Source organism: Stenotrophomonas sp. ZAC14D2_NAIMI4_7 (genome assembly GCF_003086675.1).
Taxonomy (GTDB): domain Bacteria; phylum Pseudomonadota; class Gammaproteobacteria; order Xanthomonadales; family Xanthomonadaceae; genus Stenotrophomonas.
In genome coordinates, this window is record NZ_CP025995.1 from 414,351 (window position 1) to 470,708 (window position 56,358).

The 56,358-nt window shown below is 65.9% G+C and carries 51 protein-coding genes and 2 rRNA genes (1 of these 53 cut by a window edge); 32 read left to right on the forward strand and 21 right to left on the reverse strand.

From position 1 onward, the window contains the following. The first annotated feature begins 8 nt into the window (after positions 1-8). Positions 9-123, forward strand: a 5S ribosomal RNA gene (gene rrf / locus C1922_RS01860). Positions 124-257: 134 nt separating this feature from the next. Continuing rightward, a 5S ribosomal RNA gene (rrf, locus tag C1922_RS01865) occupies positions 258-372 on the forward strand. A 570-nt stretch (positions 373-942) separates the two neighbouring features. Here rrf (C1922_RS01865) and C1922_RS01870 read toward each other — a convergent pair. Together C1922_RS01870 and C1922_RS01875 are read right to left on the reverse strand one after the other, a co-directional pair. Beyond that, on the reverse strand, positions 943-2,655 hold the full coding sequence (locus tag C1922_RS01870) for a M28 family metallopeptidase (RefSeq protein WP_108748224.1): 1,713 nt from the start codon (positions 2,653-2,655) through the stop codon (positions 943-945). A 79-nt stretch (positions 2,656-2,734) separates the two neighbouring features. Beyond that, positions 2,735-3,397: a hypothetical protein gene (locus C1922_RS01875; RefSeq protein WP_108748225.1), complete on the reverse strand. Its 663-nt coding sequence runs from the start codon at positions 3,395-3,397 to the stop codon at positions 2,735-2,737. Positions 3,398-3,491: 94 nt separating this feature from the next. Here C1922_RS01875 and C1922_RS01880 point away from each other — a divergent pair, with 94 nt between their 5' ends. From C1922_RS01880 to C1922_RS01890, 3 genes are all read left to right on the forward strand, one after another. Continuing rightward, on the forward strand, positions 3,492-4,793 hold the full coding sequence (locus tag C1922_RS01880) for a peptidoglycan DD-metalloendopeptidase family protein (protein ID WP_108748226.1): 1,302 nt from the start codon (positions 3,492-3,494) through the stop codon (positions 4,791-4,793). Between the two features lie 107 nt (positions 4,794-4,900). Further along, positions 4,901-6,325: a S41 family peptidase gene (locus C1922_RS01885; protein ID WP_108748227.1), complete on the forward strand. Its 1,425-nt coding sequence runs from the start codon at positions 4,901-4,903 to the stop codon at positions 6,323-6,325. 83 nt (positions 6,326-6,408) lie between these two features. Further along, positions 6,409-6,819, forward strand: coding sequence for a hypothetical protein (locus tag C1922_RS01890; RefSeq protein WP_108748228.1), 411 nt, complete (start codon positions 6,409-6,411; stop codon positions 6,817-6,819). 113 nt (positions 6,820-6,932) lie between these two features. Here C1922_RS01890 and C1922_RS01895 read toward each other — a convergent pair whose 3' ends face one another. Further along, positions 6,933-7,625, reverse strand: a complete 693-nt coding sequence (locus C1922_RS01895) for a rhomboid family intramembrane serine protease (protein WP_108748229.1) — start codon at positions 7,623-7,625, stop codon at positions 6,933-6,935. Positions 7,626-7,850: 225 nt separating this feature from the next. Between C1922_RS01895 and C1922_RS01900 the strand changes: the two genes are divergently transcribed. From C1922_RS01900 to C1922_RS01910, 3 genes are all read left to right on the forward strand, one after another. After that, complete coding sequence (locus C1922_RS01900; protein WP_108748230.1) at positions 7,851-9,278, forward strand: outer membrane protein transport protein; 1,428 nt, start codon at positions 7,851-7,853, stop codon at positions 9,276-9,278. A gap of 138 nt (positions 9,279-9,416) precedes the next feature. Next, positions 9,417-10,025, forward strand: a complete 609-nt coding sequence (pnuC, locus tag C1922_RS01905; RefSeq protein WP_108748231.1) for a nicotinamide riboside transporter PnuC — start codon at positions 9,417-9,419, stop codon at positions 10,023-10,025. Continuing rightward, a complete protein-coding gene (locus C1922_RS01910; RefSeq protein WP_108748232.1) occupies positions 10,012-11,082 on the forward strand; it encodes an AAA family ATPase in 1,071 nt (356 codons plus the stop codon). The genes pnuC and C1922_RS01910 overlap by 14 nt, the downstream gene beginning before the upstream one ends. Before the next feature lie 100 nt (positions 11,083-11,182). Here C1922_RS01910 and putA read toward each other — a convergent pair whose 3' ends face one another. Further along, the gene (gene putA / locus C1922_RS01915) at positions 11,183-14,401 is read right to left on the reverse strand and encodes a bifunctional proline dehydrogenase/L-glutamate gamma-semialdehyde dehydrogenase PutA (RefSeq protein ID WP_108748233.1); all 3,219 of its coding nucleotides are present in this window, start codon (positions 14,399-14,401) and stop codon (positions 11,183-11,185) included. A 273-nt stretch (positions 14,402-14,674) separates the two neighbouring features. Between putA and C1922_RS01920 the strand changes: the two genes are divergently transcribed. The 6 genes from C1922_RS01920 (at position 14,675) to C1922_RS01945 (ending at position 19,579) form a co-directional block, all read left to right on the forward strand. Then, positions 14,675-15,151, forward strand: a complete 477-nt coding sequence (locus tag C1922_RS01920) for a DUF2244 domain-containing protein (protein ID WP_108748234.1) — start codon at positions 14,675-14,677, stop codon at positions 15,149-15,151. Between the two features lie 11 nt (positions 15,152-15,162). Further along, positions 15,163-16,092, forward strand: a complete 930-nt coding sequence (coxB, locus tag C1922_RS01925; protein ID WP_108748235.1) for a cytochrome c oxidase subunit II — start codon at positions 15,163-15,165, stop codon at positions 16,090-16,092. Positions 16,093-16,151: 59 nt separating this feature from the next. Further along, positions 16,152-17,759 (forward strand): cytochrome c oxidase subunit I, encoded by a 1,608-nt coding sequence (ctaD, locus tag C1922_RS01930; protein ID WP_108748236.1) that lies wholly within the window; start codon positions 16,152-16,154, stop codon positions 17,757-17,759. A gap of 176 nt (positions 17,760-17,935) precedes the next feature. Continuing rightward, positions 17,936-18,103: a hypothetical protein gene (locus C1922_RS20610; protein WP_234413437.1), complete on the forward strand. Its 168-nt coding sequence runs from the start codon at positions 17,936-17,938 to the stop codon at positions 18,101-18,103. Beyond that, positions 18,100-18,690 (forward strand): cytochrome c oxidase assembly protein, encoded by a 591-nt coding sequence (locus C1922_RS01940; RefSeq protein WP_108748238.1) that lies wholly within the window; start codon positions 18,100-18,102, stop codon positions 18,688-18,690. Before C1922_RS20610 ends, C1922_RS01940 begins: the two co-directional genes overlap by 4 nt. A 13-nt stretch (positions 18,691-18,703) precedes the next feature. Beyond that, the gene (locus tag C1922_RS01945; RefSeq protein ID WP_108748239.1) at positions 18,704-19,579 is read left to right on the forward strand and encodes a cytochrome c oxidase subunit 3; all 876 of its coding nucleotides are present in this window, start codon (positions 18,704-18,706) and stop codon (positions 19,577-19,579) included. Between the two features lie 20 nt (positions 19,580-19,599). On the opposite strand, the gene C1922_RS01950 is transcribed toward C1922_RS01945, so the two are convergent. Beyond that, positions 19,600-19,818, reverse strand: a complete 219-nt coding sequence (locus tag C1922_RS01950) for a twin transmembrane helix small protein (RefSeq protein WP_108748240.1) — start codon at positions 19,816-19,818, stop codon at positions 19,600-19,602. A 57-nt stretch (positions 19,819-19,875) separates the two neighbouring features. Between C1922_RS01950 and C1922_RS01955 the strand changes: the two genes are divergently transcribed. The 4 genes from C1922_RS01955 (at position 19,876) to cyoE (ending at position 23,333) form a co-directional block, all read left to right on the forward strand. Continuing rightward, the gene (locus tag C1922_RS01955; protein WP_108748241.1) at positions 19,876-20,583 is read left to right on the forward strand and encodes an SURF1 family protein; all 708 of its coding nucleotides are present in this window, start codon (positions 19,876-19,878) and stop codon (positions 20,581-20,583) included. A gap of 108 nt (positions 20,584-20,691) precedes the next feature. Next, positions 20,692-21,261 (forward strand): hypothetical protein, encoded by a 570-nt coding sequence (locus C1922_RS01960; protein WP_108748242.1) that lies wholly within the window; start codon positions 20,692-20,694, stop codon positions 21,259-21,261. Positions 21,262-21,271: 10 nt separating this feature from the next. Continuing rightward, complete coding sequence (locus tag C1922_RS01965) at positions 21,272-22,435, forward strand: COX15/CtaA family protein (protein WP_108748243.1); 1,164 nt, start codon at positions 21,272-21,274, stop codon at positions 22,433-22,435. Positions 22,436-22,439: 4 nt separating this feature from the next. Next, on the forward strand, positions 22,440-23,333 hold the full coding sequence (gene cyoE / locus C1922_RS01970) for a heme o synthase (protein WP_108748244.1): 894 nt from the start codon (positions 22,440-22,442) through the stop codon (positions 23,331-23,333). 66 nt (positions 23,334-23,399) lie between these two features. On the opposite strand, the gene C1922_RS20325 is transcribed toward cyoE, so the two are convergent. Both C1922_RS20325 and C1922_RS01975 read right to left on the reverse strand, forming a co-directional pair. Continuing rightward, entirely contained in the window at positions 23,400-24,041 is a 642-nt protein-coding gene (locus C1922_RS20325) for a hypothetical protein (protein ID WP_159091835.1), read from the reverse strand. Next, positions 24,038-26,020, reverse strand: coding sequence for an ATP-binding domain-containing protein (locus C1922_RS01975; protein ID WP_108748245.1), 1,983 nt, complete (start codon positions 26,018-26,020; stop codon positions 24,038-24,040). Before C1922_RS01975 ends, C1922_RS20325 begins: the two co-directional genes overlap by 4 nt. A 185-nt stretch (positions 26,021-26,205) precedes the next feature. Here C1922_RS01975 and C1922_RS01980 point away from each other — a divergent pair, with 185 nt between their 5' ends. Both C1922_RS01980 and C1922_RS01985 read left to right on the forward strand, forming a co-directional pair. Beyond that, a complete protein-coding gene (locus C1922_RS01980; protein ID WP_108748246.1) occupies positions 26,206-27,012 on the forward strand; it encodes a calcium-binding protein in 807 nt (268 codons plus the stop codon). A gap of 241 nt (positions 27,013-27,253) precedes the next feature. Further along, positions 27,254-28,168, forward strand: a complete 915-nt coding sequence (locus C1922_RS01985) for an IS110 family transposase (protein ID WP_108750631.1) — start codon at positions 27,254-27,256, stop codon at positions 28,166-28,168. A gap of 123 nt (positions 28,169-28,291) precedes the next feature. Here C1922_RS01985 and C1922_RS01990 read toward each other — a convergent pair whose 3' ends face one another. The 6 genes from C1922_RS01990 to rpsU form a co-directional block, all read right to left on the reverse strand. Next, positions 28,292-29,263 carry a bile acid:sodium symporter family protein gene (locus C1922_RS01990; protein ID WP_108748247.1) on the reverse strand — a complete coding sequence of 324 codons (972 nt, stop codon included), beginning with the start codon at positions 29,261-29,263 and terminating at the stop codon, positions 28,292-28,294. A 28-nt stretch (positions 29,264-29,291) separates the two neighbouring features. Further along, positions 29,292-29,792 carry a sulfur transferase domain-containing protein gene (locus C1922_RS01995; protein WP_108748248.1) on the reverse strand — a complete coding sequence of 167 codons (501 nt, stop codon included), beginning with the start codon at positions 29,790-29,792 and terminating at the stop codon, positions 29,292-29,294. A gap of 22 nt (positions 29,793-29,814) precedes the next feature. After that, complete coding sequence (gene dnaG, locus C1922_RS02000) at positions 29,815-31,557, reverse strand: DNA primase (RefSeq protein WP_108748249.1); 1,743 nt, start codon at positions 31,555-31,557, stop codon at positions 29,815-29,817. Between the two features lie 58 nt (positions 31,558-31,615). Beyond that, entirely contained in the window at positions 31,616-32,542 is a 927-nt protein-coding gene (locus tag C1922_RS02005; protein ID WP_108748250.1) for a YihY/virulence factor BrkB family protein, read from the reverse strand. Positions 32,543-32,638: 96 nt separating this feature from the next. Beyond that, on the reverse strand, positions 32,639-33,082 hold the full coding sequence (locus C1922_RS02010; protein ID WP_108748251.1) for a GatB/YqeY domain-containing protein: 444 nt from the start codon (positions 33,080-33,082) through the stop codon (positions 32,639-32,641). Positions 33,083-33,215: 133 nt separating this feature from the next. Then, positions 33,216-33,431, reverse strand: a complete 216-nt coding sequence (gene rpsU / locus C1922_RS02015) for a 30S ribosomal protein S21 (protein ID WP_002808376.1) — start codon at positions 33,429-33,431, stop codon at positions 33,216-33,218. Positions 33,432-33,597: 166 nt separating this feature from the next. Between rpsU and tsaD the strand changes: the two genes are divergently transcribed. Next, positions 33,598-34,623 (forward strand): tRNA (adenosine(37)-N6)-threonylcarbamoyltransferase complex transferase subunit TsaD, encoded by a 1,026-nt coding sequence (gene tsaD / locus C1922_RS02020; RefSeq protein ID WP_108748252.1) that lies wholly within the window; start codon positions 33,598-33,600, stop codon positions 34,621-34,623. Between the two features lie 33 nt (positions 34,624-34,656). On the opposite strand, the gene C1922_RS02025 is transcribed toward tsaD, so the two are convergent. Further along, positions 34,657-35,316: a hypothetical protein gene (locus tag C1922_RS02025; protein ID WP_108748253.1), complete on the reverse strand. Its 660-nt coding sequence runs from the start codon at positions 35,314-35,316 to the stop codon at positions 34,657-34,659. Positions 35,317-35,826: 510 nt separating this feature from the next. On the opposite strand from C1922_RS02025, the gene folB reads away from it, so the two are divergent. The 4 genes from folB (at position 35,827) to C1922_RS02045 (ending at position 40,521) form a co-directional block, all read left to right on the forward strand. Then, the gene (gene folB / locus C1922_RS02030) at positions 35,827-36,180 is read left to right on the forward strand and encodes a dihydroneopterin aldolase (protein ID WP_108748254.1); all 354 of its coding nucleotides are present in this window, start codon (positions 35,827-35,829) and stop codon (positions 36,178-36,180) included. A 64-nt stretch (positions 36,181-36,244) separates the two neighbouring features. Continuing rightward, complete coding sequence (locus C1922_RS02035; RefSeq protein ID WP_108748255.1) at positions 36,245-37,516, forward strand: mechanosensitive ion channel domain-containing protein; 1,272 nt, start codon at positions 36,245-36,247, stop codon at positions 37,514-37,516. A 138-nt stretch (positions 37,517-37,654) separates the two neighbouring features. Continuing rightward, positions 37,655-39,829 (forward strand): glycoside hydrolase family 3 N-terminal domain-containing protein, encoded by a 2,175-nt coding sequence (locus tag C1922_RS02040; protein ID WP_108748256.1) that lies wholly within the window; start codon positions 37,655-37,657, stop codon positions 39,827-39,829. Positions 39,830-39,972: 143 nt separating this feature from the next. Next, complete coding sequence (locus C1922_RS02045) at positions 39,973-40,521, forward strand: hypothetical protein (RefSeq protein ID WP_108748257.1); 549 nt, start codon at positions 39,973-39,975, stop codon at positions 40,519-40,521. 56 nt (positions 40,522-40,577) lie between these two features. Here C1922_RS02045 and C1922_RS02050 read toward each other — a convergent pair whose 3' ends face one another. Then, complete coding sequence (locus C1922_RS02050) at positions 40,578-41,744, reverse strand: PQQ-dependent sugar dehydrogenase (RefSeq protein WP_108748258.1); 1,167 nt, start codon at positions 41,742-41,744, stop codon at positions 40,578-40,580. A 166-nt stretch (positions 41,745-41,910) separates the two neighbouring features. Here C1922_RS02050 and yiaA point away from each other — a divergent pair, with 166 nt between their 5' ends. Beyond that, positions 41,911-42,363 carry an inner membrane protein YiaA gene (gene yiaA, locus C1922_RS02055; protein WP_108748259.1) on the forward strand — a complete coding sequence of 151 codons (453 nt, stop codon included), beginning with the start codon at positions 41,911-41,913 and terminating at the stop codon, positions 42,361-42,363. 55 nt (positions 42,364-42,418) lie between these two features. Here the strand turns inward: yiaA and C1922_RS02060 are convergent, their stop codons facing one another. From C1922_RS02060 to C1922_RS02085, 6 genes are all read right to left on the reverse strand, one after another. Further along, positions 42,419-42,739 carry a hypothetical protein gene (locus C1922_RS02060; protein ID WP_108748260.1) on the reverse strand — a complete coding sequence of 107 codons (321 nt, stop codon included), beginning with the start codon at positions 42,737-42,739 and terminating at the stop codon, positions 42,419-42,421. Positions 42,740-42,896: 157 nt separating this feature from the next. Then, entirely contained in the window at positions 42,897-44,192 is a 1,296-nt protein-coding gene (locus C1922_RS02065; protein ID WP_108748261.1) for an amino acid permease, read from the reverse strand. Beyond that, entirely contained in the window at positions 44,189-44,968 is a 780-nt protein-coding gene (locus C1922_RS02070; protein ID WP_234413439.1) for a L,D-transpeptidase family protein, read from the reverse strand. The genes C1922_RS02065 and C1922_RS02070 overlap by 4 nt, the downstream gene beginning before the upstream one ends. A gap of 13 nt (positions 44,969-44,981) precedes the next feature. Continuing rightward, on the reverse strand, positions 44,982-45,830 hold the full coding sequence (locus C1922_RS02075) for a MurR/RpiR family transcriptional regulator (RefSeq protein ID WP_108748262.1): 849 nt from the start codon (positions 45,828-45,830) through the stop codon (positions 44,982-44,984). Between the two features lie 113 nt (positions 45,831-45,943). Beyond that, complete coding sequence (locus tag C1922_RS02080) at positions 45,944-47,038, reverse strand: dipeptide epimerase (RefSeq protein WP_108748263.1); 1,095 nt, start codon at positions 47,036-47,038, stop codon at positions 45,944-45,946. After that, positions 47,035-48,474 carry an SH3 domain-containing protein gene (locus C1922_RS02085; RefSeq protein WP_108751453.1) on the reverse strand — a complete coding sequence of 480 codons (1,440 nt, stop codon included), beginning with the start codon at positions 48,472-48,474 and terminating at the stop codon, positions 47,035-47,037. Before C1922_RS02085 ends, C1922_RS02080 begins: the two co-directional genes overlap by 4 nt. 132 nt (positions 48,475-48,606) lie before the next feature. Between C1922_RS02085 and C1922_RS02090 the strand changes: the two genes are divergently transcribed. From C1922_RS02090 to C1922_RS02115, 6 genes are all read left to right on the forward strand, one after another. Further along, positions 48,607-50,082 carry a transglutaminase-like domain-containing protein gene (locus tag C1922_RS02090; protein ID WP_108748264.1) on the forward strand — a complete coding sequence of 492 codons (1,476 nt, stop codon included), beginning with the start codon at positions 48,607-48,609 and terminating at the stop codon, positions 50,080-50,082. A 42-nt stretch (positions 50,083-50,124) separates the two neighbouring features. Continuing rightward, positions 50,125-53,148 (forward strand): TonB-dependent receptor, encoded by a 3,024-nt coding sequence (locus tag C1922_RS02095; RefSeq protein ID WP_108748265.1) that lies wholly within the window; start codon positions 50,125-50,127, stop codon positions 53,146-53,148. A 47-nt stretch (positions 53,149-53,195) separates the two neighbouring features. Next, positions 53,196-54,743, forward strand: coding sequence for a serine hydrolase domain-containing protein (locus C1922_RS02100; protein ID WP_108748266.1), 1,548 nt, complete (start codon positions 53,196-53,198; stop codon positions 54,741-54,743). After that, on the forward strand, positions 54,670-55,389 hold the full coding sequence (locus C1922_RS02105; RefSeq protein ID WP_108748267.1) for a M15 family metallopeptidase: 720 nt from the start codon (positions 54,670-54,672) through the stop codon (positions 55,387-55,389). The genes C1922_RS02100 and C1922_RS02105 overlap by 74 nt, the downstream gene beginning before the upstream one ends. A 194-nt stretch (positions 55,390-55,583) precedes the next feature. Further along, on the forward strand, positions 55,584-55,955 hold the full coding sequence (locus C1922_RS02110; protein ID WP_108748268.1) for a hypothetical protein: 372 nt from the start codon (positions 55,584-55,586) through the stop codon (positions 55,953-55,955). Positions 55,956-56,182: 227 nt separating this feature from the next. Then, on the forward strand, positions 56,183-56,358 hold the start of the coding sequence (locus tag C1922_RS02115; protein ID WP_108748269.1) for an EF-hand domain-containing protein. Its footprint extends 247 nt past the window's final position; the window shows 176 of its 423 coding nt (coding positions 1-176); it begins with the start codon at positions 56,183-56,185; its stop codon lies beyond the right edge, outside the window.

Here is a 56,358-nt window from a genome sequence, read left to right on the forward strand (position 1 = left end):
AAAGCCTCCCTGGTGAAATTAGCGCTGTGGAACCACCCGATCCCATCCCGAACTCGGAAGTGAAACGCAGCTGCGCCGATGGTAGTGTGGCTCAAGCCATGCGAGAGTAGGTCATCGCCAGGGTTTACACCCAAAAACCCCGCTGCTCATGCAGCGGGGTTTTTTCTTATTAAGTGAAGGCACTGCTTTTTCCGGGTACCTTCCGCCCCAAGGGCAAGATCGCGAGCTGGCGCTGCAAGCGCTGCTGCAACCGTCTCCCTGGTGAAATTAGCGCTGTGGAACCACCCGATCCCATCCCGAACTCGGAAGTGAAACGCAGCTGCGCCGATGGTAGTGTGGCTCAAGCCATGCGAGAGTAGGTCATCGCCAGGGTTTACACCCAAAACCCCGCTGCTCACGCAGCGGGGTTTTTCTTTGGGCCAAACCAAGCGCCCGGTGGATTCACGCCATGCGTGGATGGGTAGCGCCGGGCCATGCCCGGCGGAAAGCAGTGCCAACCAAGGTTGGCACCTACCGTGCGTGGATGGGTTTTGCGCGAAACCAAGCGCCCGGTGGATCCACGCCATGCGTGGATGGGTAGCGCCGGGCCATGCCCGGCGGAAAGCAGTGCCAACCAAGGTTGGCACCTACCGTGCGTGGATGGGTTTTGCGCGAAACCAAGCGCCCGGTGGATTCACGCCATGCGTGGATGGGTAGCGCCGGGCCATGCCCAGCGGAAAGCAGTGCCAACCAAGGTTGGCACCTACCGTGCGTGGATGGGTTTTGCGCGAAACCAGGCGCCCGGTAGATCCACGCCATGCGTGGATGGGTAGCGCCGGGCCATGCCCGGCGGAAGGCAGTGCCAACCAAGGTTGGCACCTACCCCTGGCGGCGGCACAAAAAAACGGCGCCCCGTGGGGCGCCGCTTCCTTGTCCAGGTGGATCAGTCGAGCACGCTCGACGCTACGGGGCCGAGGCCTTGTTCTTCATCATGGTGTCGCGGGCGGCCTTGAAGGGATTGCCTTCATACCAGTTCGGCCAGCGATTGCCACCTGCCAGTTCCTTGCCCACGCCATACATCAACTGCAGGTCTTCCACGGTGCCATCCAGCTTCCAGGTGGCCGCGTCGAACTCATCCTTCGGACCGTGGTAGCGGTTGTTACCGTAGTCGGTCGCCGCCTTGCGGCCGGCGTCAACGCCGCCGTCGCGCAGGTCCTCACCGCCATCGGCATACAGGGCTGGCACACCGGCCTTGGCGAAGTTGAAGTGGTCCGAACGGAAGTAGAAGCCGCTCTGCACCGAGGTCTCACCGTGCAGGGTACGGTCCTGTGCAGCCGCCAGCGGCTTCAGGATGTCTTCCAGCTCGGAACTGCCGAAACCAGTCACGGTCACGTCCTTGGCACGGCCGGCCACCGACATCGCGTCGATGTTGATCACCCCGGCAATCTTGTCCAGCGGGAAGGTCGGGTGGGCCACGTAGTACTTCGAACCCAGCAGGCCCGACTCTTCCAGGGTCACCGCCAGGAACACCACCGAGCGCTCCGGCTTCGGGTCCTGGTGGGCCATGGCTTCGGCCACTTCCAGAATGCCGGCCACGCCAGTGGCGTTGTCCACGGCACCGTTGTAGATGTTGTCGCCTTCTTCGCCCTCATGCTTGCCCAAGTGGTCCCAGTGGGCCATGTACAGCACGGCTTCGTCGGCACGCTTGCTGCCCGGCAGCACGCCCACCACGTTGCGCGACTGCTTCTGCGCGACCTGGCTCTTCAGATCGACCGAGGCGGTGGCCTGCAGCGGTACCGGCTTGAAGCCGCGCTTGCTGGCGTCCTTGTACGCCTGGGCCAGGTCCAGGCCGGCACCGGCGAACAGCGCCTTGGCGGCCTCGGCACTCAGCCAGCCCTGCACCGGCAGGCGGCGCTCCGGGTCATCCTTGGCCGGCAGGTCGTACTGCGGGCCGGCCCAGGAGTTCTTCACCACATCCCAGCCATAGGAGGCACCGGCGGTGTCATGCACGATCAGCGCGCCGGCGGCGCCCTTGCGCGCGGCCTCTTCGAACTTGTAGGTCCAGCGGCCGTAATAGGTCATGCGCTTGCCGTCGAACAGGGTCTGGTCGTCGACGTGGAAGCCCGGGTCATTGACGAACATGACAACCGTCTTGCCCTTCCAGTCCTGGTCCTGGTAGTCGTTCCATTTCTGCTCCGGCGCGTCCACGCCGTAGCCGACGAACACCAGGTTGCTGGCATCCAGCTTCACTTCGGTCTGGCCGGTACGGGTGCCCACCACCATGTCGGTGCCGAACTTCAGTTCGGTGGTCCTGCCGCCCTGCTCGATCTTCAGCACGGTCGACTCATCGGCCGTGGTTTCGGTCATCGGCGCGTCCTGGAACCAGCTGTCACCGTTGCCCGGCTGCAGGCCGATGCGCTGCATCTGGTCGCGGATGTAGTTGACCGTCAGCTCTTCGCCCTTGCTGCCGGGAGCACGGCCTTCGAACTCATCCGAGGCCAGCGTCTTCACCATCTCGCTGAAGTCGGCGGCGCTGATGTCCGGCGAGAACGCGTGACTGGCCGGCTTGGCCGCCGCAGCGGTGTCGGTGGCCGGCGCGGGGGCTGGCGTGTCTTCGCCCTTGCAGGCGCTGAGCGCGGCCGCAGCGGCCAGGCACAGAAGGAGTTTACGGGGCATCGTCGGTATCCTGGATACAGAAGGGGGCCGCGCCAGGCACGGCCAGGGAACGGGGAACAGTCCCCGGTGCAGCGCGACGTCAATCCGCCGGGGCGGTATCGGTGTCGAACGGGATGGCGTCGGCGCCGGTGACCGGACCGATGCGGGCGCTGCGGTGCACGTACAGCACCACTTCGCGCTCGAACTCCAGCGGGCCGCTGACCACGGCATTGGGGCCGATGATGATGCGCGGCTTGCGGCTGGTGGTGAGCGAGACGCTGAAGTTCGGCTTGCGCACGTGCACGCCACCGGACACCTGCGAACCGATGCCGACGGTGATGTCACCGTTCACCGTTTCCACGTCCTTGCGCACCCGGCTGCTGACCAGGCCGATGCCACCGTTGACCGTTTCCACGCCGCCTTCGATCTGGCTGCCGGCGTCGCTGAAGATGCTGCCGTTGACCGTGCTGACATCGCCGTGGGCGATCACTTCGCGGCCCAGGCGAACGCCACCGTTCACCGTCTCGATGCTGCCGGTGCGTGCGCGGTCGGCCACGGTCACCCCGCCGTTGACGGTGTCGATGCTGCCGGTTTCCACGCCTTCGCCCACGCGGATGCTGCCATTGACGGTGTCCAGCTTGCCGTAGCGCTGGCCGGGATCGGCGCCGATGCTGCCGTTGACCTTGCTGATGTTTTCCTGCGCCGCCAGCGGCGCGGCGGCCAGCAGCAGGCCCAACAGCAGCGGAATGGAATGGGTTTTCATGGGGACCTCGTTGTTGTGCGGCTGGCAGGCCGCGTGCGGAGATGTCACCATTCCCCGGCACCCCCTGCAACTGCCTGAAGTCACTGGAAAGCCCTTGCGCCACAACGCCTTCCCCTCACGCCAGCATCACATCGCCGCCCGCGGCGCGCGTTGCCTGTTGCTGGGGCTGGCCTTGGCGCTGGCACTGCCGGTGCCGGGCGGGGCGCAGACCGCGTCTACCCGCGAGGCCGAGCGCAAGCTGCAGAAGCTGCGCAGCGAGCTGAAGGACGTGGCGCAGGAGCGCCGGCAGATCGAGGGCCAGCGCGGGCAGGCATCGCGGCAACTGCGCGAGGCCGACGAAAAAGTGGCCCGCAGTGGCCGCAACCTGGCCCAGACTGAAAGCGCGCTGCGCGAACAGGCCCAGGCCCTGGCCCAGGCCGAGCAGCGCCGCAATGAACTGCAGGCCACTCTGGCCAGGCAGCACCGCGAACTGGCCGGCCTGCTGCGCGCGGCCTACCAATTGGGCAATCATGCGCCGCTGAAGCTGCTGCTGTCGCAGGACACGGTGGCCGATGCCAACCGTGCCCTGGCCTACCACCGCTACCTGCAGCGCGAGCGCGCCGAGCGCATCGCCACCCTGACCGCGGACCTGAAGGAACTGGAGACGCTGCAGGCCCAGATCGCCGAGCGCCAGCAGCATCTTCAAGGCGCCCAGCGCGACCAGAAGCAGCAGGCCGCCACCCTGGCCGCCGACCGCCGCGAACGGGCGCAGACGGTGGCGTCGCTGGAAGAACGCTTCAAGGACCGGCGCGAGAAGGAACAGGCGCTGGGCCAGGATGCCAAGGCGCTGGAAACCCTGCTGGCCAACCTGCGCGCCGCCGCCGCACGCGCCGAAGCCGAGCGCCGCGCCGCCGCACGCAAGGCCGCAGCGGAAAAGGCGGCTGCCGAAAAGGCTGCACGCCAGGCCAAGGCCGAAGGCCGCCCGGCGCCGCCCACCAAGGTACCGCCGGCGGTGGCCTCGGCGCCCGCGCCGAAGGTCGGCGGCCTGGGCTGGCCGCTGTCGGGCAATCTGCTGGCCCGCTATGGCGGCAAGCTGCCCGATGGCCGTACCAGCAGCGGCGTGCTGATCGGCGCGCCGGCCGGCAGCACCGTAACAGCAGTGGCCGATGGCACCGTGGTGTTCTCCGACTGGATGACCGGCTACGGCATGATCCTGATCGTCGACCACGGCAATGGCTACATGAGCCTGTACGCGCACAACGACACCCTGCTGAAGGATGCCGGCGCGCGCGTCAGCCGCGGCGATGCGGTGGCCAAGGTCGGCAACTCCGGCGGCCAGGGCGTTACCGCGCTGTACTTCGAACTGCGCCGCGGTGGCCAACCGGTGAATCCGGACAGCTGGCTGCAGCGCCGCTGAATCCTGGCGGCTGCATGGCCGTGGGATTCAACGGGAATTTACCCACGCTTCGCGCATAATCGGTGCATGTGCCTTGGGCACGATGCCACCGTCGACAGGAGTGATCCATGCGCGCAGCCCGTACCGCCACCCTCTTGCTGGCTTTGTTGCCAGCGTTGTCCTGGGCGCAGCAGACCGCGCCTGCTGCCGCCGCCGAAAACCCGGGGCAGGCCGCCAGCAACGAAGAGGCGGTGACATCGAAGGTGCCGCTGGAAGACATCCGGCGCTTCGTGGCGGTCTACAACGCCGTGCGTGCGGCTTACGTGGACCCGGTGGACGACAACAAGCTGATGCAGTCGGCCGTGCGCGGCCTGCTGCTGGATCTGGATCCGCACAGCACCTACTTCAACAAGGAAGATGCCGAGGCCTTCGACGAGCAGGCCAACGGCGCCTATGAGGGCATCGGCGTGGAGCTGCAGCAGCAGCCGGACAACGCCTCGATGAAGGTGATTTCGCCGATCGACGATACGCCTGCGGCCAAGGCCGGCATCCTGGCGGGCGATCTGATCATTGCCATCGACGGCAAGCCGATCAGTGCCATCGACGCCAGCGAGCCGCTGCGTGGCCCGGCCGGCAGCAAGGTAGTGCTGACCATCGTGCGCGAGGGCAAGCCCAAGCCGTTCGATGTGCCGCTCACCCGGCAGACCATCCGCGTGACCAGCGTGCGCAGCCGCCTGCTGGAACCGGGTTACGGCTACATCCGCCTGGCCACGTTCCAGGCCGACACCGGCGCCGATTTCCAGAAGCATGTGCAGCAGCTGCAGAAGCAGTCCGGCGGCAGCCTGAAGGGCCTGGTGCTGGATCTGCGCAGCAACCCCGGTGGTCTGCTGACGGCCGCCGTGCAGGTGGCCGACGATCTGCTGGAAAAGGGCAACATCGTCAGCACGCGCGGCCGCATCCGCATCAGCGATGCGCGTTTCGACGCCACCCCGGGCGACCTGCTGAAGGGCGCGCCGGTGGTGGTGCTGGTCGATGCCGGTTCGGCCAGTGCGTCGGAAGTGCTGGCCGGTGCGCTGCGCGACAACAAGCGTGCGCGCGTGGTCGGCAGCCGGACCTTCGGCAAGGGCTCGGTGCAGACGGTGCTGCCGCTGGACAACGGCGATTCGGTCAAGCTGACCACCGCGCGCTATTACACGCCCAGTGGCAAGTCGATCCAGGCCACCGGCATCGTGCCCGACGTGGAACTGAAGCCGACGCCCACGCCGGAGGAAGATGCACTGCCGGCCAGCCTCAGCGATTACAGCGAGGCGACCCTGCCAGGCCACCTGCGCGGTGATGACGAAGGCACCGAGGGCTACAGCGCCGGCGCTGTGCTGCCGGGCGACGGCCCGATCGACGATGCCCTGGCAGAACTGAAGAACCCCGGTTCGGTGGCCGCGCGGCTGAAGGCGGAAGCGGCCAAGGCCGAGGCGGAGAAGGCGACGAAGGCCGCGGCTGCCAAGCCGGGGCCGAAGCCTGAGGCGAAGCCCGAACCGGCCCCGGTAAAGCCCTGACAGTAGCGCCGGGCCATGCCTGGCGGACGGCCTGTTCATCCGGAAGGCGGCGCGGCCGAGGGGGCGCCCGATAGAATCGGCTCATGGATGATTCGAACCTTGCGACCTCGATCAGCCAACTGCTTGGTCGTGATCCGCTGCCGAGTGACCGGGCTATCGGCCTGCTGGAATCCTTGGCGAGTCGCCATGGCATTGACCCGTGCCTTGTCTACTGGTGGGTAGGCAAAGCGTCGGCTGATCAGACCATCCGGTACGATGGCAGCGATGAAGGCCTTTCCTGCTTGGCTGATCTGCTGGCAGAAGCGAACGGTAAAATCTGCCTGGTAGCGTCAGATGAGCGCGCATTGCCGTGGCCGGTCTGGACCCTGCAGGTAAGTGAACTGATCCCCTTGCTCGGCGAGTTGCCGTTCTTCGAGTATTTCGTGGTGCTGGATGGCGGCGCTACGCTGCTGTTCGATACCCACCACAACACCCTGGTGGTCTGTCGCGAGTGACGCTTTAGGCGTCATCGCGGACGGAGCAGATCCGTATCAATGAAGGAGTCGCGCAAGCTCGACTCTACGGACAGGCCAAAGCAGTCGAGCAGGCTCGACTCTACGATGCGCGGCTAGAACCCGTGGCGCTTGCGCAGCTTGCGGGCGATCGCGGCGCGCACGTAGACGCCGTAGAGCAGGCCGAACAGGAAGCCGCCGATGTGCGCCCACCAGGCCACCATGCCGAAGGTCGGGCCGATGTAGGCGAACACCACCTGCAGCGCCGCCCACACGCCGATCAGCAGGTAGGCCGGGGCGCGCACGAATTCCAGGAACAGGCCCAGCGGAATCACCACCCCCAGCCGCGCGCCGGGGAACAGGGCCAGATAGGCGCCGATCAGGGCCGACACCGCGCCACTGGCGCCGATGATGATCTGGTCCGGGCTGCCCATGGTGTAGATCGCCACCAGGTTCGATACCGCCCCGCCCAGCAGGAACAGCAGCAGCAACCGCCACGGGCCCAGCACGCGCTCGGCGGGCAGGCCGAAGATCAGCAGGAACACCAGGTTGCCCAGCAGGTGCGACCAGTCGGCGTGCAGGAACAGGGCGGTGAACAGGCGCAGCACGCTGCCGTCCTGCAGGGTGGCCCAGTAGTCCAGCGGGTGGGTCAGGCCGGTGGACAGGGCGCCCCAGTCCAGCCACAGGCTGCGACGGGCGTCGTCCGGGCGCGAGATCGACCACAGGAACGCCAGCCACACTGACGCAAACAGCACTGGCGTGGCCCAGCGCAGGGCCGCCTTCTTGCGTGAGGGGAGCGAGACGAACATGGGCGCTAGCCTAGCGTGCGCGGGCATTGTGCGGGGAGGCGCCTGTTCATGTTTTGCGAAGGGAAATGCCCTGCTGCTGTTATTGTTTCATTAACGGCTCTGAGTGATACTCGCATACGGCGTCGTATGTCGGGAGGGGAATCCGGCGCGTTCTGGCGGGCCTTCGGGTCCGGTAGGCGCAGGCGCACTCAGAGCACCATCACCGCTTACCGGAGAGAGAACACGATGCAAACTGCTTCCACCATTGCCCGACTGACCCTGCTGGCCGTCGGCGTTGCCGGTGCGCTGGCCGCCGCTGATGCCAATGCCGCTGCCTTCCAGCTGAAGGAAAACAGCGCCAAGGGCCTCGGCCGCGCGTTCGCCGGTTCGACCTCTGCCGAAGGCGATGCCTCGGTGGTCGCCACCAACCCGGCCTCGATGCGCCTGCTCGACGGCACCCAGTTCCAGGGTGACGTGAGCGCCATCAGCTTCGGCGCCAAGTTCCGCGGCGAAGGCCAGTACGGCAACGGCGCCCCGATTTCCGGCGGCAACGGCGGCGACGCCGGCATGATCGCCCCGGTTCCGGCCGCGTACTTCCACGTGCCGTTCGGCGAAAAGGACAACATGCACTTCGGTGTGTCGCTGTCGGTGCCGTTCGGCTTCAAGACCGAATACGACCGTGACTGGGTCGGCCGCTACAACGGCGTGAAGACCGAACTGCAGGCCGTCGACCTGGGCGCCGCGTTCTCCTACGACGTGAACCCGTACCTGTCCTTCGGTGCGTCGGTGTTCGTCGAGCGCCTGGACGTTGACCTGACCAGCGCCGTCGATGCCGGCACCGCCATCAACGCCAGCGCCCAGCAGCGTGCTGCTGCCACCGTGCTGGCCCGTGGCGGCACCCAGGCCCAGGCCGCTGCCGCTGCCCGCCAGGCCGGTATCCAGGCTGCCCAGCTGGGCTTCTCGCCGGGTACCGCCGATGGCTACCTGCGCATCAAGGGCGACGAAATGTCCGTGGGTTACACCTTGGGCATGACCGTCAGCCCGGTGGAAGGCACCAACATCGCCTTCAGCTACCGCTCGGAAGTGGAACACAAGATCACCGACGGCAAGGCCGACTTCACCATGACCCCAACTGCGGCCGCGTTCCTGAACAGCGCTGCCCCGGGCACCTTCGTTGACAGCAACGGCCGTGCCACCATCACCCTGCCGGCCAGCGCCACGGTCAGCGTCAGTCACCGCGTGAACGACCAGTGGAAGATCATGGCCGACGTTTCGCGCACCGCGTGGAGCAAGTTCGACCAGGTCACGGTTGACTACGATTCCAACCAGCCCGACAGCGTGCTGCCGTTCCACTACCGCGACACCACCTTCGCTTCGATCGGTACCGAGTACCGTCTGAACGAGCAGCTGACCCTGCGCGGCGGCCTGGCGTACGACCAGACCCCGACCACCGATGCCCACCGCGACGTGCGCGTGCCGGACACCACCCGCAAGTGGCTGTCGCTGGGTCTGACCTGGGCCCCGTCGGAGAAGATGGAATACAGCGTGGGCTACACCCACCTGTTCACCAAGGATCCGAACATCACCTCGACCTCGGCCACCGGCAACACCGTGACCGGCAAGTACAAGGTGACCGGCGACGTGCTGGCCGCTTCGATGCAGTACAAGTTCTGATAAGGGCCACGGCCTGACGCAATACCGGGAGAGCCCCGCGCAAGCGGGGCTTTCTTTTTGTGGGCCATCCACGCATGGCGTGGATCTACCGGTGCAGCGCCGCCCACGCGCGGCGCGTGGATCGACGACAATAGCGGCATGAACCTGTCCGATCCGAATTTCCAGCTGGAGCTGGCTGCCAACATCGCCGTGGCCGGCTCGATCCTGCTGGCTGGGCGCAACAACGTGCACACCTGGTGGCTGGGCATCGTCGGTTGCGCGCTGTTCGCTGCGGTGTTCGAGCGTTCGCACCTGTACGCCGACATGGTGCTGCAGGGCTTCTTCATCGTCATCAGCGTGCTGGGCTGGTGGCAGTGGCTGCGCGGTGACCACGGCGCGCCGTTGCCGATCACCTCGCTGCGCCGGCGCGCCTGGGCGTGGCTGCTGCCGCTGGCGGTGGTGGGCACGCTGGGCTATGGCTGGATGCTGACCCGCCTGACCCAGGCCTATGCGCCTTACATCGATTCGGCAGTGCTGGTGCTGAGCGTGATCGCGCAGATCCTGATGATGCGGCGCAAGCTGGAATCGTGGTGGGTGTGGCTGCTGGTGAACACCATTGCGGTGCCGCTGTACTACAGCCGCGGCCTGCACCTGACCTCGATCCTGTACATCGGTTTCTGGATCAATGCGCTGGTGGCGCTGCGCCATTGGCGCACGCTGATGCGCGCCGACCGCGCGGCGCCAGGCGCGGCCGATGCCACTGCCTGACACGGTGCCGCGTGGGTTGGTGGTGGGCAAGTTCTGCCCGCTGCATCGCGGCCATGAACGCCTGATAGACTTCGCCGCCGCGCGCTGCCAGCAGCTGCTGGTGATCGGCTGGTCACAGCCGGGATTCGCCGGCTACAGCGCCGCACGGCGCGAGCGTTGGCTGCGTGCGCGCTTCCCGCAGGCGACCGTCGCGGTACTGGATGACGACCGCCTGGCCGCCCTGTGCCGTACCCGCGGCGTGCCGGTTCGCGCGCTGCCGCAGGACAGTGAGAGCGAGCAGGTGCAGCGCGACTTCACCGCGTGGCTGTGCCTGGCGCTGTTCGGTGGTCCGGTGCAGGCGGTGTTCACCGGCGAAGATTATGGCGATGCCTTTGCCGCTGCATTGGCCCAGCATTTCGCTGCACCGGTGCAGCATCACCGGCTGGAGCGTGCGACCGACATCGGCCAGGCCAGTGGTACGCAGCTGCGTGCCGACCCGCATGCACACCGCAGCAGCCTGTCGCCTGCGGTGTACGCCGACCACGTGCAGCGCGTTGCCTTCATCGGCGGTGAATCCACCGGCAAGAGCACGTTGGCGCGGGTGCTGGGCGAACGCCTGGGCACGGCCTGGGTGCCCGAGTTTGGCCGTACGTTGTGGGAACAGCAGGGCGGTGCGCTGCACGCGCAGGATCTGCTGCGCATCGCCGCGACCCAGCCGCAGCATGAAGAGCTGGCGGCGCAGCACGCGCACCGTTGGCTGTTCTGCGATACCACGCCGCTGGTGACGCTTGGCTACAGCGGCTGGATGTTCCAGACCGCGCCACCGGAGCTGCAATACGCCGCAGCGCGGCCCTACGACCTGCTGTTCCTGTGCGCGCCGGACATTCCCTTCGAGCAGGATGGCACGCGCGTGGGCGTGGAGTTCCGCGCACGGCAGCACGCGTGGTACCTGCAGCAGCTGCAGGCGCGCGGGGTGCGGTATGTGCTGCTGGAAGGCGATCTGGACGCGCGGGTTGCGCGGGTGCAGGCCGAGCTGGCGACCCGCGCGGACAACCGCTTCAGCGTGGTGGCCGGGTAAGCGCCGCCGGCATCGCCTGGCGCTACCGGAAGGACACAAAAAACCCCGCTTTCGCGGGGTTTTCCGTGCATCCATCACACCCGTGGAAGGGAGGGGTGTCTTAGTCGCCCAGGGTCAGCAGCGAGGCATTTCCACCGGCGGCGGTGGTGTTCACCGTCACCGTCTTTTCCGTGGCGAAGCGCAGCAGGTAGTGCGGGCCGCCCGCCTTCGGGCCGGTGCCGGACAGGCCCTGGCCACCGAACGGCTGCACGCCGACCACCGCACCGATCTGGTTGCGGTTGACGTAGACGTTGCCGACGTGGACGCCGTTGCTGATGCGGTCCACGGTTTCGTCGATGCGCGAATGCACTCCCAGGGTCAGGCCGTAGCCGGTGGCGTTGATCTGGTCGATCACCGCATCCAGCTGCTCACCCTTCCAGCGGATCACGTGCAGCACCGGGCCGAAGACTTCCTTCTGCAGCTGGCCCAGGTCCTTCAGTTCATACGCACGCGGGGCGAAGAAGGTGCCATGGGCAGCATCGGCGGACAGTTCGGCAGCGGCGATCAGGCGCGCTTCGCGGTCCATGCGCTCGGCGTGGTCCTGCAGGATCTTCAGCGCGTCGGCGTCGATCACCGGGCCGACGTCGGTGGACAGCAGGCCGGGGTTGCCGACCTTCAGTTCCTTCATTGCGCCGGCCAGCATGGTCATTACCTTGTCGGCGATATCGTCCTGCACGAACAGCACGCGCGCGGCCGAGCAGCGCTGGCCGGCGGAGGTGAAGGCCGAACCGATGGCATCCTTGACCAGCTGTTCCGGCAGCGCCGAGGAATCGGCGATGAAGGCGTTCTGGCCACCGGTTTCGGCGATCAGCACACCGATGGCGGCATCACGCGCGGCCATCGCGCGGTTGATCGCACGGGCGGTCTCGGTGGAGCCGGTGAAGGCCACGCCGGCTACGCGCGGGTCGGCGGTCAGCGCGGCACCGACGGTGGCACCGTCGCCCGGCAGGAACTGCACCACCTCGGCCGGCACGCCGGCGTCGTGCAGCAGCTTCACCGCGTAGTAGCCGATCAGGTTGGTCTGCTCGGCCGGCTTGGCGATGACGCTGTTGCCAGCGGCCAGGGCGGCGGCCACCTGGCCCAGGAAGATCGCCAGCGGGAAGTTCCACGGGCTGATGCAGACGAACACGCCGCGGCCGTGCAGCTGCAGCTCGTTGGATTCACCGGTCGGGCTGGGCAGCTTTTCGGCATGGCTGAACTGCTCGCGCGCCTGCTTGGCGTAGTAGCGCAGGAAATCCACCGCTTCACGCACTTCGGCAATACCGTCGGGCAGGCTCTTGCCGGCCTCTTTCACGCACAGCGCCATGAACTCCGGCATGCGCGCTTCCAGCTGGTCGGCGGCATGTTCCAGGATGGCCGCGCGGCTGGCGGCCGGGGTGCGGTTCCAGGCCGGCTGTGCGGCCACGGCATTGGCCAGCGCCTTCTGCACGGTGGCGGCGTCGGCGGCCTGCCACTGGCCCACCACGTCGCGGCTGTCGGCCGGGTTGGTGACCGGCAGCGAAGCACCGGTGGTGACCGCACCCGGCACCAGCGGCGCGGCCTGCCAAGGCTTCACAGCCGCGTTGATCTGCTCGGCCAGGGCGCGCAGTTCGTTGTCGTTGGCGAGGTTGGCGCCCATGGAGTTCTTCCTGTCGTGGTTCTGGCTGCGCAGCAGGTCAACCGGCAGCGGGATCTTGGGGTGCGGAATCGATTCGAACGAAGCGACCATCTCGACCGGGTCGCGGACCAGGTCGGCGATCGGCACGCGCTCGTCGGTGATGCGGTTGACGAAGCTGGAGTTGGCGCCGTTTTCCAGCAGGCGGCGCACCAGGTACGGCAGCAGGTCTTCATGCGAACCGACCGGCGCGTATACGCGGCAGGGCAGGCCCAGGCGATCGGCCGGCACCACTTCGGCGTACAGGTCATCGCCCATGCCGTGCAGTTTCTGGTGCTCGTACACGCCGCCGTTGGCGATGCTGCGTACCGCGGCGATGGTGTGCGCGTTGTGCGTGGCGAACATCGGGTAGATCGCGTCGGCATGGGTGAACAGACGCTTGGCGCAGGCCAGGTAGGACACGTCGGTGTTCTGCTTGCGGGTGAACACCGGGTAGCCCGGATAGCCTTCGATCTGCGCGCGCTTGATCTCGGCGTCCCAGTAGGCGCCCTTCACCAGGCGCACCTGCAGGCGGCGACCGGCGCGGCGCGCCATGTCGGCCAGGTGGTCGATGGTGTACGGGGTACGCTTCTGGTACGCCTGCACGACCACGCCGAAGCCATCCCAGCCGGCCAGCGATGCGTCGGAGAACACCTGTTCGATGATGTCCAGCGACAGTTCCAGGCGGTCCGATTCTTCGGCGTCGACCGTGCAGCCGATGCCGTAGCTCTTGGCCAGCTGCGCCAGTTCCAGCACGCCCGGCACCAGGTCCTTCAGCACGCGTGCGCGCTTGGCGTGTTCGTAGCGCGGATACAGCGCCGACAGCTTGATCGAGATGCCCGGGGCGTTGTTGACGTCGCCGTCCGGGCGGCCGCCGCGCGCCTTGTGGTCACCACCGATGGCGTGGATCGCACGACGGTAGTCTTCCAGGTAGCGCAGCGCGTCCTTCATGGTCAGCGCGCCTTCGCCCAGCATGTCGAAGGAGTAGCGGTAGCTGGCGTTGTCGCCCTTGTGCGAGCGCGCCAGTGCTTCGCTGATGGTACGGCCCATCACGAACTGGTGGCCCATGATCTTCATCGCCTGGCGCACGGCCAGGCGCACCACCGGTTCACCCACGCGACCGACCAGGCGCTTGAACGCGCTGGGCGCATCGGCGCGGGTGGCGTCGTTCATCTGCACCAGCTTGCCGGTCAGCATCAGGCCCCAAGTGGAGGCGTTGACCAGCACCGAATCGCTGCCGCCCAGGTGCTTTTCCCAGTCGGCATCGGCCAGCTTGTCGCGGATCAGCTTGTCGGCGGTGTCCTGGTCGGGAATGCGCAGCAGCGCCTCGGCCACGCACATCAGCAGCACGCCTTCCTCGCTGCCCAGGTCGTACTGGCGCATGAAGGCTTCGATCGCACCCTGGTCCTTGGCGCGCACGCGCACCCGGCCGACCAGGTCGGCGGCCAGCGCCTGCACCCTGGCCTGCTCCTCGGCCGGCAGGCGTGCCTGCGCCAGCAGGTCACGCACGTGGCTGGCCTCGTCCTTCAACCAGGCATCGGTGATGGCCTGGCGGAACGGGTTGGGGGGCGCCGGCAGTTCCGGCGACAGCAGCGCGCCCGGACGCAGCGCGTCGTTGGCGGTGGGGGAGGAAGAGGGTGCGTTCATGCCGGTCCGGCCAGTGGAAAACTTGGCGATTTTAATCATTTTTTGGCTGCCGGGAAGGCCCGGTTCGCACCCTTGATGAACGCCGATAGCCCCTGATGGCGGTGGATTCAGCCTGTTCAGGCCGGCTGGGCTTATTTGTGCCGAATTCGTCATTCGTGCTGCCGGGCCCGTGCTGTATTGCAACATCGGAAAAAGTGTGAATGCACCCTTGCTACCGGCGAGAGGGCAGGGCTACCATCGAGACGTTTCCCGCGGCAGGAACGCGGTTGCGACATGATCGAGGTGCTTCCAGCTCCGGATGGGTCAGGTACGCAGCTGCGGCTGCGTCCCCCACGGGCGCTCGATGCCCGGCAGTTCATCCTGTTGTTCACCGTGTTGGGCGGGGCGATGTGGCTGGTTTCGGCCGTCGGTTGGCTGGCTGGCAATGTATTCGCCCCCCTGTTCGCGCTGCTGTACAGCCTGTTGCTGGCAGCCGCCCTGCGCGCCCTGTGGCGCAGCGGCGAACGGCAGGAGGAGATCCGGGTAGTGCCGGCGTGTGTGGAGGTCATCCCCACGCCCGGTGGTTCGCCGGTGTTCCGTGCGCACCCGCACTGGGTACGCCTGGTCACTGGTGATGAGAGGGTCCGGCTGGCATCCAGCGGACGGCAGGTGGAGGTGGGGAGTTTCCTCGCGCCGGCCGAACGCCAGACGCTTGCTGAAATGCTTGAAGGCTTGCTCGCCGCCAGCGATGGCGGCAACCGACGACGCTAAGGGTCTAGGCAATGAAGCAAAGCAGCAGGTGGGGCACGAAGTGCGTTGCAGCGGCCGCCGCGGTGGTGGCCGGGGGACTGGTACCGGCACTGGCCTGGGCACAGGCGGCCGATCCCAAGCCGTGGCAGCTGAACATGGGCAAGGGGGTCACCCAGACCTCGCGCCTGGCCTGGGAGTCGAACAATCTGTCGCTGATCATCTGCACGGTGATCGGGGTCATCGTGTTCGGCGCGATGGGCTATGCGATGTTCAAGTTCCGCAAGTCCAAGGGCGCGGTGGCGGCCACTTTCAGCCACAACACCAAGGCCGAGATCATCTGGACCGTCATTCCGGTGATCATCCTTGTGGTGATGGCCTGGCCGGCCACGGCCAACCTGATCAAGATGTACGACACCCGCGACGCCGAGATGACGGTGAAGATCACCGGCTACCAGTGGATGTGGAAGTACGAATACCTGGGCGAGAACGTGACCTTCACCAGCCGTCTGGACCGCGAATCGGACCGGGTGCGGCAGAGTGGCATCGTGCCCGACCGCGAAAGCCACCCGCATTACCTGCTGGACGTGGACAACCGCCTGGTGCTGCCGGTCGATACCAAGGTGCGCTTCGTCATCACCTCCGACGATGTGATCCATGCCTGGTGGGTGCCGGCGCTGGGCTGGAAGCAGGACGCCATTCCCGGCTTCATCAACGAAGCCTGGACCAGCATCGAGCAGCCCGGCGTTTACCGCGGCCAGTGCGCCGAACTGTGCGGCAAGGACCACGGCTTCATGCCGATCGTGGTCGAGGCGGTGTCCAAGGAAGACTTCAGGCAGTGGCTGGCCCAGCGCAAGCCGGCCACGCCTGCCGAGCCGGCTGCACCGGCCGCACCCGCAGCAGACGCCGCACCTGATGCCGCCGCGCCCACTGCGGCGCCGGCAGCGCCGGCCGACGGGGCCTGATCCAACACCCGTGGCCGCCTGCGGCTGCGGTGACAACCGATTCTGAGAGGTGTTTTGCAATGGCGCACTCGGCAGTTGGGCACGACGATCACCATCACCACCAGAGCTTCTTCGAGCGTTGGTTCTTCTCGACCAACCACAAGGACATCGGTACGCTGTACCTGGGTTTCAGCTTCATCATGTTCATCATCGGTGCGGCGATGAGCGTGGTGATCCGCGCCGAACTGGCGCAGCCGGGCCTGCAGTTCGTCAAGCCCGAATTCTTCAACCAGATGACCACCGTGCATGCACTGGTGATGATCTTCGGTGGCGTGATGCCGGCCTTCGTGGGCCTGGCCAACTGGATGATTCCGCTGCAGATCGGCGCGCCGGACATGGCCCTGCCGCGCATGAACAACTGGTCGTTCTGGCTGCTGCCGGTGGCCTTCAGCCTGCTGCTGCTGACCCTGTTCCTGCCCGGCGGTGCACCGGCCGGTGGCTGGACGCTGTACCCGCCGCTGTCGCTGCAGGGCGGCTACAACGTGGCCTTCAGTGTGTTCGCCATCCACGTGGCCGGCATCAGCTCGATCATGGGCGCGATCAACATCATCGCCACGGTGCTGAACATGCGCGCGCCGGGCATCGACCTGCTGAAGATGCCGATCTTCTGCTGGGCCTGGCTGATCACCGCGTTCCTGCTGATTGCGGTGATGCCGGTGCTGGCCGGCGCGGTGACCATGCTGCTGACCGACAAGTTCTTCGGTACCAGCTTCTTCAATGCCGCCGGTGGCGGTGACCCGGTGATGTACCAGCACATCTTCTGGTTCTTCGGGCACCCCGAGGTCTACATCATGATCCTGCCCGCCTTCGGCGTGGTCAGCGAGATCATCCCCACCTTCAGCCGCAAGCCGCTGTTCGGCTACCAGGCGATGGTCTACGCCACCGCGGCGATCGCCTTCCTGTCGTTCATCGTCTGGGCCCACCACATGTTCACCGTGGGCATGCCGCTGGGCGGCGAGATCTACTTCATGTTCGCCACCATGCTGATCTCGATCCCGACCGGGGTGAAGGTGTTCAACTGGGTCAGCACCATGTGGCGCGGCTCGCTTACCTTCGAAGCGCCGATGCTGTGGTCGGTGGCCTTCGTCATCCTGTTCACCATCGGCGGGTTCTCCGGCCTGATGCTGGCCATCGTGGCCGCCGACTTCCAGTACCACGACACCTACTTCGTGGTGGCCCACTTCCACTACGTGCTGGTGACCGGTGCGGTGTTCGCGCTGATCGCAGCGGTGTACTACTGGTGGCCGAAGTGGACCGGGCGCATGTACAGCGAGAAGTGGGCCAAGGTGCACTTCTGGTGGTCGATCGTGTTCGTGAACCTGCTGTTCTTCCCGCAGCACTTCCTCGGCCTGGCCGGCATGCCGCGGCGCATTCCTGATTACAGCGTGGCGTTTGCCGACTGGAACCTGATCAGCTCGATCGGTGCGTTCGGCATGTTCGCCACGCCGTTCATGATGGCGGCGATCCTGCTGTCGTCGCTGCGCAGTGGCGAAAAGGCCGCCGACCGTTCCTGGGAGGGCGCACGCGGGCTGGAGTGGACGCTGCCCTCGCCGGCACCGGCGCACACCTTCACCACGCCGCCGACCCTGCGCCCGGGGGATCTGGCGCATGACGACATCACGCATTGAGGTGGGCCATGCATAACGAGAACCCGCTCCCGATCGGTAGAGTCGAGCCATGCTCGACTGACGCCTTGTGTAGAGTCGAGCCATGCTCGACTGGCGCCTTGGGTAGAGTCGAGCCATGCTCGACTGACGCCTTGTGTAGAGTCGAGCCATGCTCGACTGGCGAAAAGCAGCCGAACATGGCTCGGCTCTACAACAGCGAAGCGCAGCCGACCAGCGCTCGGCTCTACCAGGGTGGAGGCATCGAACAGCAACGCCAACGCGCCAAGCGCACCGCACTGTGGGTCGGCGCCATCGCCGTGCTGGTCTACGTGGGCTTCATCCTCAGCGGGGTGATCGGCCGATGAGCGACGCACCGGCCACCGCGACTTCACGCAGTGCCGGCCTGCCGCGACTGATCGGCGTGGCGGTGGCGGTGTTCCTGCTGACGTTCTCGCTGGTGCCGCTGTACCGCATCGCCTGCGAAAAAGTGTTCGGCGTGCGCCTGGAGCGCGGTCCCGGCAGTGAAGCCAGCACCGGCGCCGCCACCGGCAAGCGCACCGTGCGCGTGGAATTCGACGGCGGGGTGAATTCGCGCCTGCCGTGGTCGTTCCACCCCGAGCAGCTGACCATGGACGTGGTGCCGGGTGAACTCAACGAAGCCCTGTACTTCGCCCGCAACGACAGTGCAGGCGCGGTGGTGGGCAGCGCCGTGCCCTCGGTGGCGCCGGCACGTGCGTCGGGGTTCTTCAGCAAGACCGAATGCTTCTGCTTCACCGCCCAGACCCTGCAGGCCGGTGAAAAGCGCGACATGCCGGTGCGCTTCATCGTCGATCCGGACCTGCCGCCGGAGATCAAGACGATCACCCTGTCCTACACCTTCTACCGCAACGATGCGCTGTCCGAGCGGCTGGCTGCAGCCGCTACCTCGGAAGGCGCGCACGCCGCTCCCTGACCCGGAAACCGACATGGCCCAGACCCCGCACGACGCCAATGTGTACTTCGTCCCGGCCCAGAGCCGCTGGCCGTTCGTGGGCTCCATCGCGATGATGGTGACCATGGTGGGCGTGGCCAGCTGGTTGAACGATGCCAGCTGGGGCCGCTGGACCTTCTATGCCGGCCTGGCGATGCTGGTGCTGACCCTGTTCTGGTGGTTCAGCGATGTGGTGCGCGAATCGCAGGCCGGGCACTACAACCGCCAGGTCGATGGCTCGTTCCGCATGGGCATGGTCTGGTTCATCTTTTCCGAAGTGATGTTCTTCGGTGCCTTCTTCGGCGCGCTGTTCTACACCCGTAACCTGGGCCTGCCGTGGCTGAGCGGCGAAGGCGATGGGGTGATGACCAACGAGCTGCTGTGGCAGGGCTATTCGGCCGGCTGGCCGACCAATGGGCCGGCAGCGATCGGTGGTGCGTTCCAGACCATTCCCGCCTGGGGCCTGCCGCTGATCAACACGCTCATCCTGCTCACTTCCGGCGTGACCCTGACCATCGCCCACCATGCCCTGAAGGGTGGCCACCGCCGCCAGCTGCTGGTGTGGCTGGGCCTGACCGTGCTGCTGGGCGCGTTCTTCCTGACCCTGCAGGCCGAGGAGTACATCCACGCCTACAAGGAATTGAACCTGACCCTGGGGTCGGGCATCTATGGTTCCACGTTCTTCATGCTGACCGGCTTCCACGGTGCGCACGTGCTGCTGGGCACGATCATGCTGATCGTGATGTGGCTGCGCTCGGCCAAGGGCCACTTCACCCGCGACAACCACTTCGGCTTCGAAGCCGCCGCATGGTACTGGCACTTCGTGGACGTGGTGTGGCTGATGCTGTTCCTGTTCGTCTACGTCCTTTGAGTGCGCAGCGGCAGGTACCGTCAGCCGCCGACGCCGTGCGGCTTGATCCAGCCCATGTAGATGCTGACGATCACCAGCGCGATCAGGGCCACCGACACGGCAATGCGGCGGGTGAGCGCATTGACCGTGCGCTTGGTCTGGCCGCGGTCGACCAGCAGGTAGTACAGGCCGGCGCCCAGATTCCAGACAATGACGATCAGGAACGCGATCACCAGCAGGGTCTTCAGCGAATCACTCATGCGCGGCTCGGGGGCAGGGTGGATGCGCCTATCTGACCGCGTTTGCGTGGACTTGTCATGATGCGCCAGCACACACGCTGGATCGGCTGGCTGTTGGCGCTGCTGTCGATGGCCGGCTTCACCGCACTGGGCCTGTGGCAGTTGCAGCGCATGCACGCCAAGCAGGCCCTGCTGGATGCGCAGGGGCCAGCGGTGGCGCAGGCGTTGCCCTTGGCGCAGGCGCTGGCGGCGCCCGGCGCACTGCATGGGGTGGCCGACCATGGCCGCTTCCTGCCCGGCGTGGTGCTGCTGGACAACCAGATGCGCCACGGCCGCGCCGGGGTAAAGGTGTACCGGCCGTTCCGGAGTGACAGTGGCAACGTGCTGCTGGTCGACCTGGGCTGGCGCGCGCTGCCGCCGGACCGCACCTTGCCGGTGCTGGACACGCTGCCTGCGCCGCTCTCCGTGCGCGGGTTGCTGGCGCCGCCGCCGTCAGCCGGCCTGGCGCTGGGCCCGGCCTTCAGTGAAACCGGCCTGCCCGGGCGCTGGCTGGCCAGCCGACTGCCCGCCGACGGCCTGGCCCGTGCGCTGGGCCTGGCCGCGCTGCCCGACCGCGTGCTGCGGCTGGATCCGGCGCTGCCGATCGGCGACGAGCGCGATCTGGACCTGCTGCCGAACACCCTGCCGCCGCAGCGCCACCTGGGCTACGCCGTGCAGTGGTTCGGCCTGGCGCTGACCTTGCTGGTGGTGGCGCTGGTGCTGGAATGGCGCCGGCGGCGGCGTTGACCCGCTCCGGTGGCTGCCGACGTGGGGCGGCACCATTTCCCCGACCAAGGTCGGGGGCTACCAGAACGCCGGCCGTTTCCTTTCATCCAACCATGAGAAAATGTCCGCATGAACACCGCCACCACCCCGCAGGCACGCGGTTCCGGCCGCCGCACCCTGCTGCTGCTGTTCGCCGTGTTCTTCGGGGCGATGGCGCTGGCCGCCGTGCTGCGCTTCACCGGCTGGCAGCCCACCGGGCACCGCAATGCCGGGCAACTGCTGCAGCCACCGGTGGACCTGCGCCAGCAACCGCCGACCCTGGCCAACGGCCAGCCCTACCCGTGGAACCCCGAGACGCGCACCTGGCGGCTGCTGGTGGCGCCGGCAGGTGCCTGCGACGCGCAGTGCGTCACTTTGTCGCAGGGACTGGGCAAGGTGTGGCAGCTGTTCGGCCATAACGCCGATAATGTAGAGATTCTGTGGCTGGGCACGCCGCCGGCGCCGATCGCCGCACTGCCCGCGCTGCGGCCACTGGCGCCGTCGCCCGCCCTGCGCGCGGCGTTGCCCGGTGCCGACGATCCGGCCGGATTGCCGGTCTATGTGATCGATCCGAACGGCTTCGTGATCATGCGCCATGCCCCCGGCAGTGACCTGGGGGGCCTGCGCAAGGACATGGCCACGTTGCTGAAACTGAAGTGAGTCCCGTTTGATGAGCCTTTCCGCGCGTCCGGCGCTGCACCGTAATTTCCACCGCCTGGCGTGGTTCGCCATGATCATGACCGCCAGCACGATCATGTTCGGCGCCTTCGTGCGCCTGTCCGATGCTGGCCTGAGCTGCCCGGACTGGCCGACCTGCTATGGCCAGGCCACCTGGCCGCAGCACGTGGAAGAAACCATCGGCCACCCGGCCGCCGAGATCCGCCCGCTGGAAACCCACAAGGCCTGGCGCGAGCAAGTGCACCGTTTCCTGGCCGGCGCGCTGGGCATCGAGATCCTGACCCTGGCCCTGCTGGCCACCCGCAAGCGGCGCTTCGGAAGCACGGCGGTGGTGACCGCCTGCGTGCTGGTGGCCGCCGGCATACCGCTGTACATGATGGGCTGGCATGGCACGGCCAGCGGCCTGGCCCTGGTGGGTGAGGCGATCCTGCTGATCGCCGCACTGCGCTGGGGCAACATCGATCTGGCCCGGGCGGCCCTGCTGACCCTGGCGGTGGTGATCTTCCAGGCCCTGCTGGGCATGTGGACGGTCACCCTGCTGCTGAAACCCATCGTGGTGATGGGCCACCTGCTGGGCGGCATGCTGATGTTCGGCCTGCTGGTGTGGATGGCCTGGCGGGCAACGCACCTGCCGATCACCCTGGCCGAAGCGCCGAAGCTGAAGTGGCTGCTGCGCATCGGCGTGGCCGTGCTGGTCACCCAGATCGCCCTGGGCGGCTGGGTCAGCGCCAACTACGCCGCGCTGGCCTGCGGTGGCGGCAGCGCGTCGCTGGACAACTTCCCGCGCTGTGCCAACCAGTGGTGGCCGCAGCACAACTTCGTGGAAGGCTTCACCCTGTGGCGCGGCATCGGCGTGGATTACGAAGGGGGCGTGCTGGATGGCGCCTCGCGCATCGCCATCCAGATGGCGCACCGCCTGTTCGCCATCGTGGTGGCGGCCTACCTGCTGTGGCTGGGCCTGCGCCTGTTCCGCCTGCCCAGCATGCGCGGCTGGGCCAGTGCGCTGGTGGCCCTGCTGGTGCTGCAGGTCACTCTGGGCATCCTGAACGTGAAGCTGGCCTTGCCGCTGGCGGTGGCCGTAGCCCACAACGGCGTGGCCGTTGCCCTGTTGTTCGTGCTGGTGAGCCTGCTGGCCCGCCTGCGCGCGCCGGACTGATCGCATGTTTTCCAACTATCGCCAGTACTGGGACCTGACCAAGCCGAAGGTCGTGGCCCTGATCGTCTTCACCGCTCTGGTCGGCATGGTCCTGGCTATTCCGGGCGTGCCCAGCTGGGAACAGGTACGCGCCGGTGCGCTGGGCTTCCTGGGCATCTGGCTGGCCGCTTCGGCCGCCGCTGCCATCAACCAGCTGCTGGATGCGCACATCGATGCACAGATGGCGCGCACCTCGTGGCGCCCGCTGGTGGTGGGCAAGGTCAAGCCGTGGCAGGTGCTGGTGTTCGCCGGCGTGCTGATCGTGCTGTCGATGGCGATCCTGCTGCTGTGGGTGAACTGGATCACCGCGGTGCTGACCTTCGCCTCGCTGATCGGCTACGCGGTGATCTACACCGTGTACCTGAAGCGTGCGACCTCGCAGAACATCGTCATTGGTGGTCTTGCCGGCGCAATGCCGCCGATGCTGGGCTGGGCGGCGATCACCGGCATGCAGGGCTCGTCGGACTGGGCGTATTCGTCGCTGCTGGTGCTGATCATCTTCATCTGGACCCCGCCGCACTTCTGGGCGCTGGCGATCTTCCGCCGCGAGGACTACGCCAAGGCGAAGATCCCGATGCTGCCGGTCACCCACGGCGTGGTGCACACGCGCAAGCAGATCCTGGCTTATTCGGTGGTGCTGGCGCTGGTCTGCGTGGTGCCGTACCTGGTGGGCATGAGCGGCCCGTTCTACCTGGGCGGCGCGATCGTGCTCAATGCCGTCTTCCTCTGGTACGCCTGGCGCATGCTGAACCCGCCGGACGAGCTGTTCTCGATGAAGATGTTCCAGTACTCCATCGTGTACCTGATGGCGCTGTTCGCGTTCCTGCTGGTGGACCACTGGATCCTGCCTTGGATGTGATCGGCTGATGCCGCCGGGCATGACCCGGCGCCGCTTAATCGCGGACCACTGCATCGTGCTTCAGCTTTAACGGATGTAGCGCTTGGCTACAGACGGGTCGCAAAGTGAATGAAGTAAATCAAGTCCAACCTTCGAATTCAAGCCAATCTTGACAGCAGAGGTGTTCTTGAAAAAGAAATCGAGATGATGGAGGGGGTGAAATTCTCCATCCTCGTTGCCTGGGTCATGGTCGTATCTAAAATAACCGTGGTCCTCTGCCAGAAGTTCGGCAAATGCGTCCGCATATTTTAGGCATTGCGCGACTTCAATTCCGAAGCTGTCGTTTATGCCGAGTGCGATATCTTCATGGCAGAATGAAGATGTTGCACACGTCTGAATTGCGTTGCGAAAAATGGAAATTAGTTCGCCGCTTACAGGTTCAGATAGATTATCAATATTGAAGGAAATAAAATTGCCTTCGGTAATTACTTGGAAGGGGATGGACATTGAGAAATATCCATCTCCTCTGCGAATCCAGGCCCGAGTGTAGTTTCCCGAAAAAATCGCAATGTCAAAATCATCCGGCCTGGTGATCGATGATATGTCGTGACATGTATTAACGATCTCGGCTAGGGAAAGTAAGTTTGAAAGATTGTCGCCTGCCTGACGAACCGCCTTGAACAAGTCGAGGCGGTAGCGCGGAACGTCCTTGTAATAGATCGCTGTCACAGAGGTTTGATCCTATCAAATTCAATTTCTAGGATTTTGTTAATGTATTCTTCGTCGTATTCGGAGTCGCCGACCATTGATATTATTCGATTGGTCAGCTTTGATGCGACTCGAGGGCTAGCCTTGCGTCCAGCGCAGTATCGCTTAACAATTTCTTCGAGCGATGGCTGCTCTTCGAGGACAATGAAATCTTTCTGTTGTGCAATCTCCGCGTCAGATGGAATTCGAACTTCCATGACATTTTTTTTGTAGATTGCATTAAGTCCATTCTTTATGGCTTTCACTGTTGTCGCATCAGCTGCGGGGCCGACGATGAGATGGCTTTCTAGGAATGACCTTGCCATCATAGTGTAGAGTGCGTTGCGGAAAGAAGTCTGCCGATTCAGGTCCCTGGCGACGCAAATTACAAATGGAAATTCCAAGCCCTTGGCATTGTTGACGTTGGAGATAAAAAATTTATCGGGGTTCGTCTGTTTTGTTTCAAATGAGACGTTGGATTCCCAGCCGAAAGTAGTTGCCGCATCCGCTTTGAGCTCTCCGATTACGTCGTATATATAACTGTCTTTATCCAAGAAGATTACGGCAATGTCCCCTTGCTCTGTGCTCGGGTGCCGAACCTTTATCTTTTTGATTAGGGAGACGATTGCGTTGGCGATCGGTTCTTCGCCCGAGATTGTATGGACTTCGGTGCTGCGGAAGTCCTGAGGGATGTCCTCAAATCTACGCAGCGGGTCGCGGGACAGTAGCGCCCTGTTGCCATCCTCAACATAGTGGTACCCGCACGCGTCCCATTCGTCTGGCTTCAGCCAGCGAAGTACTGGTTGCTCGAAGAGTCCCATTCCCAGAGAATGGGAGAACATGAGGTTCGTTGGCTCGGTTCGATAGCATTTCTTCAGTACCATATCTGCTCGATTCACTCGATCGTCAATGGTTCTGAATATGTTCTGGAAAACGTCTCCTGCGACAAACACTTTCTTGGACGTTACTAATTCGCAGAGCTCAATGAAGCTATTTGCGAAGTCCTGGCTCTCGTCGATGAACATGTAATCGAAAGCGAACCTCTTCTCGCCTTGAATTGCACTGATCTCAGCAACTGCCTTCTTGCAGAGAAAGTCAAAAGATCCAGCATGCAGACTCCCGAATGGGATTCCGTAGAAGTGACATATATATCTGTATGTTCCGGAAAGTGGCTCTTTTCCACTTCCCCACGAATGGAAGCAGAATAGCTTCTTGTCCCATTCTATTTGCCTCTCTACGCGCATGAAATCGAAGAAATCAGGAATTCTTTGTCTCATCGAAGAGGCGAGAATTCTGTTAAAGCAGGTAAAAGCAATTCTGGCCTCGGCGTCTCTCGAGTAAATTTCCTTCATCTTGTGCAAAAGGAGCTCTGTCTTTCCCGAGCCGGCCAGTCCTTGAATTACGAATCTCTTATTGGCACCCAACCTAAAGACAAAACTAGTCTGGTCGGTGTCAAAAAGAATGATCTTTGACTTTACTGTCTCGAGAAGGTCCTTGGCGTCGAGATTGATTCGCGTGATGTCATTGATGCTGCCGACGACCAGTGATGTGATTAGGTCAACTATTCGTGCGTCGCTGACTTTTTCAATAATCAGATCATCGAAGTCCACATTATCCTTATTTCTATATTGAAAAAGCTCCTGCCACCTCTTCTTTCTGCCAATTTTCTCTCGGTATCTGAACTTCTCCGACAGGAATGAGATATCCTCGAGCAGGTCATCGGCATAGTCGTTTAGTGCGCCCTCATCATTGCCAAAATCAATGAAGCAGGGGTGCATGCCGGCGGCAAATACAACGACTGCATTGTCATAGTCGTAGTCGGTATCGTCTTTGGATAGTGGTCTTCGCAACACATAAGTCTGTTTCTTGTGAAGCCTCGAAAACTCTTCGATTTTTAACCTGATGCCAGCCTGTTCAGCTAGGTCTTCGGCGTCAGGGGCATAGAAGCAGTAGTCGCTCATTTGCAATCGATCCTCGGGGTGCAAGCGTGGCTGTGCTTTCAGGATAGAAGGCGAAACTCCTTCACGCTAGGGGGGAAGGCGATCAGTTACGCCGCAATTATGGCTATTTGTATGCTTGTGCTTGAAAAGACTGTGGCTGAGCAGTAGTCGATGGTCGTTTCGATCGAACCTGGGACAGGACTCAAGTGCATTCAATCTTCCGCAGGACCGCTGCGCTGCTGCTGGCGCTGGGCATTGCCGTGACCGCGCATGCCGACGACACCGCCGCGCAGATCCGCCAGCACGCCGCTGACCATCGCATGCTGGTGCTGGGCGAATTCCACGGAACCCGCGAGACGCCGCTGCTGGTGCGGCAGCTGGTGGACGACTACAGCCGTACCGGTCCGGTCGTGCTGGCGCTGGAACTGCCTCGCGGGGAGACCCCCACCCTGCGCGACTACCTGGCTTCCGATGGCGGCGAGCAGGCACGCCGGCAGCTGCGCGGGCGTGCGTTCTGGACCGTGCGCTATGACCAGCACGATGGCCGTCGCAGCCGCGACATGCTGGCGATGATCGAAAGCCTGCGCGTGCTGAAGGCGCAGGGGCGTGTGATCGACGTCGTCGGCTATGACGTCAACGCCAGCAAGGGCGGCAACCAGATACGCGATGACCGCATGGCGGCCGAGCTGCGGCGGCTGTACGGGCGGCTGCCGGATGGCGCACGCATGCTGGTGCTGACCGGCAATGTGCACGCCATGCTGCAGCGGCCGGCAGGTGCACCGCCGGAAATGCAGACACAGCCGATGGCATCGCTGCTGCGCGATCTGGATGTCTACAGTGTGCGATTGGGCGCGTTGCGTGGCCAGGCGTGGGCATGCGCGGACACTTGCGTGGCGCGGTCACTTCCCGAACAGGTGGCGAGCGGCCCACGGGTCGATACCCATGCAGGACGCCAATACGACCTGTGGGTCTGGATGCCGGAACTGAGCGTCGGCACGCTCGTGGACCCGTAACGCCAGGCAACCCATCCACGCATGGCGTGGATCTTATCTCTTGCCGATCTGGCACTTTAGGTGCCGAGAGCCCGGCGCGGGCGACCGTGTGGATCCAGGTCTTGCGACCGTGAAGTAGCTTGGGTCCCCACGCCGGATTCTCCCTGAATCGCCCGAACAGTTGGTTGAGTTGGCGCTCGAACTGATAAGACTGGGCAAGCAGGGGGAGCTCTCGACCCTGTCAGCCTATCGGAGTTCTGCCATGTTTGGGATCGGGATCGATGTAAGCAAAGGCACGCTGGACGTGGCCGTCCACGAAGACCAGTTCCGCCAATTCAGCAACGACAAGCGTGGCTTTTCCAGTTTGATCCGGTGGCTGAAGAAGTGGCCCATCAAGCAGATTGTTCTCGAGGCCAGCGGGGGTTACGAGCGGGCTGCGCTGGATGCCTTGCACGCTGCCGGCCTGCCCATGGTGCGCATCAATCCGGCGCGTTCCCGACGGTTTGCCCAAGGCACCGGTCAGGCTGCGAAAACCGATAGGCTCGATGCCAAGGTGTTGGCGGAGATGGCCCATCTGCTGAAACTGACCCGCTACGTCCCGCCGGCTCCCTGGCAACAACGGCTGGCTGAATTTTCACAGTGCCGCAGGCAACTGGTGCAGATGCGGGTCAGTGAGACGCAGCGCTTGCGGCGTTTGGCTGATCCGGATCTGATTGCGATGAAGCAACGCCACATAGCTCAGCTATCTGAAGACCTGAAAAAATTGGATAGGGCTATCGCCGAGCAGGTTGAAGGACAGCCTTCCTGGAAAGACATCGGCTCCCTCAAAGGGGTGGGTCCTGTCTTGGTCAGCACGCTGGCCTGTGAGCTCCCCGAGCTGGGCAGCCTCGGGAGCAAAGCCATTGCATCCCTGGTGGGCGTGGCGCCGATGAACCGCGAAAGTGGGACGTGGCACGGCCAGCGGCGCATAAGTGGTGGGCGCGCGGTGGTGCGTGAAGCCCTCTACATGGCGGCCCTTACAGCCATCCGGTACGAACCACGGCTGCGCGATTTTTACGCTGGCCTGAAGGCCAAAGGCAAAGTGAGCAAGGTCGCCTTGGTGGCGGTCATGCGCAAAATGCTTGTGATCCTCAATGCCCGCAAGCGGGACGCCGAGTTGGCCCTCGGCAGACCCTGACAAGACAGTTGCTACTGCGGGGTAACGCCATCCGCGGTCAGTAGATCCACGCCATGCGTGGATGGTGTCAGTAGATCCACGCCACGCGTGGATGGGGTTCCCCACAACAACCCGCGCGCCCAGTCAGGGCGCGCGCTTCGCATACCGCTGCGCGATCACGCCGCAGACGATCAGCTGGATCTGGTGGTAGATCATCACCGGCAGCACGATGGCACCCAGGCTGCCGCCGGCGAACAACACCTTGGCGATCGGCACGCCAGTGGCCAGGCTCTTCTTCGAACCGCAGAACACGATGGCGATCTCGTCTTCGCGGTTGAAGTGCAGGCGGCGCGCCAGGAAGGTGATGAGCGGCATGGCGATGCCCAGCAGCACGGCAGCCACCACGGCCACGGCAAACAGGGACAGCAGCGGGGTCTTGCTCCACAGCCCTTCGGTCACCGCTTCGCCGAACGCCGAATACACCACCAGCAGGATGGTGGCCTGGTCGGTGTAGCGCAGCAGCGCGCGCTGCTTTTCCACCCAGCCGGCAATCCACGGCCGCAGCAGGTGGCCGGCCACGAACGGCACCAGCAGCTGCAGCATGATGCCGCCGATCGCGTGCAGCGGGTCGTGCACGCCGCCGGAGGTGCCGGCCAGTGCGGTCAGCAGCAGCGGGGTGAGGAATACGCCCAGGATGCTGGACAGCGACGCACTGCAGACCGCCGCCGGCACGTTGCCGCGCGCCATCGAGGTGAACGCGATGGACGACTGCACGGTGGACGGCAGCGTGCACAGGAACAGCACGCCCAGATACAGCTCGGGGGTCAGCAGCCAGCCCGACAGCGGCTTGAACATCAGCCCCAGCAGCGGGAACAGGATGAAGGTGCAGGCCAGGATGGTCAGGTGCAGCCGCCAGTGCAGCATGCCGCCAATGATCGATTCGCGAGGCAGGCGCGCGCCGTGCAGGAAGAACAGGGCGGCGATGGCCACGGTGGTGACATCGTCCAGCACCATGGCGGCGGCGCCCTTCATCGGCAGCAGCGAGGCCAGGGCCACGGTGCACAGCAGGGCGAGGGTGAAGTTGTCCGGTCGCAGGCGCGACCACCAGCGGGTCATGGTGGGCAGGCTCCTTGGTACGTGGGGTTCAGGGGGAGGTGACCGGTTCCGCCAGACGCTGGCGGGTGGCGGCTTCCAGGGATGCCAGGCCGGCCCGTTGGCCCAATGGCAGGGCTTGTTCCGGGCTGGCATGTTCATAGCGTGCGTTGACCAGGGCGAGCACGGCGCCGGCGCGGTTGCCCGAGGCGCAGTGCAGCAGCACGGGGCCCTGGGTCTGCTGCAGCGCCTGGTGCACGGCGCGCACGTTGGCTGCATCCAGGCCGTCGGCGCCGGCTACCGGAATGCGCACGTAGCGCAGGCCCAGTGCTTCGGCCTGGGCCGTTTCGTCGTAGCCGCGGTCTTCATCGGGCTGGCGCAGGTCGATGACCGTGCGCACGCCCTGCGCGGCCAGTGCCTGCAGCTGTGCGGCACTGGGTTGGCCGCCGGCATGCAGGCCCGGGCGCACTTCGTTGATCGGATTTTCCCCGGCCAGCGCGGCCAAGGGCATGCAGAGCGACAACAACAGCAGGCAGGTCAGGCGCAGCAGCATGGTCTCTCCGTGGTTGGCCGCCCTACAGGCGCAGGGTGGCGCGCGCCTTCAACAGCTCGCGCAGTTCGTACTTGTCAGTATCGTCCAGGCCCTGCTGGCGCTGCTTTGCCAACAGTTCGTCCAGACGTTGCACCAGCAGTTGTTTCTCCAGCTGGGCGACGGCGTCGTGCAGTTCCTGGGTCCAGACCGCCTCATCGCCGGGCAGGGTCTGCGCGGCCAGCGTGTGCAGCGAGGCCTGCTCTTCGCGGCCGTCGAAATGCTGCAGCAGGGCGCCGGTGCTGATGTCCGGGCGCTGTTCGACCAGCCCCAGCAGTTCCAGCAGCAGCTCCACGCCGGGCAGGCGCAGGCCCTGGAAGTGATGCTTGCCGCCCAGGGTGAGCGCCAGCGACGGCTGCTGCAGCAGTACCGCAATGGCACCACGCACCAGGCTGCGCTTGGCGATGGGCTGGATCTGCCGGGCCGGCGCGCGCTGCGGCAGCGGCGCGCGCGCGGCCGCCGCGTTGCCGCCACCCAGGCCGGTCAGCTGCGCCAGCTGCTGCTTCATCAGGTCGCCGAAGGCGCCGTCGGGAATCTGCGCCAGCATCGGCTTCGCGCGCTCGGCCAGGCGGGCCTTGCCGTCCAGCGTGCCCAGGTTGATCTCGCGGGTCAGTTCATCGAAGAAGAACTGCGACAGCGGCGTGGCCTGCTTCAGGCGTTCGTTGAAGACCTCGGCGCCTTCCTTGCGCACGATGGTGTCCGGGTCCTCGCCATCGGGCAGGAACAGGAAGAAGGTCTGGCGGCCATCCTTCATGCGCGGCAGCACTGATTCCAGCGCCTTCCAGCCGGCACGGCGGCCGGCCGCATCGCCGTCGAAGCAGAAGAACACGTCCGGCGCGTTGCGGAACAGCAGCTCGGCATGGTCGGGCGTGGTGGCCGTGCCCAGCGTGGCCACCGCCTGGGTGACCCCGAACTGGAACAGCGAGACCACGTCCATGTAGCCTTCGACCACGATCAGCCGTTCGATCTTCTGGTTGGCCTGGCGCACCTGCCACAGGCCATACAGTTCGCGGCCCTTGTGGAACAGCGCGGTTTCCGGCGAGTTGAGGTACTTGGGGCCGTCGTCCTTCTCGAACACGCGGCCACCGAAGGCGATCACCCGGCCACGGCGATCGAAGATCGGGAACATCACCCGGTCGCGGAACTTGTCGTAGACGTGGCCGCGGTCGTTCTTGGAAAACAGCCCGGCGCGGTCGAGCAGTTTCATCTTGCGCTCGTCCTTGCCCAGCGCATCGCGCAGCCCGCTGTAGCCGTCCGGCGCGTAGCCGATCTGGAAGCGGGCGCGGTTCTCTTCGTCCACGCCGCGGCCATCCAGATATGCGCGTGCTTTGTCGCTGCTCTCCAGATTCTTCTGGAAGAACTTCATGGCCGCATCCAGCGCGGCGTACAGCTCGCGGCCTTCGTCCTGCTGCTGCGCACTGCGCGGGTTTTCGCTGCGCGGCACTTCCATGCCGGCGCGCTTGGCCAGTTCGTCCACCGCGTCGAGGAACTCGAGGCGGTCGTAGTTCATCAGGAAGCTGATGGCGGTACCGTGCGCGCCGCAGCCGAAGCAGTGGTAGAACTGCTTGGTGGGCGAGACGGTGAACGAGGCCGAGCGTTCATCGTGGAACGGGCAGCGGGCGGCGTACTCCTTGCCCTGGCGCTTCAGCGGCACGCGGCTGCCGACCACCTCGACGATGTCGGAGCGGGCCAGCAGGTCGTCGATGAATGCGTCGGGGATACGGGCCATGGGCAACAGGGCAGGGGCGCGGCCGGCGGGGCCACGCAGAGGGGAACAGACAGTGCCCCTAGTTTACCCCTTGCTGGGCATCTGCCTGCGCCGTGGCCGGATCGATGCCGGCCAGCGCCAGATGGTTGCGCGCGCGCAGGCGCTCATCGATCACCGCCGTCATCAAGGCACCGACGAAGAACACCACGGTGGCGTAGTAGATCCAGACCAGCGAAATGACAAGCGCGCCCATCGACCCGTAGGCGCTGCCCGGCGCTACGGTGGCAATGTACACGCCGATGCCATAGCGCCCCAGCGCGAACAGCGCCGAGGTGATGACGCCGCCGATGAACGCCTGGCGCCAGGCCACGCGGCGGTCCGGCAGGTAGTGGTACATGAAGGCGAAGCCGGCCGCGTACAGCAGCAGGCTGGTCAGGTAGCCGATGGCCGGCAGCACCGACGGCAGCTGCGCGAAGGCCACCTGCAGCATGGTGGTGGCGGTCATCGACAGGATCAGCAGGAAGCCCAGCGCCAGCACCACGCCAAAGGAGAACACACGCTTGCGCAGCCAGGCCTTGATGCCGTCAAGGCGTTCGCCGCTGGTGCGGAAGATCAGGTTCAGTGCGTTCTGCAGTTGGGCGAACACCGCCGTGGCGCCGATGAACAGCAGCAGGGTGCTCCACAGCCCGGCCAGCGAGCCCACGTCGGGCTGGTTGTCGGCGTTCTTCAGCACGGTTTCTGCCACCGTGGCGGCACTGCTGCCGGCCACCGAGCTGATCTGTTCGACCAGGGCCTGCTGCGCGGGCGGGTACAGCGAGGCGGTCAGCCACAGCAGCAGCACCAGCAGCGGTGCCATCGACAGCAGGGCGTAGAAGGAGACCGAGGCGGCCTGGGTGAGCACATCGATGTCGACGAAGCGCTTGCCTACCGCCATCGGGAAACTGTCCTGCAGGCGCTGGACGTACTTTTGCAGATTCACGGGGACGCGGGGTGCCGGTTCGACCATGTGGCTGTTGTAGCAGCCGGGGGTCGAAGGCGTGGTGAAGCATACAGACGCAGGTAACGCCGGGCATGGCCCGGCGCTACCGGATGCAACGCAGGCTTACGACAGCTGCTGCTTGACCAGCTTGGACACCAGGCCCATGTCGGCCTGGCCAGCCAGCTTCGGCTTCAGCGCGCCCATCAGCTTGCCGATGTCGGCCGGGCTGCTGGCGCCGGTTTCGGCCATGGCGGCCTGGATGGCGGCCACGATCTCGGCTTCGCCCATCTTGGCCGGCAGGTAGGCTTCGATCACCACGATCTCGGCGCGCTCGATCTCGGCCAGGTCTTCACGGTTGGCCGCTTCGTACTGGCTGACCGAGTCCTTGCGCTGCTTGACCATCTTGTCCAGCACGGCGATCACGGCGGTGTCATCCAGCTCGACGCGCTCGTCCACTTCCTTCTGCTTGATGGCGGCGTTGATCAGGCGGATCACGCCCAGCTTGTGCTTCTCGCCGCCCTTCATGGCGGCCTTCATGTCTTCGGTGAGCTGCTGCTTCATGCTCATGAGGAACCTCGTGGTGGTGGTGGGGCGGGGCGGATGCCCGGGCCCGGAAACGCAAAAAGCCGGCGACGCTCGCGCGTGCCGGCTTCGACTCCACTGCGGAAGGGCGAGCCCGCCGCAATGAAGATGCGTCCGATCAGTACAGGCGCTGACGCTTGGTGACGTCGCGCGACGAGCGGCGCAGCTGACGCTTCACAGCAGCGGCGGCCTTGCGCTTGCGCTCCTGGGTCGGCTTTTCGTAGAACTCGCGCTTGCGGGTTTCGGCCAGCACACCGGCCTTTTCGCAAGTGCGCTTGAAGCGGCGAAGAGCAAACTCGAAGGGCTCGTTCTCGCGGACTTTGACGCTGGGCATGGAATCTCCGGGACACAGTAGAACCGGGTCACGCCCGGCGAGCCGCACATTATAGCGGCGAAAAGACAAACTGCAAGCGGCCAACCCTGAATACGGGCCGGTGGTTCGATTGCAGAGGGTTCTGCACAGCCCCCGAGGGACCGGCAGGGGCGTCATAATAGCAGGCATGCGAGTCCTTGGCATCGAATCTTCCTGTGATGAGACCGGCGTGGCGGTGTATGACACCGACCTGGCCGGCAGCGCGGCCCTGCGCGCCCATGCGGTCTACAGCCAGATCGCCCTGCACGCCGAATACGGTGGTGTGGTGCCCGAACTGGCCAGCCGTGACCACGTGCGCAAGCTGCTGCCGTTGATCCGCCAGACCCTGAGCGAGGCCGGGCTGGGCGTGGACGACATTGACGGGGTGGCCTACACGGCCGGCCCCGGCCTGGTCGGCGCCCTGCTGGTGGGGGCGGGCGTGGCCCGTTCGCTGGCCTGGGCGCTGGAGGTGCCGGCGGTGGGCGTACACCATATGGAAGGCCACCTGCTGGCGCCGTTGATGGAAGACGACCCGCCGCAGGCCCCGTTCGTGGCCCTGCTGGTGTCCGGTGGCCATACCCAGCTGGTGGCGGTGGACGCCATTGGCCAGTACCGCCTGCTGGGCGAAACCCTGGACGACGCGGCCGGCGAGGCCTTCGACAAGACCGCCAAGATGATGGGCCTGCCGTACCCGGGTGGCCCGCAGCTGGCCAAGCTGGCCGAGCAGGGCACGCCCGGCGTGTACCGCTTCGCGCGGCCGATGACCGACCGGCCGGGGCTGGATTTCAGCTTCTCCGGTCTGAAGACCCAGGTCCTGATGGCCTGGCGCGACAGCGACCAGAGCGAGCAGACCCGCGCCGACATTGCCCGTGGCTTCGAAGATGCGGTGGTGGAAACGCTGAGCATCAAGTGCGAGCGCGCGCTGGAAGCGGCCGGTACCAACGTGATCGTGGTGGCCGGCGGCGTGGGCGCCAACAAGCGCCTGCGCGCGCGCCTGCAGCAGATGGCCGAACGCCTGGGCGGCCGTGCCTGCTTCCCGCGACCGGCGTTGTGCACCGACAACGGCGCGATGATCGCCTTCGCTGGCGCGCTGCGGCTGCAGGCCGGGCAGCACAACCCGCCGAAGGTCGAGGTCACCCCGCGCTGGGACATGGCAACCCTGCCGGCCGTGTGACCCGGCAGCGCCGGGCCATGCCCGGCGGATGCATTACGGACGGGCTCCCAACGGGGACGCCGCCAATACCGTCGTCGCCCGCTCATGCCGCTGCAACCAGCCCAGCGTATGCGGGCAGCGCGCATGGATCAGCCGCCCGATCGCGGCCAGGTCGGCACCGATGTCGCGTTCCAGGATGGGTTCGTGGTGAGCGATGCGGTTGCGCAGGTGGCGGATGCGGCCAATGTCTGCGTGGAAGGCCTTTCTGATGACACTGGGGTGAGCAGAAGGCGCATGGCGTAGAACCGCACCGAGTGCTGGTATCCACAGTGTGGAATCAAAGCGACAAGTGAACAGCTGCTGCCAGAACACCATCGGCAGGTTGGCAATGATCTCGGATGTATCGGTTACGCGGCTGGCAAGCTGTTCCAGTGCTGAAAGGGCAGACGCGCAGGATGAGGTAGGTAATCTGCGTCGAAAGGCGCTGCTCCACGGCCACCTTGGCCCGTGCTGTCGGGCAAGTGCGGATGCTGCAGCGTTGCGGGTGACCACTTCGCATAGATGGACCGGCATCATCAGTGCACCGCACATCCGCATGTTCCAGATGTACAGGGATTCGACCGAGACTCCAGGGCTGCAGGTCGATGCGATTCTCTCGTAGGTAGACAGACGCTCCGCTGACAACGCGCGCCTTAGTGCATCGTAGGGAGCCATCGTGAAGGGCGGTGGTGAAGGAGAGATCGATGTTGGGCGCAGGCGGCTGCCACCGCCATCAGGAAACGTCGTTCCCTGTGTGGCCGATTCTCTGCTTTTCGAGTTGGATAGCCCGCCGAGCTGTGTTGTCGGAATCAGCCTTGACCGACAATCTGGTCCCCGCCTAATCTGCTGGCCTGCGCCACCGGGATCCGCGGCTGTTCAACAGCTCCCCCCGGGGACAAACGGTAGTACCAAAGGGCCCTGCTAGCGGGGCCCTTTGCTTTTTCCGGCATCAGCAATGCCGCAATTGCCTCTCGCAACGAGCAGGACCGATGCGATACCTTCGTGAGCGTGTGCTCCGGGACTCGCGGCTGGATTCCAGCTTCCCCTGGGGACGTCGAGAGGTACCAAAGGGCCCCGCTAGCAGGGCCCTTTGTTTTTTCCGCGGCATCCACCGCCACCCCCCGTTCCGGGCAGGCTCACCGCCGTGCCGGTACCATGGCCGTCTGTATTCGGCTGGTAACCGCAATGGACAAGGTTTTCATCGAAGGGCTGACCATCGACGCCCTGATCGGCATCTACGACTGGGAACGGCGCATCCGCCAGGACCTGGTGTTCGATCTGGAAATGGGCTTTGACAACCGTCGCCCGGCCGCCAGCGATGACATCGCCCATACCCTGAACTACAAGGCGGTCAGCAAGCGCCTGGAGCAGGTCGTGCGCGAATCGGAGTTCGGTCTGGTGGAAACCCTGGCCGAGCGCTGCGCGCAGATCGTGCTGGACGAGTTCGAGGTGACGTGGCTGCGGCTGAAGCTGAGCAAGCCCGGTGCGGTGCGCGGCGCGCGCGCGGTGGGTGTGATCATCGAGCGTTCGCGCGACTGACGGACGCACTTTCTTCCGCCGGCCGCGGGCCGGCCTGCATGACACAGCAACAAGGAGACAACTGATGGTGGACGCGGTGGTGGCGGTACAGTGGCTGGACCAGCTGCAGAACACACTGGAACCCTATCCCGGCGCCTACCTGGCGTTGATGATTTCGGCGCTGCTGGTCGCCGCCGGCCTGGCCAACTGGGTGACCAAGCGCATCCTGCTGCGCGGCCTGCGGCGCCTGATCAGCCGCCTGCCCGGCGCCGATACCGGCCGCGGCAGCCACCTGATGCGGGTCATCGCGCGCCTGTCCAACGTGGTGCCCAGCCAGGTGATCGCCTCGGGCGTAGCCCTGATTCCCGATCTGCCGCCGCGCCTGGTGAGCGGCGTGGTGGCGCTGTGTACCGCCTGGGCGGTGCTGACCCTGGCGCTGGCGGTGTCGCACGCGCTGGACGCGGCCAACGACCTGTACGAGCGCAAGCCCGATGCCCGCAACAAGCCGATCAAGGGCTACCTGCAGGTGGTCAAGATCGTGGTGTTCGTGGCCGCCGGCCTGTCGATCCTGGCCACCCTGCTGGGGGTGAAGCTGGGGCCGCTGGTGACCGGCCTGGGCGCGGCCACCGCGGTGCTGATGCTGATCTTCCAGGACACCATCCTGTCGCTGGTGGCCAGCGTGCAGATCAGCGGCGATGGCCGCGTGCGCATTGGCGACTGGATCGAAATGCCCAGCCAGAACGCCGATGGCGACGTGATCGACATCGCCCTGCACACCATCACCGTGCAGAACTTCGACAAGACCATCACCACCATTCCGACCAAGAAGCTGGTGACCGAATCGTTCAAGAACTGGCGTGGCATGCAGGAAGCCGGCGGCCGCCGGATCAAGCGCGCGCTGTACCTGGACCAGCACAGCGTCGGCTTCCTGGATGATGGCGACCTGCAGTTCCTGGGCCAGTTCGCCCTGCTGGGCGACTACCTGCAGCAGAAGGAACAGGAGCTGGGGCAGTGGAACGGGCGCCTGCGCGAGCAGGGCGTGGCCGATGTGAACAGCCGCCGGGTGACCAACCTGGGCACCTTCCGGGTGTACGTGGAGCGCTACCTGCGCAACCACCCCGGCATCCACCAGGACATGACCCTGCTGGTGCGCCAACTGCAGCCGACCACCGAAGGCCTGCCGCTGGAGCTGTACTGCTTCACCCGCAGCACCGCCTGGGCCGAGTACGAGGCGGTGCAGTCGGACATCTTCGACCACCTGTTGGCCATCCTGCCGGCCTTCGGGCTGCGGGTGTTCCAGGCCTCCAGCGATGCCATGTTGATGGCCGGGCAGCGCCAGCAGGCCGGCTCGGAGTAAGCTGCACCCTCGCGTCCGCACCCGTATGGAACGCCCAGACTGTGGGCGGGCGCACGAAACTGAACGTACAAACCTCTCGCCAAACCGCCCGGGAACGCTAGAATGCCGGGCTTGTAAACGTTTTCATAAGGACAGCTGGTGGCCTCCGATCGCATCGAATCCCTCATTGCCCAGATGACCGTCGAGGAAAAGGTCGGCCAGCTGGGTGTCTTCGCCGACATGGTGCGTCCGTTCGCGCCGGACGTGAACCCGGAAGCGAACGTGCGCAACGCCGACCAGGTGCTGCAGCAGGTGCGCGAGGGCAAGGTCGGCTCGCTGTTCAATGGCGTGGGCGCCGAACTGGGCCGCCGCATCCAGCAGGTGGCCACCGAGGAAAGCCGCCTGGGCATTCCGGTGATCCTGGCCGCCGACGTGATCCACGGCATGCGCACCGTGTTCCCGATCCCGCTGGGCGAAGCGGCCAGCTTCGAACCGGACCTGGCCGAGCGCACCGCCCGTGCCACCGCCATCGAGGCCACCGCAGCCGGCCTGCACTGGACCTACGCGCCGGCGGTGGATATCGCCCGCGACCAGCGCTGGGGCCGCGGTGCCGAAGGCGCCGGTGAGGACGTCGTGCTGGGCTGTGCGTTCGCCGCCGCCCGTGTGCGCGGCTTCCAGGGCAGCGACCTGCGCGCCGCCGATTCGCTGCTGGCCACGCCCAAGCATTTCGCCGCCTACGGCGCGGTGATGGCCGGCATGGAATACAACATGGTGGACATCTCGCCGCAGACCCTGCGCGACGTGCACCTGCCGCCGTTCAAGGCCGCCTTCGATGCCGGCGCGATCACCGTGATGTCCTCGTTCAACGACATCAACGGCGTGCCGGCCAGTGCCAACGCCGAACTGCTGACCGACATCCTGCGTGGTGAGTGGAAGTTCCCGGGCGTGGTCATTTCCGATTACACCGCTGACATGGAACTGGTCGCCCACGGCTACGCCGCCGACGACCGCGATGCCACCGCCAAGGCGTTCACCGCTGGCCTGGACCTGAGCATGCAGAGCGGCTTCTACGCCGAACACCTGCCGGGCCTGGTGGAAAGCGGCGAAGTCCCGATGGCCGTGCTGGACGAAGGCGTGCGCCGCATCCTGTGGCTGAAGGAAACCATCGGCCTGTTCGACGACCCGTACCGTTCGCTGGACCCGGCGCGCGAAGCGGATACCTCGCACATCGCTGCCCATGACGAACTGTCGCGCGATGCCGCACGCCGTTCGATCGTGCTGCTGAACAACCGCGACAACGTGCTGCCGCTGCAGAAGACCGGGCAGAAGATCGCGCTGATCGGCCCGTTCGTGCAGGACCGCGAGAACATCGAAGGCTGCTGGACCCTGTTCGGCGACAAGCAGCGCTACGTGGACCTGGAAACCGGCGTACGCGCCGCCATCGGCGATGAAGCACTGCTGGAAGTCGTGCCGGGCAGCGAGTTGGAAGCCGCGATTCCGGGTGGCACCGAAGCGGCCGTGGCCGCCGCGCTGCGCGCCGATGTGGTGGTGCTGGCACTGGGCGAACCGCAGCGTTACAGCGGTGAAGCGCAGTCGCGCGTGGAAATCACCCTGCCGCCGGCACAGCAGGCGCTGGCCGAGGCCGTGGCGATGACCGGCAAGCCGCTGGTGGTGCTGCTGCGCAATGGTCGCGCGCTGGCCCTGCAGGGCGCAGTGCGCAATGCGCACGCCGTGGCCGTCACCTGGTATCTGGGCACCCAGACCGGCCATGCCGTGGCTGACGTGCTGTTCGGCGATTACAGTCCGTCCGGCCGCCTGCCGGTCAGCTTCCCGCAGGTGTCCGGCCAGCAGCCGTATTTCTACAACCACCCGCGCACCGGCCGCCCGGAACTGCCGACCATGTCGGAATTCAAGGCGCGCTGGCGCGAGATTCCGAACGAGCCGCTGTACCCGTTCGGCCACGGCATCGGCTACACCACCTTCGCCTACGGCGTGCCGCAGCTCAGCGCCGCGCAGCTGGGCTGGGATGACACCCTCACCGTGACCACCACCCTGACCAACACCGGCCGCGTGGCCGGCGAAGAGGTGGTTCAGCTGTACATCCACGACCGCGTGGCAAGCCGCGTGCGCCCGGTGCGTGAACTGAAGGACTTCCGCAAGGTGGCCCTGCAGCCGGGCGAGTCGACCGAAGTGAGCTTCAGCCTGACCCGCGAGCAGCTGGCATTCACCGGCCGCGACGGCGTGCTGCGTGCCGAGCCGGGGCAGTTCGACGTGTGGGTGTGTGCCTCGTCGGCGGCCGGTGAAGCGGTGCAGTTCGAGTTGTTGAAGGGCTGATCGCGCGCTCATCCACGCATGGCGTGGATCTACGGCAAGCGGTAGCGCCGGGCCATGCCCGGCGTTGCCATGCTCACGATGCACGAACACGCCGGGCGGGGCCCGGCGCTACCATCGGGCTTTCGATCCGATGGAGTCCGCGCATGCGCAAGATCGCTTTCCTGATGCCGGCCCTGCTGCTGGCGGCCTGTTCGCAGCCGCCTGCGCCGGCCGAACCCGCGGCCGGCGCACCGCCGCCGATGACCGGCGCCACGCCTGCCGAAGCGGCGGCGAGCACCACGCCCGATGCGGCTGCCGCGCCGCAGGCGGCTGCCGGGCAGGCAGGGGCCGAAGCCGATGACGCGCGTGCGCGCATCGACAGTGTGCTGGGCGGCGCGGCGCAGTACGAAAAGGTGTTCAACGCGTTCAAGACCGCCGTGGTCGGTGGCGATCGTGCGGCAGTGGTGGAGGAAGTGCGCTTCCCGCTGAATGTTGCCGGCGGCAGGAAGATCACCGGCCCGGGTGAGTTCCAGCGCAACTACGAAACCATCATCACCCCGGCGGTGGTCAAGGCCGTGTCCGAACAGGATTTCGGCAAGGTGTTCGTGAACCAGCAGGGCGTGATGATCGGCGATGGCCAGGTCTGGTTGAGCGGCACGTGCCTGGATGCGGCGTGCACGCGCAGCGACGTGAAGGTCATCACCATCCAGTAAGTGGAAAGCGAAACGGCCCCGCATGCGGGGCCGTTTCATCTGCGCACTTCCGGGAATCAGGCCTTCGGCGTGAGCTTCAGCAGGCGTGCCTTGCTGCCATCTTCCAACAGCCACAGCGCACCGTCCGGGCCCTGTTCCACTTCGCGGATGCGCTCACCCATGTTGAAGCGCTCGGCCTCGCGGGCGCTGTCGCCGTCAAAGGCCACGCGCACCAGCGAGGTGGACGACAGGCCGCCGATGAAGGCGCTGCCCTTCCACTGCGGGAACAGCGCGCCGTTGTAGAAGATCAGGCCGGCCGGGGAAATCACCGGGTTCCAGGTGACCTTCGGTGCGGCAAACTCCGGGCGGGTGTCGTGGTCGGGAATCGGGCGGCCATCGTAGTGGTCGCCATTGGACACGATGGGATAGCCGTAGTTGGAACCGCGCTGGATCAGGTTCAGCTCGTCACCGCCGGCCGGACCCATTTCCTGCGCCCACAGCTTGCCGTTGCCATCGAAGGCGATGCCCAGGATGTTGCGGTGGCCGAGCGACCAGACCTGCGCCGCCACGCCGCCCTGCGATGCGAAGGGGTTGTCGGCCGGCAGCGTGCCGTCGTCGTTCAGGCGCACGATCTTGCCCAGGTTGCTGCCCATGTCCTGCGCCGGATCGAACTTCTGTCGTTCGCTGGAACCGATCCACAGCTTGCCATCGGGGCCGAACGCCAGGCGGTGGCCGTAATGGCCCTGGCCGCTGACCTTCGGCGTCTGCCGCCAGATCACCTGCAGGTCCTTCAGCTCGCCACCGCCCTGCGCGTCCAGTGCCAGGGTGGCACGGGCCACGGCCGCGCCTCGCGTGTCCAGCGTGCCTTCCTCGGCATAACTGACGTAAACGACATTGTTGCGGGCGAAGTCCGGATGCAGGATCACGTCGCCGAAGCCGCCCTGGCCGCCGTAGGCCACCTTCGGCACGCCGCGGATCTCATGCTTGGCGCCGCTGGCGATATCGAAGTGCTGCAGCTTGCCGCGCTTTTCGGTCACCAGCAGGCTGCCGTCGGGCAGGAAGGTCATGGCCCAGGGCTGGTCGAAGCGGCTGACTTCGGTGGCGGTGAACGGGCGCTCGCCAGTGCTGGCCGGCGCTGCGGCGGCTGCGGAGGTGGCGGCCGTGTCCGGGCCGGCGGCGCTGCAGGCAGTGGTGGCAAGGATCGGCAACAGGCCGAGGGCGAGCAGCAGGGGCGTGCGGGTCATGGGTATCTCCAACGGGGATGCGGATGGCCAGGCTCTGTGTTGTATACCACCGTGGGGGTGACGGTCGTGGCCCGAAGGTCCTGCTGCCCCCTGTGCGCCGCTCCGCCAATGGTCTAGGGTGGCCGTGCCCGGGCAATGCATGCCCGCCAGTCTGCAAGGATCTGCAATGCACACCCCCGTTACCGCACGACCGTCCCCCGCCTTCATCGCCGCCTCGTGGGTGGCCCTGCTGCTGGGGGCCGTGGCCTACCTGATCGGCCTGTTCAACGCGCAGATGGCGCTGAACGAGAAAGGCTACTACCTGACGCTGCTGCTGTTCGGCCTGTTCGCCGCCGTTTCCCTGCAGAAGAGCGTGCGCGACCGGGTCGAAGGCATCCCGGTGAGCGGGCTGTACTACGCGCTGTGCTGGTTTGCGTTGCTGTCGGCGCTGCTGCTGTTGCTGGTGGGCTTGTGGAACGCCACCCTGGCGCTGAGCGAGAAGGGTTTCTACGGCATGGCTTTCGCGCTGTCGCTGTTTGGTGCGGTGGCGGTGCAGAAGAACACCCGCGACCTGATCGCCGCAGGTGCGGGTGACGCACCGCGGGGAACGGCGATTCCGCCGCTGCCGGAACAGGAATGACGGATGAGCGGTGGCGCCGAGCCTGCTGCCCGGCGCCACCGTTGTGCAGCCGTGTTCAGCGCTTGCGTGGCACGCGCTCGGATTCTTCCCAGCCACGGCGCACTGCGTTGCGCGCCTGCGCCCATTCCAGCCGGCTCTTGCCGCGTTCCTGCGCCCAGCGGCCTTCCAGCTCGCGCTCGACGTCCTCGTAGGCGCGGATGATGTCCTGCGCACGTGCGGAATGGCCCAGCTGGTAGGCCGGTTCATAGTCGTCGAAGTACAGGCTTTCGTCGTAGTACGGCTCGGCCGTGTAACGGTCGCGCCAGTAGTCGGAAACGGCCTGGCGTGGGGTGCTGTCTTCCGGCACGCGGCCGGGAATCTGGTAGTCGGGGCTCATTCGCTCGGGCTCCGTGGTGGACGAAGCCTTATGGTGCTCGTGCGGCGGTTAACAGCCCGGGCCGGTCGCGTGAAGGGCGGGTATCCCTGTTCTGTAGAGTCGAGCCGTGCTCGACTGCCGTTGGAACCCGTCGAGCATGGCTCGACTCTGCAAATTCCTACAGTTCGGGTTTCCGCGGCAGCTTGTAGATCACCGCGCCGATGGCGAAGGCGATCAGCGCCGCGGCGATGTTCTGCCAGCTGGCGCTGATGAACAGCGCCAGGCAGAGCAGCAGCGCCAGCACCGGAATCAGCGGGCCACCGGGCAGCTTCAAGGCGCCGGGCCGGTCGGCAAAGCGCTTGGCCAGCACCAGCACTGCCGCCGCCGTGCCGATATAGGCAAACAGGCGCGTGGTCATCGACAGCAGGGCCAGCTGCACGAACGAACCGGACAGCGCCAGGCCCAGCGCGATCACGCCCTGGCACAGGATGGCGGCAGCCGGCGTGCGGAAGCGCGGATGCACCTGCGCCAGCACCTTCGGCCCGTAGCCATCGCGAGCCAGGGCGAACAGGAAGCGCGGGCCCATCATCATGGTGTTGCTGTTGGTGCCGAGGATGGAAATCGTGGCGCCCACGGTGAGGATCAGGGCCAGCGCCTCGCCACCGAAGCCGGCGGCGGCATCGGCCAGCGGCGTGGCCGAGCTGGCCAGGCCGGCCAGGGTGCCCTGCGCGACCAGCTGCACTGCACCGTAGACCACGGTGACGGTGACGATCATGGTGATCAGCGCGAAGGGAATATCGCGGCGTGGGTTGCGGTATTCACCGGCGGCGGCCGGAATGTTCTCGAACCCGGCATAGGCGTACAGCAGCAGCAGGGCCGCTTCGCCCATGCGTTGCAGGTCGTGCGGATCGGGGCGCTGGCCGGAGAAGGCCAGCTGCGGATCGATGTAGAACGCGCCGATGGCCACGAACAGCAGCAGCGGCAGCATCTTGCCGATCACCAGCACGATGCCGGTGCGCGCGGCCGAGCGCACGCCGATGATGTTCACCCCGGTCAGGAAGCCCAGCGACAGCACGATGACCGCAAGCCGGCCGACGCCGGCACCGGCCCAGGGCCAGAAGCGCGCCACGGCATCGGCCAGCGCATTGCTGAGCGCGGCGGCGGAACTGATGCGGGTCAGCCAGATCATCCAGCCGATCTCGAAGCCGGCGAAACGGCCGAAGGCTTCGCGCGCATACAGGTAACTGCCACCGGGCTCATCGAAATAGCTGGCGGCCTGCGCGTAGCACAGCACCAGCAGGGCCACTACGATGCCGGCGGCGACCACGCCCCACAGGCTGAAGGGGCCGAGCAGGGCGACCGTGGCCGCCGGCAGCAGGTAGATGCCGCTGCCGATCACATCGTTGATCGACAGCCCGACGATCTGCCAGCGGCTGACCGCGCGCTGCAGTTGCGGTTCGTCCTGTGCGCTCAACGCAGTGCCCCCGTCAGTGCGGGCAGTTGCCAGCGGTCCTGGTAGTGCAGGTACTGCGCGCGCGGCAGCAGCACGAAGCGCGGCTGCGCGTCATCTTTCAGCCAGGCCAGCAGGGTGCGCATGTGCGCGGCGGTCATGGCGGTGCAGCCGGCGGTGGCCTCGGCGGGCTGGCGCCACAGATGGGCGAAGATGCAACTGCCGCGGCCGGGTTCGTTGCCGGCGTTGTGGGCAATGATGAAGCCCTGTCGATAGCGCACGTCGCCCTTGTTGTGCAGGTCCAGCCGCATCGGCTCGGTGGAATCCTTCACCGCCCCGGCACCCACCTCGCGCGCATCCACCACCTGGTTGTAGTACGGCGAGGCCGGCACATCCATGCAGTAACTGCTTTGCTGCATCGGCAGATAGGTCAGCCCGGTGCTGGCCTTGGCCGCGTAGCCGAAGGCACTGCCAATGGCGAAGACACCGGCCGGGCTGCGGCCATCGCCTTCCTGCTTCTGCGGGCCGTCCATCGGTGCGGCGGCAAGACCCAGGCCCCAGGCGCTGCCCTTGCGCCCGATCGCCACGTCGAATGCCGGGCCCTGCGGCTGCCAGCCCTTGGCGCCGCGCGTGTAGGCCTGCAGCTTGCCCTGCGTGGCATCCCAGTCGTCAGTGACCACCACCACCAGCTGGTTGCTGTGCGCCAGGGGCGGCGGCAGCGGGCTGAGGGCGGCGGCGGGCAACTGCGGCAGCAGGATCAACAGACCCACGCTGACAGCACGACGGAACAAGCGGTTCATGCAGGCACTCCGGTCAGGAATCCAACAGGTGGTCGATCCGCTCCAGGTTCATCGCCAGCTGGCGCTGGCGATCCGGATTGGCATGGCACAGCAGCACGAACAGGAAATCCAGCAGCGCGTGCATGGCACTACGGTACAGCAGCTGCGCCACCTGCGGCGCGCGGTCGTGCGCGCAGACCACCAGCGACGCGGCGGCGTGCGCGCGCAGCGGGTTGGCGGTGTGGCGGGTGATCGATACGACCTTGCCGCCCATGTCCTGGAACTGCCGCGACAGGTGTGAGAGCTGTGGCAGGTGGCCGAATTCGGAAAACACCAGCAGCACATCGCCGGGCCGCGCGGCCGACAGGTTGGCCAGCAGCAGCACCGGGTCGGTGTGGGGCACCACCAGCAGGCCCAGCAGCGAAAGGCGCATGGCGAATTCGCGCGCGTACAGGCCGTCGTCGCCCAGCCCGTACACGAACAGCTTGGGCGCGCCATCGAGCATCTGCACGATGCGTTCGATTTCCTCGCGTGGATTGGCTGCGCGGGTTTCTTCCTCGGCCTGCGCCTTGCTGCGCTGCAGGGCATCGTCCAGCCGCTGGTAGTCGTCGCCGCCCTCGGGCTCATGCGGGGCCTGCGGCGCGGCGCTGCCGGCGCGGGCCACGTCCTGGCCGATGGAATACTTCAGGTCCGGGTAGCCCTTGAAGCCCAGCTTCTGGCTGAACTTCACCACGCTGGACTGGCTGATGCCCAGCGCGCTGGCCAGCTGCTGCGAGGAGTAATCGCGCAGCAGGTGGGCGTTGTCCAGGATGAAATCGGCGATGCGGCGTTCGATGGCCGACATCTGCCCACGCTCGGCGCGGATTTTCAGCAGGGGCGGCATGGGGGGGGGCCGGGGGTTATCAAAGGCGTTGCGGTGGGTCGCGTAGAGCGGGTCATGGGGTTGGTCGGGCGGGTGGGGCCCTTGTAGAGTCGAGCCATGCTCGACTGATCGGGTCAACCCAGCATCTCCAGCCCACGCACTTCGGTGATGCCCAGCCCGGGTACATCGGCAATGCTGATTTCCGATTCGTTGAAATGCACGCCGCCGCTGACCGGGTCGAACTGGCCAAGCGAAGGGCCGTCCAGGTCGACCTTGGTGATCACATCGCTCTTGGCCACGGCCAGGTGCACGGCGGCGGCCACGCTGATGCTCGACTCGATCATGCAGCCGATCATGCACGGCACGCCATAGATGCCGGCTATGTCGGCAATGCGGATCGCGTTGGACAGGCCGCCGGTCTTCATCAACTTGATGTTGATGATGTCCGCCGCGCGCTGCTGGATCAGGTCCATCACCTGGCTCGGGCTGAACACGCTTTCGTCGGCCATCACCGGGGTGTTCACCCGGTCGGTCACGTACTTCAGGCCGTTAATGTCGGCGGCCTTCACCGGCTGTTCCAGCAGTTCCAGCACCACGCCCGCCTCTTCCAGCGTGCGCATGGCATGCACCGCCTGCTTGGCGGTCCAGCCCTGGTTGGCATCCAGGCGCAGCAGGGCGCGGCCCTGCACGGCGGTGTGGATCGCCTTCACCCGCTCGATATCCAGGCCGATGTCCTTGCCGACCTTGATCTTCAGCGACTCGAAACCGCGATCAATGGCCGACAACGAATCGGCCACCATCTTGTCGATGTAATCCACGCTGATGGTGATGTCGGTGGTGATGACCGGATCGCCGCCGCCCAGCATCTGGTACAGCGGTGCGCCGTGCAGCTGCGCCCACAGGTCGTACAGCGCGATTTCCACCGCCGCCTTGGCGCTGGTGTTGCGCTCCATGGCGGTCTGCACCAGGCCGCACAGGCGATTGAGGTTGACCACTTCCTGGCCGATCAGGCGCGGGGCGATGAAGTGGCGGACCGCTTCGATGATCGAGCCGTGGGTATCGCCCGTGATCACTGCCGTGGCCGGTGCTTCACCGTAGCCGGTGTGGCCGGTATCGGTGCGCACCAGCACCACCACGTCTTCCACGGTTTCCACCGTGCGCAGGGCGGTCTTGAAGGGGGTCTTCAGCGGCACGCGCAGCATGCCCAGTTCGATGGCGGTGATCTTCATTCAGGGGTCTTGGTGCGCAGGCGTTGGATGTTGGTGATGCGGTCGATGTAGCGGACGGTGTCGCTGGCCATCATCGGCTCCAGCGGGGTGACCGAAACACCATTCAGATGGGCCTGTACGCGCTGGCCGTCGGCGCCGAACCAGCTGCCGCCGGCGGTATCGTGGATGACCCAGGTGCGGCCGTCGACGTGGCCGATGGCCATCATCACGTGGCCGGGAATGTAGACCAGGTCGCCCACCTGCAGGTTGGCTACGGCGCGATCGCGCACCGCCTTGCTGTCCTTGTCGGTGAAGGGTAGGCGGTCCAGCGCCGGGCTGACTGCCTGCGCGCTGGTATTGCGCGGCAGCAGCACGCCGAAGCTGCGGTAGATTTCCGAAACGAAGCCGCTGCAGTCGCGGGTGTCGTAGTCGTGGCCCCAGCCGTAGCGTTCGCCCAGGAACTTGAAGGCTTGCTGCAGCAGCAGGCGCGGGGTCAGCGGCAGGTAGTCGGCGGCGGTGTCCTGCGAGCGCGGCAGCAGGGCCGGCACCAGCTTCAGGCTCCCGTCGGCTTCGCGCACCGGCAGCTGCACCACCCACGCGGCATGCGCCTGCTGGCCGTTCACCGCGGTGGCGGCCGGCCAGTCGGCCAGCACCGGCAGGCGCACCCCCATGTCCAGCTGCAGGCGCGATACGCGCGGTTCTTCCGGGGTGTAGGCGGTATGGGCGACCGCGCCGGTCACGATGCGGTAGGGGCCCTGCGTGGCGTAGCCGAGCACGCTGGCCTTCTCGCCGGTGGCCACGGCTTCGGCTTCGATCCAGGCGCTGTAGCGTTCGCTGTGCACGAACAGCCAGCGGCCATCGGCACTGCGGTGGACGACGGCCACCTTGTCACCGGGGAACAGCGCCGATTCCTGGAAGCGATCGATATCGGTATCGCCGCGGCTGCTGAAAACGCGTTGGCGGGTGGGGAAGGTACGCAGTGCGGCGCGCTTCACCACCAGGCCGTAGGCCGGGCTGACCTGCGCCGGCACGCCCTGCAGGCCCAGATTGGCCTCGATCGCGCTGCGCTGGGCCGGGGCGATGTCCTGGCCGGCGTCGTTGTACAGCGCACGCGTCGGCCACTGCGACAGGGCGGTGATGCCGGCGCGCACCTGCTGCGCCGAAAGCTGCGCGGGCAGCGCGGCGATATCCTGGATGTGGGCATCCTTCGCACGCATGCGCGCGTTCTGCGCCTGGATCTGCGCACGGTCCAGGATCGGCGCATCGGCGTTGTCCAGCCGCGCGGCCCAGTAGTCCGGGGTCAGATAGGCCTCATGCAGTCCGATCACATACGGCAGCGGTGCGCCGGGATCGGGTCCGGGCGCGGCCTGTGCGAGGACCGGCGTGGCCAGCAGGCACAGGGCCAGGGACCAGCGGCGCCAGGTGACACGGCGCGGTTTGCGGGAAGCCAGGATCATGCGCTGCACACCCTCCTCGAATGCCTGTAGGAATATTTATTCCTTTCGACGGCGAAAGCAAGAATAAATTATTGACCACCCCCGTCGCCCGTGTTACACAGCCGTTACCACCCGCGCTGGGGAAGTGTCGCTGTGGAATCCGTCGTTCGCAAACCGCGTCTGCCTGTTGCCGCCGGCCTGGGTGCCGGGCTGCTGCTGTGGGCGTGCGCGGCGGCGGCGGCACCGTCGTCTGGCGCGCGCCTGTTGCAGGTGATCGATGCCGTCGACGCCGGCCACTTCGCGCAGGCGCAGGCGTTGATCGCGCAATCGCCCGGCACGGCCGAACTGCAGTTCCAGGACGAGCGCATGCGCCGCATCCGTCTGGATTTCAGCCTGGACCGCGCCGCCGCACAGGCGGCCGTGCGCCGTTGGATTCCCGACCTGACCGACGAAGAATTCGCGCGCTGGGACCAGCGCGGCCTGATTGAACACCTGGATATCGACGGCACCCGCTGGTACTTCAAGCGCGCGCCGTCGAACCTGTTCCTGCTCAGTGATGAAGCGCGTGCGCGCCGCCGTGCCGATGCGCCGCTGCCAGCGCCCGGCCCCAATGAAGTGCTGAACGCCCACCACGCGCAGGTGCTGGCCGCGGCCGCGCGCACCGGCAACGCCGCGGTGCTGCCGCAGCGCATTGCGTTCACCCAATCGCTGACGGTGAAGGCCGATGCGGTGCCGGCCGGCGAAACCGTGCGCGCGTGGATTCCGTACCCGCGCGAGATTGCCGGCCAGCAGGAACAGCTGCAGTGGCTGGGCAGCAGGCCAGCCAACGCACAGGTGGCGCCGGCCAGCACCCTGCAGCGCACGGCCTACCTGGAAGCCAAGGCGGTGGCCGGGCAGCCCACACGCTTCGAGATCCGCTATGCGCTGACGATTTTCGCGCGGCATACCGCCATCGATACGGCGCGCGTGCAGGCCACGCCTGCCGACCCCGCGTTGCAGCCTTACCTGGCCGAGCAGTTGCCGCATGTGCAGTTCACCCCGGCGCTGAAGCTGTTCTCCGACCAGGTGCTGCAGGGCGAAACGCGGCCGTATGAAGTGGTACGCAGGCTGTTCGCCGCGGTCGATCGCATTCCCTGGGCCGGTGCGCGCGAGTACTCCACGCTCAGCAACATCAGCGATTACGCGCTGCGCGCCGGCCATGCCGACTGCGGCCAGCAGACGCTGCTGCTGATCGCCCTGCTGCGCATGAACGGTATTCCGGCGCGCTGGCAGTCGGGCATGGTGTTTTCAGACGATGGCAGCGGCTACAACAACCTGCACGATTGGGGGCAGGTCTACCTGGCGCCGTACGGTTGGCTGCCCATGGACGTGACCACCGGCGTGCTGGCCAGCGATGTGCCTGCGCTGCGCGACTTCTACCTGGGTGGCCTGGACGGCTACCGCATCGCCTTCAACGACGATTTCGGCCAGCCCCTGGTGCCGGCCAAACAGCATTACCGCTCGGAAACGGTCGACTCGCAGCGCGGCGAGGCCGAGTGGGCAGGCGGCAACCTGTACTTCGACCAGTGGAGCTATGACCTCCAGTGGCAGGTACTGCCCGCCAGGCAACCCCAGCGCGACATCCGCTAGATCCATTCCACACCATTCAATTCTTGCAGGAGAGAGCAGGGGATGAAGGCTTACAGCATCAAGCGGGCGGCGTTGAGCGTCGCCCTGGGCGCGTGTCTGGGCGTGATCGCGCCGGGCATTGCATTCGCACAGAACGTGACCGGCGCGGTGGCCGGCCGGGCCAGCGCCGGTGACCAGATCACCGTGGTCAGCAGCAGCACCGGCCTGACCCGCACGGTGACCGTGGGCGCCGATGGCAGCTACCGCCTGGGCCAACTGCCGGTGGGCGACTACCAGCTGCAGCTGAGCCGCGATGGGCAGACCCTGGGCGAGCAGGTGGCGGTGAGCGTGGCGGTGGGCGGCACCACCACGGTGAACCTGGCCAGCGGTGGCGGCGTGACCAACCTGGACGCCCTGCAGGTGCGCGGCACGCGCGTGGTCAACCGCGTGGATGTCTATTCCACCGAAACCTCGTTCAACATCAACCGCCAGGAGATCTCGCGGCTGCCGGTGGCGCAGGACCTGTCGGCGGTGGCGCTGATGGCGCCGGGCGTGGTGGGTGGCAATTCCTCGTTCGGTGGGCTGTCCTTCGCCGGTTCGTCGGTGGCCGAAAACGCGGTGTTCATCAACGGCCTGAACGTGACCGACATGTACACCCGGCGCGGCTTCAGCACGGCGCCGTTCGCGTTCTTCAACGAATTCCAGGTCAAGACCGGCGGCTATTCGGTGGAGTTCGGTCGTTCCACCGGCGGTGTCATCAACGCGGTCACCCGTTCGGGCAGCAACGAATTCAAGGGCGGCGTGGAAGTGACCGCCGAACCCAGCGCCTGGCGTTCCAGCGCGGGCGACCACTTCCACCGCGATGGCAGTGCGCATTCCTATGGCAGTCGTGACAACAATTCGTTCCTGAAGACCAACGTCTGGGGCTCCGGCCCGATCATCAAGGACAAGCTGTTCCTGTTTGCCATGTACGAAGACCGCAGCGACAAGGGGCACAACACCTCGTCCGACGGCAGTACCTGGTTCAAGAATGATTCCGGCAACGGCTTCTGGGGCGCCAAGCTGGACTGGAACATCAACGACAACCACAGCCTGGCCCTGCTGGCGTTTTCCGACGAAGGCGATGTGACCAACGCGTCCTATGGCTATGACTGGGACGAGGACGAGATTGGCGCCTGGGGCGGCGATTCGGTAACCGAAACCGGCGGCAAGAACTGGTCGGCCACCTATACCGGCCACTTCGGCCAGAACTTCACCGCCCGCGCCATGGTGGGCCAGAACAACCAGCGTGCGTTCACCAATTCGTCGCTGGACCAGGCCTGCAGCCCGGTCTTCACCGACAGCACCTACGGCAGCCGCCTGTACAAGCTGCAGGGCCTGCGCGCCGGTTGCCACCCCACCGGTACCGCGGTGGCCGAGCGTGATGACACCCGTGATGTGGCGCGCCTGGATTTCGAATGGCAGCTGGGCGAGCACCTGCTGCGCTTCGGCGTGGACCGCGAACTGATGACCACCGATCAGTCCACCCGTTACCCCGGCCCTACCGCGCTGAGCTATACCGCCTATGTGGCGCGCCCCGGCGATGAAGTGTGGGACGGCGCCAATGCCTACGTGCCGGCCGGCGTGACCGAGATGCTGCGTGCACGCAACCGGCAGTCCGGTGGCAAGTTCGAAACCGAAGCGAACGCCTTCTACCTGGAAGACATCTGGAACGTCACCCCGAACCTGATGCTGAACCTGGGCGTGCGCTGGGACCGCTTCGAGAACCGCACCGCGCAGGGCAATGCCTTCATCAAGATGGACGACCTGGTGGCGCCGCGCGTGGGCTTCTCGTGGGACATGCGCGGTGACGGCAGCACCAAGCTGTTCGGCAACGCCGGCCGCTACTACCTGCCGGTCACCAACAACATCAACGTCAACTTTGCCGGCGGCCTGACCGACGAATACAGCTACTACGTGCTGGAAGGCTGGCAGCCGCAGACCTCGCCCACCGGCTCGGCGTACATGGCGCCGATCATCGGCCAGCAGATCGGCCCGACCGATACGCGCATGAACACCGGCGGCGCCGACCTGCGGCAGAGCGTGGACAAGGACCTGAAGGCGGTCTACCAGGACGAGTACATCCTGGGCTTCCAGAGCATGATCAACCAGGCCTGGTCGTGGGGCGTGAATGCCACCTACCGGCGCATGACCCGCGCGCTGGATGACATCCGCATCAACTACACCCCGTGTGGTCCGACCCCCAGCACCCTGTGGCCGATCGCCAACCCCGGCGAATCGCTGACGATCTGGGGCGATTCCAGCATCGGCTGCGCGCAGGAAGGCTGGATCACCATCGATACCGCCAACAGCGGCTACCGCAAGGGCGGCAGCGGCGAAGTGATCGGCTATTCCAAGCCCAAGCGCACCTACAAGGGGCTGGAATTCCAGATCGACCGCGCCTGGGACGAGAAGTGGCTGTTCAACGCCTCCTACCTGTGGTCCAAGAGCGAAGGCAACTTCGAAGGACCGGTGAACTCGGACACCAACTACGGCGACACCGGCATGGTGCAGTTCTGGGACCACCCGGCCACCAACGAACGCTATGGCGTGCTGTTCAACGATTTCCGCCACCAGTTCAAGCTGCGCGCAGCGTATGCGCTGAACAAGCAGTGGTCGTTCGGCACCACGCTGCAGGTGCAGTCCGGTGGCCCGATCACCGCCTATGGCGTGATGTGGCCCAACGACAGCATCGCCGGGGGCAGCACCTCCAGCGAGGGTAGCGGCGGCGGCACCGGCTGGCTGTGCGTGGCCAACTGTTCCGGGCCGTATGACCAGCGCCAGTTCGAGTACAGCCCGCGCGGTGCGTTCGGTCGCCTGCCGTGGACCTGGACCCTGGGTGCCAACGTGACCTGGCGCTTGCCGGTGGAGGGCATCGACCTGAGCGCGCGGCTGTCGGTGTACAACCTGTTCAACAACCAGGAAACCATCAACGTGCACCAGCGCTACGAAGCGCAACCGGGCGTGTACCGCGAAGCCACCTTCGGCACGGGCACGCGCTGGCAGGCCCCGCGCTACACCCAACTGGTGGTGACGTGGAACTTCTGAGCCGCCCCGCTGGCGCCGTGCGGGGCCGTTACCGGCGTTGCGTCGGCATGGCCCTGCTGGCACTGGCACCGGCGGTCCACGCGCAGGCCACCAGCACTGCATACATCGATGCCGACGTGGCCGCCGTGGTGCAGCACGAGCACCTGCCGGGCATCGCCCTGGCCGTCGTGGAGGATGGCCGCGTGGCCTACCGCTACGTCCAGGGCGAACGCGGTGATGGCGGACGCATCGACGAAGACACGCTGTTCAAGATCGCGTCCAACAGCAAGGCCATGACCGCCGCCCTGCTGGCCCGCCTGGTGGAGCAGGGAAAACTGCGCTGGGATGACCCGGTACGCAAGTACCTGCCCGCCTTCCGCATGCATGACCCCTGGGTAGGCGAGCAGATGCAGGTGCGCGACCTGTTGATTCACAACAGCGGTCTTGGCCTGGGCGCGGGCGACCTGATGCTGTGGCCCGAGCCCAACGCCTACACCCGCGCCGACATCATCGCCGGGCTGGCCCACCTGAAGCCGGTCAGCAGCTTCCGCAGTGGCTATGCCTACGACAACCTGATGTATGTGGTGGCCGGCGAAGTGGCCGCAGCCGCCGGCGGCAAGCCCTATGACCAGCTGCTGCGCGAACAGGTGTTCCAGCCGCTGGGCATGCGGCGCTGCCAGGTGGGTGCGTGGTCGGTGAAGCACGTGGGCAACGTGGCGCAGCCGCATACCGTTCGCGATGGGCAACCGGTGGTGGTCAACGCCGACGGCGCGCGCAGCCCTGACCTGACCTCGATGGCCGCCGGTGGCATCCGCTGTTCGCTGGCTGACATGACCCGCTGGATGCAGGTGCTGCTGGACCCGGCGCTGGTGCCCGATTGGCTGGGCAGCGAGCAGCGCCGCACGCTGTGGAGCCTGCACATGCCCATGCCGCTGGGCGAACGCCAGCGCCGCTGGGACAACGCGCACTTCCATGGTTATGGCTATGGCTGGCGGGTTTCAGACATGGACGGGCAGTGGAAGGTGGCGCACACCGGTACGCTGTCCGGAATGTATTCCTCGCTGGCGCTGTTGCCCGACCGCAAGGTGGGCGTGGTGATGCTGATCAACGGCGAAGGCGAGGATGCGCGCATCGCGCTGATGCAGTCGATGTTGAAGGGCTACACCGCGCCCGAGCAGGCCGCCTCTGCCATGAGCTACCTGGGCGAACTGGCCGCCGATCGCGCGGCGCGTGCGGCCAGCGCTGGCGGGCGGCCCTCCACCGCCGGGGCGCGCGCGGCTACGTCTGACGACCTGGCGCGCTGGCAGGGCCGCTATCGTGATCCCTGGCTGGGCAACGCATCGCTCTGCCCCGGGCCAAAGGGGCTGCGCTTTGCCGTGGAAAAATCACCGAAGCTGCGGGCCAGCGTGCAGCAGGTGCAGGGGCGCTGGCTGCTGCACTGGGATACGCTGGGTGAGCAGGCACAGGCATGGCTGCAGCCGGGCGACGGCGAGCCGGCAACGCTGGACCTGCGTGCCATCGACCCCGAGATCGACTTCAGCTATGACTTCCAGGATCTGCATTTCACTCGCACTGGCGATTGCACTGGCAGCGGCGGCGACGTCCCGCGCCGCTGAGCCGCCGCGTGTTTCCACGGCCACCGATGCCACGGCGGCCGGGCTGGTCGAAATCCGCTCGCTGTCGCCGCAGATCCAGCTCGACATCCGTTACGCCGGCGCCAACAACTTCACTGGCGCCCCCGTGCCGGGCTATCAGGCGCAGGCCTGCTATCTGCTGGCGCCGGTGGCACAGGCGCTGGCCCGGGTGGAAGCCGACCTGCGCAGCGCCGGTTATGGCCTGCGACTGTACGACTGCTACCGGCCCGTGCGCGCGGTACAGGCGTTCATGGCCTGGGTGCACGATCCGCGTGAGCAATCGCGCAAGGCCCTGCAGTACCCAGACCTGGACAAGCGGCAGCTGCTGGCCGACGGTTACATCGCCGAGCGTTCGGGCCACAGCCGTGGCGCCACCGTCGACCTGGGCCTGCTGGATTGCCGCACCGGCGCGTGCGGGATGATGGACATGGGCACCGATTTCGATTTCTTCGGCGTGCGCGCGCATACCGAAACACCGGGGCTGACCCCGGCGCAGCGCGGCAACCGCCAGCAGCTGCTGCAGGCCATGGCCCGGCGCGGGTTCGCCAACTACCCGCAGGAATGGTGGCATTACACCCTGCAGCCCGAACCGGACCCCGGCACCGCCTACGACGTCCCCGTGCGGTAGGTCCACGCCAGGCGTGGATGGTTTTCGCTTTATCCCAGGATTTCATCCACGCAGGGCGCGGATCAGCTGTGTCGACCAAGGTCGACACCTACCAACCGTTGCTTCAGTCGAGCATGGCTCGACTCTACAGAGGTGCAGGGCGCAGCCCTGCCGATGCCTCTACACTGGCTGCCTCTCCCCGCACGCGCGCCCGCATGAACCTTCCGCTGCACTTCGGCCTGCTTGGCACCCTGGAAGCTGGCGGCATCGCCCTGCTGGTCGGCCTGCTGATGTACCTGCTGATGCTGCGCGTGGTGCGCGGGCTGGGTGGTTCGGTGAACCAGGCCATCGGTGCTTCGTGCGTGCTGGCGGTGATGATCGGCGCCGGCATCGATATCTGGAAGTTGTTCTACATGGGCATCGTGCGGCTGGAGTCGCCGCTGTATGCGCGCATCTTCCTGTCCACCATCCACGATCCCAACGAACTGGGCAGCCGGGTGGTGCTGGAAATCGCCGGCGCGCTCGCCGGTGTGGCCTTGGGATGGATTGTGTTCAGTTCGCGGTCATCCGCGCAGAACGTCGACTGACGCAGGTTTTTCGTTGCCTGCAGGTTAAATCCGCGCGCGCTGAATGCGCGTCTTATGAGCCGCTCACTTCGCGCTAACCACTGCGCTAAAGCATGCGCGTGGCCGAGTGGTTAATGCCGCGTGGTGGCGCCGGTCGTGGCGCAAAATCGATTCAGAAACGGGGTGGCAGGGTAGGTGCCGTGCGGAAACAACAGGCCGCGCAACACCACCCAAAGGAGACATCCCCTATGACGATTCGCAACCGTAAGCCCCTGATCGCCCTGGTCGTTGCTGCTGGCAGCCTGCTCACCCTTCCGGCCATGGCGCAGTCCGCCCAGCAGCAGGCCGCGCAGGCACAGAACCAGGCCGCGCAGGCCCAGCAGTCGGCGGCACAGGCCGGCCAGGCCGCTGACCAGGCCAGCAA

What these genes read in the sequence shown, in the direction of transcription:
- C1922_RS01870 (WP_108748224.1), bottom strand. Translation starts at nt 2,655, where the DNA reads ATGCCCCGTAAACTCCTTCTGTGCCTGGCCGCTGCGGCCGCGCTCAGC.
- C1922_RS01875 (WP_108748225.1), bottom strand. Translation starts at nt 3,397, where the DNA reads ATGAAAACCCATTCCATTCCGCTGCTGTTGGGCCTGCTGCTGGCCGCC.
- C1922_RS01885 (WP_108748227.1), top strand. Translation starts at nt 4,901, where the DNA reads ATGCGCGCAGCCCGTACCGCCACCCTCTTGCTGGCTTTGTTGCCAGCG.
- C1922_RS01890 (WP_108748228.1), top strand. Translation starts at nt 6,409, where the DNA reads ATGGATGATTCGAACCTTGCGACCTCGATCAGCCAACTGCTTGGTCGT.
- C1922_RS01895 (WP_108748229.1), bottom strand. Translation starts at nt 7,625, where the DNA reads ATGTTCGTCTCGCTCCCCTCACGCAAGAAGGCGGCCCTGCGCTGGGCC.
- C1922_RS01900 (WP_108748230.1), top strand. Translation starts at nt 7,851, where the DNA reads ATGCAAACTGCTTCCACCATTGCCCGACTGACCCTGCTGGCCGTCGGC.
- pnuC (WP_108748231.1), top strand. Translation starts at nt 9,417, where the DNA reads ATGAACCTGTCCGATCCGAATTTCCAGCTGGAGCTGGCTGCCAACATC.
- C1922_RS01910 (WP_108748232.1), top strand. Translation starts at nt 10,012, where the DNA reads ATGCCACTGCCTGACACGGTGCCGCGTGGGTTGGTGGTGGGCAAGTTC.
- putA (WP_108748233.1), bottom strand. Translation starts at nt 14,401, where the DNA reads ATGAACGCACCCTCTTCCTCCCCCACCGCCAACGACGCGCTGCGTCCG.
- C1922_RS01920 (WP_108748234.1), top strand. Translation starts at nt 14,675, where the DNA reads ATGATCGAGGTGCTTCCAGCTCCGGATGGGTCAGGTACGCAGCTGCGG.
- coxB (WP_108748235.1), top strand. Translation starts at nt 15,163, where the DNA reads ATGAAGCAAAGCAGCAGGTGGGGCACGAAGTGCGTTGCAGCGGCCGCC.
- ctaD (WP_108748236.1), top strand. Translation starts at nt 16,152, where the DNA reads ATGGCGCACTCGGCAGTTGGGCACGACGATCACCATCACCACCAGAGC.
- C1922_RS20610 (WP_234413437.1), top strand. Translation starts at nt 17,936, where the DNA reads ATGGCTCGGCTCTACAACAGCGAAGCGCAGCCGACCAGCGCTCGGCTC.
- C1922_RS01940 (WP_108748238.1), top strand. Translation starts at nt 18,100, where the DNA reads ATGAGCGACGCACCGGCCACCGCGACTTCACGCAGTGCCGGCCTGCCG.
- C1922_RS01945 (WP_108748239.1), top strand. Translation starts at nt 18,704, where the DNA reads ATGGCCCAGACCCCGCACGACGCCAATGTGTACTTCGTCCCGGCCCAG.
- C1922_RS01950 (WP_108748240.1), bottom strand. Translation starts at nt 19,818, where the DNA reads ATGAGTGATTCGCTGAAGACCCTGCTGGTGATCGCGTTCCTGATCGTC.
- C1922_RS01955 (WP_108748241.1), top strand. Translation starts at nt 19,876, where the DNA reads ATGATGCGCCAGCACACACGCTGGATCGGCTGGCTGTTGGCGCTGCTG.
- C1922_RS01960 (WP_108748242.1), top strand. Translation starts at nt 20,692, where the DNA reads ATGAACACCGCCACCACCCCGCAGGCACGCGGTTCCGGCCGCCGCACC.
- C1922_RS01965 (WP_108748243.1), top strand. Translation starts at nt 21,272, where the DNA reads ATGAGCCTTTCCGCGCGTCCGGCGCTGCACCGTAATTTCCACCGCCTG.
- cyoE (WP_108748244.1), top strand. Translation starts at nt 22,440, where the DNA reads ATGTTTTCCAACTATCGCCAGTACTGGGACCTGACCAAGCCGAAGGTC.
- C1922_RS01975 (WP_108748245.1), bottom strand. Translation starts at nt 26,020, where the DNA reads ATGAGCGACTACTGCTTCTATGCCCCTGACGCCGAAGACCTAGCTGAA.
- C1922_RS01985 (WP_108750631.1), top strand. Translation starts at nt 27,254, where the DNA reads ATGTTTGGGATCGGGATCGATGTAAGCAAAGGCACGCTGGACGTGGCC.
- C1922_RS01990 (WP_108748247.1), bottom strand. Translation starts at nt 29,263, where the DNA reads ATGACCCGCTGGTGGTCGCGCCTGCGACCGGACAACTTCACCCTCGCC.
- C1922_RS01995 (WP_108748248.1), bottom strand. Translation starts at nt 29,792, where the DNA reads ATGCTGCTGCGCCTGACCTGCCTGCTGTTGTTGTCGCTCTGCATGCCC.
- dnaG (WP_108748249.1), bottom strand. Translation starts at nt 31,557, where the DNA reads ATGGCCCGTATCCCCGACGCATTCATCGACGACCTGCTGGCCCGCTCC.
- C1922_RS02005 (WP_108748250.1), bottom strand. Translation starts at nt 32,542, where the DNA reads ATGGTCGAACCGGCACCCCGCGTCCCCGTGAATCTGCAAAAGTACGTC.
- C1922_RS02010 (WP_108748251.1), bottom strand. Translation starts at nt 33,082, where the DNA reads ATGAGCATGAAGCAGCAGCTCACCGAAGACATGAAGGCCGCCATGAAG.
- rpsU (WP_002808376.1), bottom strand. Translation starts at nt 33,431, where the DNA reads ATGCCCAGCGTCAAAGTCCGCGAGAACGAGCCCTTCGAGTTTGCTCTT.
- tsaD (WP_108748252.1), top strand. Translation starts at nt 33,598, where the DNA reads ATGCGAGTCCTTGGCATCGAATCTTCCTGTGATGAGACCGGCGTGGCG.
- C1922_RS02025 (WP_108748253.1), bottom strand. Translation starts at nt 35,316, where the DNA reads ATGGCTCCCTACGATGCACTAAGGCGCGCGTTGTCAGCGGAGCGTCTG.
- folB (WP_108748254.1), top strand. Translation starts at nt 35,827, where the DNA reads ATGGACAAGGTTTTCATCGAAGGGCTGACCATCGACGCCCTGATCGGC.
- C1922_RS02035 (WP_108748255.1), top strand. Translation starts at nt 36,245, where the DNA reads ATGGTGGACGCGGTGGTGGCGGTACAGTGGCTGGACCAGCTGCAGAAC.
- C1922_RS02045 (WP_108748257.1), top strand. Translation starts at nt 39,973, where the DNA reads ATGCGCAAGATCGCTTTCCTGATGCCGGCCCTGCTGCTGGCGGCCTGT.
- C1922_RS02050 (WP_108748258.1), bottom strand. Translation starts at nt 41,744, where the DNA reads ATGACCCGCACGCCCCTGCTGCTCGCCCTCGGCCTGTTGCCGATCCTT.
- yiaA (WP_108748259.1), top strand. Translation starts at nt 41,911, where the DNA reads ATGCACACCCCCGTTACCGCACGACCGTCCCCCGCCTTCATCGCCGCC.
- C1922_RS02060 (WP_108748260.1), bottom strand. Translation starts at nt 42,739, where the DNA reads ATGAGCCCCGACTACCAGATTCCCGGCCGCGTGCCGGAAGACAGCACC.
- C1922_RS02070 (WP_234413439.1), bottom strand. Translation starts at nt 44,968, where the DNA reads ATGAACCGCTTGTTCCGTCGTGCTGTCAGCGTGGGTCTGTTGATCCTG.
- C1922_RS02075 (WP_108748262.1), bottom strand. Translation starts at nt 45,830, where the DNA reads ATGCCGCCCCTGCTGAAAATCCGCGCCGAGCGTGGGCAGATGTCGGCC.
- C1922_RS02080 (WP_108748263.1), bottom strand. Translation starts at nt 47,038, where the DNA reads ATGAAGATCACCGCCATCGAACTGGGCATGCTGCGCGTGCCGCTGAAG.
- C1922_RS02085 (WP_108751453.1), bottom strand. Translation starts at nt 48,474, where the DNA reads ATGATCCTGGCTTCCCGCAAACCGCGCCGTGTCACCTGGCGCCGCTGG.
- C1922_RS02095 (WP_108748265.1), top strand. Translation starts at nt 50,125, where the DNA reads ATGAAGGCTTACAGCATCAAGCGGGCGGCGTTGAGCGTCGCCCTGGGC.
- C1922_RS02100 (WP_108748266.1), top strand. Translation starts at nt 53,196, where the DNA reads ATGGCCCTGCTGGCACTGGCACCGGCGGTCCACGCGCAGGCCACCAGC.
- C1922_RS02105 (WP_108748267.1), top strand. Translation starts at nt 54,670, where the DNA reads ATGACTTCCAGGATCTGCATTTCACTCGCACTGGCGATTGCACTGGCA.
- C1922_RS02110 (WP_108748268.1), top strand. Translation starts at nt 55,584, where the DNA reads ATGAACCTTCCGCTGCACTTCGGCCTGCTTGGCACCCTGGAAGCTGGC.